Annotated in this window: 59 protein-coding genes and 2 pseudogenes (2 of these 61 only partly in view); 24 read left to right on the top strand and 37 right to left on the bottom strand. The window is 71.5% G+C overall.

What is annotated here, in order from left to right:
* Positions 1–218, top strand: the final stretch of a protein-coding gene (locus BLW84_RS26930; protein ID WP_177226709.1) for a CGNR zinc finger domain-containing protein. It extends 322 nt beyond the left edge of the window; 218 of the gene's 540 nt are visible here — the last part of the coding sequence; the start codon falls outside the window, past its left edge; the stop codon is at positions 216–218.
* A gap of 49 nt (positions 219–267) precedes the next feature.
* On the opposite strand, the gene BLW84_RS26935 is transcribed toward BLW84_RS26930, so the two are convergent.
* From BLW84_RS26935 to BLW84_RS26960, 6 genes are read right to left on the bottom strand one after another with little or no spacing between them, the layout of a single operon-like run.
* Positions 268–462, bottom strand: coding sequence for a ferredoxin (locus BLW84_RS26935; protein ID WP_093270579.1), 195 nt, complete (start codon positions 460–462; stop codon positions 268–270).
* A gap of 23 nt (positions 463–485) precedes the next feature.
* Positions 486–1,703: a cytochrome P450 gene (locus BLW84_RS26940; RefSeq protein ID WP_093270581.1), complete on the bottom strand. Its 1,218-nt coding sequence runs from the start codon at positions 1,701–1,703 to the stop codon at positions 486–488.
* 22 nt (positions 1,704–1,725) lie between these two features.
* Positions 1,726–2,907 (bottom strand): NAD(P)/FAD-dependent oxidoreductase, encoded by a 1,182-nt coding sequence (locus BLW84_RS26945; protein WP_093270582.1) that lies wholly within the window; start codon positions 2,905–2,907, stop codon positions 1,726–1,728.
* Positions 2,904–3,104: a ferredoxin gene (locus BLW84_RS26950; protein WP_093270734.1), complete on the bottom strand. Its 201-nt coding sequence runs from the start codon at positions 3,102–3,104 to the stop codon at positions 2,904–2,906. Before BLW84_RS26950 ends, BLW84_RS26945 begins: the two co-directional genes overlap by 4 nt.
* A 42-nt stretch (positions 3,105–3,146) precedes the next feature.
* Positions 3,147–3,791 carry a TetR/AcrR family transcriptional regulator gene (locus BLW84_RS26955; protein ID WP_093270585.1) on the bottom strand — a complete coding sequence of 215 codons (645 nt, stop codon included), beginning with the start codon at positions 3,789–3,791 and terminating at the stop codon, positions 3,147–3,149.
* Positions 3,792–3,793: 2 nt separating this feature from the next.
* The gene (locus BLW84_RS26960) at positions 3,794–5,011 is read right to left on the bottom strand and encodes a cytochrome P450 (protein WP_093270588.1); all 1,218 of its coding nucleotides are present in this window, start codon (positions 5,009–5,011) and stop codon (positions 3,794–3,796) included.
* A 114-nt stretch (positions 5,012–5,125) separates the two neighbouring features.
* Here BLW84_RS26960 and BLW84_RS26965 point away from each other — a divergent pair, with 114 nt between their 5' ends.
* Positions 5,126–6,556 carry an MFS transporter gene (locus tag BLW84_RS26965; protein ID WP_093270591.1) on the top strand — a complete coding sequence of 477 codons (1,431 nt, stop codon included), beginning with the start codon at positions 5,126–5,128 and terminating at the stop codon, positions 6,554–6,556.
* Here the strand turns inward: BLW84_RS26965 and BLW84_RS26970 are convergent.
* Positions 6,541–7,701, bottom strand: a complete 1,161-nt coding sequence (locus tag BLW84_RS26970; RefSeq protein ID WP_093270594.1) for a L,D-transpeptidase — start codon at positions 7,699–7,701, stop codon at positions 6,541–6,543. The two genes, BLW84_RS26965 and BLW84_RS26970, sit on opposite strands and share 16 nt — an antisense overlap.
* Positions 7,702–7,800: 99 nt before the next feature.
* Entirely contained in the window at positions 7,801–7,944 is a 144-nt protein-coding gene (locus tag BLW84_RS47705) for a hypothetical protein (RefSeq protein WP_177226710.1), read from the bottom strand.
* A 246-nt stretch (positions 7,945–8,190) separates the two neighbouring features.
* Between BLW84_RS47705 and BLW84_RS47710 the strand changes: the two genes are divergently transcribed.
* The gene (locus BLW84_RS47710) at positions 8,191–8,340 is read left to right on the top strand and encodes a hypothetical protein (RefSeq protein ID WP_177226711.1); all 150 of its coding nucleotides are present in this window, start codon (positions 8,191–8,193) and stop codon (positions 8,338–8,340) included.
* 49 nt (positions 8,341–8,389) lie between these two features.
* On the opposite strand, the gene BLW84_RS26980 is transcribed toward BLW84_RS47710, so the two are convergent.
* The 5 genes from BLW84_RS26980 to BLW84_RS46515 form a co-directional block, all read right to left on the bottom strand.
* On the bottom strand, positions 8,390–9,271 hold the full coding sequence (locus BLW84_RS26980) for a S1 family peptidase (RefSeq protein ID WP_093270601.1): 882 nt from the start codon (positions 9,269–9,271) through the stop codon (positions 8,390–8,392).
* 127 nt (positions 9,272–9,398) lie between these two features.
* Entirely contained in the window at positions 9,399–9,794 is a 396-nt protein-coding gene (locus BLW84_RS26985; RefSeq protein ID WP_093270604.1) for a DinB family protein, read from the bottom strand.
* Positions 9,791–9,982: a maleylpyruvate isomerase N-terminal domain-containing protein gene (locus tag BLW84_RS50380; RefSeq protein WP_177226712.1), complete on the bottom strand. Its 192-nt coding sequence runs from the start codon at positions 9,980–9,982 to the stop codon at positions 9,791–9,793. The genes BLW84_RS26985 and BLW84_RS50380 overlap by 4 nt, the downstream gene beginning before the upstream one ends.
* Before the next feature lie 236 nt (positions 9,983–10,218).
* A complete protein-coding gene (locus BLW84_RS47720) occupies positions 10,219–10,371 on the bottom strand; it encodes a hypothetical protein (protein WP_177226713.1) in 153 nt (50 codons plus the stop codon).
* Between the two features lie 284 nt (positions 10,372–10,655).
* Positions 10,656–10,847 carry a hypothetical protein gene (locus BLW84_RS46515; RefSeq protein ID WP_143061115.1) on the bottom strand — a complete coding sequence of 64 codons (192 nt, stop codon included), beginning with the start codon at positions 10,845–10,847 and terminating at the stop codon, positions 10,656–10,658.
* 288 nt (positions 10,848–11,135) lie between these two features.
* Here BLW84_RS46515 and BLW84_RS26995 point away from each other — a divergent pair, with 288 nt between their 5' ends.
* The 4 genes from BLW84_RS26995 (at position 11,136) to BLW84_RS27010 (ending at position 14,234) form a co-directional block, all read left to right on the top strand.
* Positions 11,136–11,408, top strand: a complete 273-nt coding sequence (locus tag BLW84_RS26995; protein WP_093270609.1) for an FmdB family zinc ribbon protein — start codon at positions 11,136–11,138, stop codon at positions 11,406–11,408.
* 27 nt (positions 11,409–11,435) lie between these two features.
* Positions 11,436–12,077, top strand: a complete 642-nt coding sequence (locus tag BLW84_RS27000) for an AmiS/UreI family transporter (protein ID WP_093270612.1) — start codon at positions 11,436–11,438, stop codon at positions 12,075–12,077.
* A 14-nt stretch (positions 12,078–12,091) separates the two neighbouring features.
* Positions 12,092–13,339 (top strand): formamidase, encoded by a 1,248-nt coding sequence (gene fmdA, locus BLW84_RS27005; protein ID WP_093270615.1) that lies wholly within the window; start codon positions 12,092–12,094, stop codon positions 13,337–13,339.
* A 172-nt stretch (positions 13,340–13,511) separates the two neighbouring features.
* Positions 13,512–14,234: an FHA domain-containing protein gene (locus BLW84_RS27010; RefSeq protein WP_218157480.1), complete on the top strand. Its 723-nt coding sequence runs from the start codon at positions 13,512–13,514 to the stop codon at positions 14,232–14,234.
* Positions 14,235–14,408: 174 nt separating this feature from the next.
* Here BLW84_RS27010 and BLW84_RS50385 read toward each other — a convergent pair.
* A pseudogene (locus BLW84_RS50385) lies at positions 14,409–14,960 on the bottom strand (serine/threonine-protein kinase); the annotation flags it as partial.
* 96 nt (positions 14,961–15,056) lie between these two features.
* Positions 15,057–16,049 carry an alanine racemase gene (locus BLW84_RS27020; RefSeq protein ID WP_218157481.1) on the bottom strand — a complete coding sequence of 331 codons (993 nt, stop codon included), beginning with the start codon at positions 16,047–16,049 and terminating at the stop codon, positions 15,057–15,059.
* A 208-nt stretch (positions 16,050–16,257) separates the two neighbouring features.
* On the opposite strand from BLW84_RS27020, the pseudogene BLW84_RS50390 reads away from it, so the two are divergent.
* Positions 16,258–16,347, top strand: a pseudogene (locus BLW84_RS50390) (hypothetical protein); the annotation flags it as partial.
* Positions 16,348–16,495: 148 nt separating this feature from the next.
* Here the strand turns inward: BLW84_RS50390 and BLW84_RS27030 are convergent.
* A complete protein-coding gene (locus BLW84_RS27030) occupies positions 16,496–16,765 on the bottom strand; it encodes a DUF1876 domain-containing protein (protein ID WP_177226714.1) in 270 nt (89 codons plus the stop codon).
* A gap of 210 nt (positions 16,766–16,975) precedes the next feature.
* Between BLW84_RS27030 and BLW84_RS27035 the strand changes: the two genes are divergently transcribed.
* Positions 16,976–17,671, top strand: coding sequence for a hypothetical protein (locus BLW84_RS27035; protein ID WP_093270625.1), 696 nt, complete (start codon positions 16,976–16,978; stop codon positions 17,669–17,671).
* Between the two features lie 12 nt (positions 17,672–17,683).
* Here BLW84_RS27035 and BLW84_RS27040 read toward each other — a convergent pair whose 3' ends face one another.
* Complete coding sequence (locus tag BLW84_RS27040) at positions 17,684–18,967, bottom strand: sensor domain-containing diguanylate cyclase (RefSeq protein WP_093270628.1); 1,284 nt, start codon at positions 18,965–18,967, stop codon at positions 17,684–17,686.
* Positions 18,968–19,515: 548 nt separating this feature from the next.
* Here BLW84_RS27040 and BLW84_RS27045 point away from each other — a divergent pair.
* Entirely contained in the window at positions 19,516–19,899 is a 384-nt protein-coding gene (locus BLW84_RS27045; RefSeq protein ID WP_245761407.1) for a cupredoxin domain-containing protein, read from the top strand.
* A 43-nt stretch (positions 19,900–19,942) separates the two neighbouring features.
* Here BLW84_RS27045 and BLW84_RS27050 read toward each other — a convergent pair whose 3' ends face one another.
* On the bottom strand, positions 19,943–22,702 hold the full coding sequence (locus BLW84_RS27050) for a helix-turn-helix transcriptional regulator (protein WP_093270631.1): 2,760 nt from the start codon (positions 22,700–22,702) through the stop codon (positions 19,943–19,945).
* Between the two features lie 212 nt (positions 22,703–22,914).
* Between BLW84_RS27050 and BLW84_RS27055 the strand changes: the two genes are divergently transcribed.
* A complete protein-coding gene (locus BLW84_RS27055; protein ID WP_143061116.1) occupies positions 22,915–23,241 on the top strand; it encodes a hypothetical protein in 327 nt (108 codons plus the stop codon).
* A gap of 116 nt (positions 23,242–23,357) precedes the next feature.
* Here the strand turns inward: BLW84_RS27055 and BLW84_RS27060 are convergent, their stop codons facing one another.
* Positions 23,358–24,167: an SDR family NAD(P)-dependent oxidoreductase gene (locus tag BLW84_RS27060; RefSeq protein WP_093270637.1), complete on the bottom strand. Its 810-nt coding sequence runs from the start codon at positions 24,165–24,167 to the stop codon at positions 23,358–23,360.
* Positions 24,168–24,189: 22 nt separating this feature from the next.
* Positions 24,190–25,605 (bottom strand): DHA2 family efflux MFS transporter permease subunit, encoded by a 1,416-nt coding sequence (locus tag BLW84_RS27065; RefSeq protein ID WP_093270640.1) that lies wholly within the window; start codon positions 25,603–25,605, stop codon positions 24,190–24,192.
* A gap of 170 nt (positions 25,606–25,775) precedes the next feature.
* Here BLW84_RS27065 and BLW84_RS27070 point away from each other — a divergent pair, with 170 nt between their 5' ends.
* A complete protein-coding gene (locus tag BLW84_RS27070; protein WP_093270643.1) occupies positions 25,776–26,033 on the top strand; it encodes a cell division protein SepF in 258 nt (85 codons plus the stop codon).
* A gap of 19 nt (positions 26,034–26,052) precedes the next feature.
* On the opposite strand, the gene BLW84_RS27075 is transcribed toward BLW84_RS27070, so the two are convergent.
* The 3 genes from BLW84_RS27075 to BLW84_RS27085 form a co-directional block, all read right to left on the bottom strand.
* Positions 26,053–27,453 carry a sugar porter family MFS transporter gene (locus BLW84_RS27075; RefSeq protein WP_093270646.1) on the bottom strand — a complete coding sequence of 467 codons (1,401 nt, stop codon included), beginning with the start codon at positions 27,451–27,453 and terminating at the stop codon, positions 26,053–26,055.
* 98 nt (positions 27,454–27,551) lie between these two features.
* A complete protein-coding gene (locus BLW84_RS27080) occupies positions 27,552–28,433 on the bottom strand; it encodes an SIS domain-containing protein (protein WP_093270649.1) in 882 nt (293 codons plus the stop codon).
* 97 nt (positions 28,434–28,530) lie between these two features.
* Positions 28,531–29,313, bottom strand: a complete 783-nt coding sequence (locus tag BLW84_RS27085; RefSeq protein WP_093270652.1) for a DeoR/GlpR family DNA-binding transcription regulator — start codon at positions 29,311–29,313, stop codon at positions 28,531–28,533.
* A 181-nt stretch (positions 29,314–29,494) separates the two neighbouring features.
* On the opposite strand from BLW84_RS27085, the gene BLW84_RS27090 reads away from it, so the two are divergent.
* From BLW84_RS27090 to BLW84_RS47725, 5 genes are all read left to right on the top strand, one after another.
* Positions 29,495–30,859 (top strand): Gfo/Idh/MocA family protein, encoded by a 1,365-nt coding sequence (locus tag BLW84_RS27090; protein WP_093270654.1) that lies wholly within the window; start codon positions 29,495–29,497, stop codon positions 30,857–30,859.
* Between the two features lie 28 nt (positions 30,860–30,887).
* Positions 30,888–31,514 carry a nucleotidyltransferase domain-containing protein gene (locus BLW84_RS27095; protein ID WP_093270657.1) on the top strand — a complete coding sequence of 209 codons (627 nt, stop codon included), beginning with the start codon at positions 30,888–30,890 and terminating at the stop codon, positions 31,512–31,514.
* A gap of 279 nt (positions 31,515–31,793) precedes the next feature.
* Positions 31,794–32,951: a GAF domain-containing sensor histidine kinase gene (locus BLW84_RS27100; RefSeq protein WP_093270660.1), complete on the top strand. Its 1,158-nt coding sequence runs from the start codon at positions 31,794–31,796 to the stop codon at positions 32,949–32,951.
* The gene (locus BLW84_RS27105; RefSeq protein WP_093270662.1) at positions 32,948–33,577 is read left to right on the top strand and encodes a response regulator; all 630 of its coding nucleotides are present in this window, start codon (positions 32,948–32,950) and stop codon (positions 33,575–33,577) included. The genes BLW84_RS27100 and BLW84_RS27105 overlap by 4 nt, the downstream gene beginning before the upstream one ends.
* Before the next feature lie 265 nt (positions 33,578–33,842).
* The gene (locus BLW84_RS47725) at positions 33,843–33,980 is read left to right on the top strand and encodes a hypothetical protein (protein ID WP_177226715.1); all 138 of its coding nucleotides are present in this window, start codon (positions 33,843–33,845) and stop codon (positions 33,978–33,980) included.
* A 54-nt stretch (positions 33,981–34,034) separates the two neighbouring features.
* On the opposite strand, the gene BLW84_RS27110 is transcribed toward BLW84_RS47725, so the two are convergent.
* From BLW84_RS27110 to BLW84_RS27140, 7 genes are all read right to left on the bottom strand, one after another.
* Positions 34,035–35,225: a hypothetical protein gene (locus tag BLW84_RS27110; RefSeq protein WP_093270665.1), complete on the bottom strand. Its 1,191-nt coding sequence runs from the start codon at positions 35,223–35,225 to the stop codon at positions 34,035–34,037.
* Complete coding sequence (locus tag BLW84_RS27115) at positions 35,222–35,536, bottom strand: type VII secretion target (protein ID WP_093270668.1); 315 nt, start codon at positions 35,534–35,536, stop codon at positions 35,222–35,224. The genes BLW84_RS27110 and BLW84_RS27115 overlap by 4 nt, the downstream gene beginning before the upstream one ends.
* The gene (locus BLW84_RS27120; RefSeq protein ID WP_093270741.1) at positions 35,533–35,955 is read right to left on the bottom strand and encodes a YbaB/EbfC family nucleoid-associated protein; all 423 of its coding nucleotides are present in this window, start codon (positions 35,953–35,955) and stop codon (positions 35,533–35,535) included. Before BLW84_RS27120 ends, BLW84_RS27115 begins: the two co-directional genes overlap by 4 nt.
* A gap of 38 nt (positions 35,956–35,993) precedes the next feature.
* Positions 35,994–36,827: an ESX secretion-associated protein EspG gene (locus BLW84_RS27125; protein WP_093270670.1), complete on the bottom strand. Its 834-nt coding sequence runs from the start codon at positions 36,825–36,827 to the stop codon at positions 35,994–35,996.
* Entirely contained in the window at positions 36,824–37,171 is a 348-nt protein-coding gene (locus BLW84_RS27130; RefSeq protein WP_093270744.1) for a hypothetical protein, read from the bottom strand. The genes BLW84_RS27125 and BLW84_RS27130 overlap by 4 nt, the downstream gene beginning before the upstream one ends.
* 20 nt (positions 37,172–37,191) lie before the next feature.
* On the bottom strand, positions 37,192–38,310 hold the full coding sequence (locus BLW84_RS27135; RefSeq protein ID WP_093270673.1) for a hypothetical protein: 1,119 nt from the start codon (positions 38,308–38,310) through the stop codon (positions 37,192–37,194).
* Between the two features lie 304 nt (positions 38,311–38,614).
* On the bottom strand, positions 38,615–41,140 hold the full coding sequence (locus BLW84_RS27140) for a helix-turn-helix transcriptional regulator (protein WP_093270675.1): 2,526 nt from the start codon (positions 41,138–41,140) through the stop codon (positions 38,615–38,617).
* Positions 41,141–41,249: 109 nt separating this feature from the next.
* Between BLW84_RS27140 and BLW84_RS27145 the strand changes: the two genes are divergently transcribed.
* Complete coding sequence (locus tag BLW84_RS27145) at positions 41,250–41,591, top strand: MmcQ/YjbR family DNA-binding protein (RefSeq protein ID WP_093270679.1); 342 nt, start codon at positions 41,250–41,252, stop codon at positions 41,589–41,591.
* Between the two features lie 401 nt (positions 41,592–41,992).
* Here BLW84_RS27145 and BLW84_RS27150 read toward each other — a convergent pair whose 3' ends face one another.
* Positions 41,993–42,997: a LacI family DNA-binding transcriptional regulator gene (locus tag BLW84_RS27150; RefSeq protein ID WP_093270682.1), complete on the bottom strand. Its 1,005-nt coding sequence runs from the start codon at positions 42,995–42,997 to the stop codon at positions 41,993–41,995.
* Between the two features lie 107 nt (positions 42,998–43,104).
* Here BLW84_RS27150 and BLW84_RS27155 point away from each other — a divergent pair, with 107 nt between their 5' ends.
* Genes BLW84_RS27155 through BLW84_RS27165 form a run of 3 tightly spaced genes read left to right on the top strand, consistent with a single transcriptional unit; the run spans position 43,105 to position 46,067 of the window.
* Entirely contained in the window at positions 43,105–44,001 is an 897-nt protein-coding gene (locus BLW84_RS27155; protein ID WP_245761408.1) for an amidohydrolase family protein, read from the top strand.
* Entirely contained in the window at positions 43,998–44,570 is a 573-nt protein-coding gene (locus BLW84_RS27160; protein WP_093270686.1) for a cysteine dioxygenase, read from the top strand. The genes BLW84_RS27155 and BLW84_RS27160 overlap by 4 nt, the downstream gene beginning before the upstream one ends.
* A 33-nt stretch (positions 44,571–44,603) precedes the next feature.
* Positions 44,604–46,067, top strand: coding sequence for an aromatic amino acid ammonia-lyase (locus BLW84_RS27165; protein WP_093270689.1), 1,464 nt, complete (start codon positions 44,604–44,606; stop codon positions 46,065–46,067).
* On the opposite strand, the gene acs is transcribed toward BLW84_RS27165, so the two are convergent.
* The 3 genes from acs to BLW84_RS27180 all read right to left on the bottom strand — a co-directional run bounded on the left by acs (position 46,042) and on the right by BLW84_RS27180 (position 49,425).
* Entirely contained in the window at positions 46,042–48,156 is a 2,115-nt protein-coding gene (acs, locus tag BLW84_RS27170; RefSeq protein WP_093270692.1) for an acetate--CoA ligase, read from the bottom strand. The two genes, BLW84_RS27165 and acs, sit on opposite strands and share 26 nt — an antisense overlap.
* Entirely contained in the window at positions 48,153–48,446 is a 294-nt protein-coding gene (locus tag BLW84_RS27175; RefSeq protein WP_143061117.1) for a hypothetical protein, read from the bottom strand. Before BLW84_RS27175 ends, acs begins: the two co-directional genes overlap by 4 nt.
* A 91-nt stretch (positions 48,447–48,537) precedes the next feature.
* A complete protein-coding gene (locus BLW84_RS27180) occupies positions 48,538–49,425 on the bottom strand; it encodes an MIP/aquaporin family protein (protein ID WP_093270696.1) in 888 nt (295 codons plus the stop codon).
* Positions 49,426–49,763: 338 nt separating this feature from the next.
* Here BLW84_RS27180 and BLW84_RS27185 point away from each other — a divergent pair, with 338 nt between their 5' ends.
* Positions 49,764–50,963 (top strand): Nramp family divalent metal transporter, encoded by a 1,200-nt coding sequence (locus BLW84_RS27185; RefSeq protein ID WP_143061118.1) that lies wholly within the window; start codon positions 49,764–49,766, stop codon positions 50,961–50,963.
* 4 nt (positions 50,964–50,967) lie between these two features.
* Positions 50,968–51,339, top strand: coding sequence for an inorganic pyrophosphatase (locus BLW84_RS27190; protein ID WP_245761409.1), 372 nt, complete (start codon positions 50,968–50,970; stop codon positions 51,337–51,339).
* Positions 51,340–51,345: 6 nt separating this feature from the next.
* On the opposite strand, the gene BLW84_RS27195 is transcribed toward BLW84_RS27190, so the two are convergent.
* The 3 genes from BLW84_RS27195 to BLW84_RS27205 all read right to left on the bottom strand — a co-directional run bounded on the left by BLW84_RS27195 (position 51,346) and on the right by BLW84_RS27205 (position 54,399).
* Positions 51,346–52,131, bottom strand: a complete 786-nt coding sequence (locus tag BLW84_RS27195) for an ion transporter (protein WP_093270702.1) — start codon at positions 52,129–52,131, stop codon at positions 51,346–51,348.
* Between the two features lie 123 nt (positions 52,132–52,254).
* Positions 52,255–53,229 (bottom strand): sporulation protein, encoded by a 975-nt coding sequence (locus BLW84_RS27200; RefSeq protein ID WP_093270705.1) that lies wholly within the window; start codon positions 53,227–53,229, stop codon positions 52,255–52,257.
* Between the two features lie 630 nt (positions 53,230–53,859).
* A complete protein-coding gene (locus tag BLW84_RS27205; protein WP_093270709.1) occupies positions 53,860–54,399 on the bottom strand; it encodes a helix-turn-helix domain-containing protein in 540 nt (179 codons plus the stop codon).
* A 157-nt stretch (positions 54,400–54,556) separates the two neighbouring features.
* Between BLW84_RS27205 and BLW84_RS27210 the strand changes: the two genes are divergently transcribed.
* Positions 54,557–55,390 carry the 5' portion of an alpha/beta fold hydrolase gene (locus tag BLW84_RS27210; protein WP_093270753.1) on the top strand. It continues 6 nt past the right edge of the window, so 834 of the gene's 840 nt are visible here — the first part of the coding sequence; its start codon is at positions 54,557–54,559; its stop codon lies off the right edge, out of view.

Here is a 55,390-nt window from a genome sequence, read left to right on the forward strand (position 1 = left end):
CGGGAGATCTCCGCGCCGTGCTGGCACAAATAGCCAGGAGTGGTATCGCCGTGCTCGGCGATCCCCACGCCTGCCTCAAGGAATGCGGTCGCAACGACTGCACCCGCATCTACCTCGACCGCTCGCGCGGCGCCCGGCGCACCTGGTGCGGGATGGACGAGTGCGGCAACCGCGTCAAGGCCGCGGCCTACCGAGCGCGCCGACGGGCCAAGGCCTGAGCAGAACGAACGATCGCGCCGCAGGCGAGCCGCGGCGCGATCACCGGCGTCAGTCCTCCACGACGATGGCCAGCGCCGGGCACAACACCGCGGCCTGCCGGACGTCCTCCGCGAGTCCGGCGGGCGGATTCGCGTTGAGCAGCACCACGACGCCGTCCTCGTCGCGCTGGTCGAAGACCTCTTCCGCGGCCAGCACGCACTGACCCGACGAGACGCACTTGTCCTGGTCGATGGTCACCTTCATCGGAACTCCTCGGGTTCGGGCGGTCACCAGGTGACCGGTAGGCGGTAGACGCCGTAGACGGCACCGTCGTGCTTGAACGGGATCTGCGCGAGGTCCTCGGCCAGCCGCAGGGTGGGGACGCGCCGGTAGAGCGTGCTGTAGACCACCTGCAGCTCCATCCGCGCGAGCGGCTGCCCGAGGCACTGGTGCACGCCGAACCCGAAGGCCACGTGGTGGCGGGCGTCGCGGGTGAGGTCCAGCCGGTCGGGATCGGGGAAGGCCTCGGGATCGCGGTTGCCGATGTCGTTGGCCATGATCAGGCCCTCGCCGGCGCGGATGACCTGGCCGCCGATCTCGATGTCCTCCAGCGCCACCCGGCGTCGCCCGTTGTGCGTGATGTGCAGGTAGCGCAGCAGTTCCTCGACCGCGCCGGCGACCAGCTTCGGATCGTCTGTCTCGCGCAGCAGCGCCAGCTGTGCTGGGTGCTCCAGCAGGGCGAGCGTGCCGAGGGCGATCATGTTCGCGGTGGTCTCGTGCCCGGCGATCAGCAGCAGCACGCCGATCCGCGCCGCTTCGGCCCGGGCCAGTTCCCCGGCAGCGACCCGCTCGGTCAGCCGGGACAGCAGGTCGTCGCCGGGGTTCGCGAGTTTCGCACCGACGAGTTCGTCCAGGTAACCGGCCAGCCGGCCCATCGCGGCGGTGCGGTCTTCGGGACTCGCGTCCCGCTTGATGATGGTCTTGCTGTTCTCCTGGAAGAAGTCGTGATCGGAGTACGGGACGCCGAGCAGTTCGCAGATCACCAGCGAGGGCACCGGCAGCGCGAACGCCTCGACCAGGTCCACCGGGTTCGGGCCGGCGAGCATCTCGTCGATCAGGTCGTCCACGATCTTCTGCACCGCCGGCCGCATCGCGGCCACCCGCTTGACGGTGAACGGCGCGGTCACCATCCGCCGCAGCCTGGCGTGCTCGGGATCGTCCATCAGGATGAAGCTGACGCCGGAACCGTCCGGCCTGATCGGTGCCGAGCTGGGGTAGCCGGGCCGCATGATGTCGGCGCTGACCCGCGGATCGGCCAGCAGCGTCCGCTGCTCCGCGTAGCGGGTCACCAGCCACGGGGTGCTGCCGTCCCACAGCCGGACCTTCGCGAGCGGCCCCGCTTCCTGCCGGGACCGCAGGCCGGGCGGCGGGTCGAACGGGCAGCCCGCCGCCCGGGCCATCGGGAACTCCGGGACATCCGCCGATTCCTCGCGAACTGGGATCATCGCTTGCCTTCCTGCGTCGTCGTCACGTGGCCGGTGCGGAAAGCGCCTCGACGACCTCGCCGCGGCGCAGCCGGGTCTGCTTGGGCATGTTCCAGCCGAGCACGCCGACGGCCGCGCCACCGCGGCGGTACATCGCGACGAATCGCCCGTCCGCCGGGTCTCCGTCCACGATGGTCGCTTCGGCGGCGGCCGTGGGCAGGCCGTGGACCTGGATCTTGGTGTCGTACTGGTCGGTCCAGAAATGCGGCACGGGGGAGTAGGCCTGGTCTTCGCCGAGGATGTTGGCCGCGACGGCGTTGGCCTGCATGGTGGCGTTGGTCCGGTTCTCCAGCCGCAGCGAGACGCCGAGCGCGTCGTGCTGCCAGCGGGCCACGTCCCCGGCGCTGTAGATCCCTTCCGCCGCACGGCAGCGGGAGTCGCAGACGAGCCCGTTGTCCAGCCGCAGCCCGCTTTCCGCGAGCCATTCCGTCGCCGGCGCGGCGCCGAGCGCCACCACGACGACGTCGGCGGGCAGTTCGTCGCCGGTGTCCAGGCGCACGCCGGTGACCCTGCCGTCCCGCCCGGTCAGCCCTTCGACGGCCGTGCCCAGCCGCAGCCGGACGCCGCGCTCGGCGTGCAGTTCGCCGAGCAGCCCGCCGACCAGGGTGCCGAACTGGCTCGCCATCGGCACCGGCTGCGGGCCGACCAGCGTCACATCCGCACCCATTCCCCTTGCCGTGGCGGCGATTTCGGTGCCGAGGACGCCGTCCCCGACCACGACGACCTGCGTCGCGCTCAGCAGGGCGGACCGCAGCGCCAGGGAGTCGTCGACGGTGCGCAGCACGTGGACGCCGGTCAGGCCGTCCTGCCCCGGCAGCGTGCGGGGCCGCAGGCCCGTCGCCACGACGATGGTTCCGGCGGTCAAGACGCGGCCGGAGGCGGTGCGGACGGTGCGGGTCGCCGGGTCCAGGCCGACCGCCGGGTCGCCGAGGATGATGTCGGCGTCCAGTTCGGCCAGCTTCTCCGGCGACCGGAGCCGCACCCGCTCGGCCTCCCAGGTGCCGGAGAGGACCTGCTTGGACAGCGGCGGCCGGTCGTAGGGCAGGTGGCTCTCGGCGCCCAGGAGGGTCAGGGAATCGCGATATCCCTTGCGGCGCAACGCGTCTGCGGTGGCGATACCGGCGGCGGACGCGCCGACCACCAGCACGCCTGCGGGGGCGCTCACGCGCTCTCGCCCAGCTCGATCGCCGCCGCCGGGCACACGCCGGCGGCCTCGCGGACCGCGGCGTGCAGCGGCTCGGCCGGTGCCGCGTCGAGCAGGATCACGACACCGTCGTCCTCCCGCTGGTCGAACACCTCGGGGACGAGCAGCGCGCATTGCCCTGCGCCGCAACACCTGTCCTCGTCGACGGTCACCTTCACGAGCATCCTCCTCGGGCGGATTTCGGCTGGTCCAAACGGAAATCACCGCGTGACCGGTGCCAGCCACATCCCGACGATAGCGTCGATCAAGCCGTTCGCGGCGTCCCGCCAGTTGTTCCGCGGTGTCGCGGTGCCTTCGGCGAGGGCGCGCTCGCGCTCGGCGCACATGTGCACCATGAGCTGGCGGGCCATGTCGCCGCGCTCCAGCCGGACGTCGACCGGCAGGTCGGGCAGGCACCTGTTGAGGCCGTCGAGGACCGTTAGCAGCGACGGTGCCGTGAGGGACTCGTCGATCATGATCTCGCGCAGCGCGGGATCGGTCATGACCTGCGCCCCGAACCGGGCGAACCAGGTGGGGCTGCCGAGGGCGGCCAGGTGCTCGGTGACCGGGCAGACCAGGCAGGCCACCCAGTCCCGCACATCGGTGGAGCCGTCGGCCCCGGCGACCATGGTCAGGCGCAGCCGCTCGATCTGCGCGGAGTGCCGGCGCGCGATCGCCCGCACCAGATCGGCCTTGGTGCCGAAGTGGTAGCCGACCGCGGTGTTGTTGCCCTGCCCCGCGGCCTCGCTGACCTGGCGGTTGGACACGGCGAACACCCCGTGCTCGGCGAACAGCCGTTCCGCCGCCGCCAGGATCTGCTCCCGCGTCGCGTTGACCCGCTCCGCCCGGACGGTCTTCCCGCTCATCGTCACCACCGCACCGGAAGTTCGCGGAGGCCGCCGACGGCGAGGCCCTCGACCCGGTTGAGGTCGTCCGGCGCCACGGCGAGCTCCAGCGTGGGCAGTCGGCGGAGCAGCACGTCGAGCACGGCCTGCAGTTCGGTGCGGGCCAACGCCTGACCCAGGCAGGAGTGCGCCCCGGCGCCGAAGGCCAGGTGCGGGTTCGGGCTGCGCCCGAGGTCCATCTCGTCGGCGCCGTCGAACGCCGTGGCGTCGCGGTTGGCCGCGGCCATGCTGCACACCACGGTCGTGCCCGCGGAAAGCTGGATGTCGGCGACCTCGGCGTCTTCGCCGATGTAGCGCGGCATGCCGAAGCCGGGGTTGGCGTCGAACCGCAGCGCCTCTTCCACCGCGGTGCGGACCAGCGACCGGTCCGCGAGCAGCCGTTCCCACCGCGTGCGGTCGGCCAGCAGCATCGCCACCATCTTGCCGATCATGTTCGCGGTGGTCTCGTGCCCGGCGACCAGCAGGCCCATGCCGGTGCCCACCAGTTCCGCGTCGCTGAGCCGGCGGCCCTCGGCGTCGGTGCCCGCGATCAGCTCGCTGAGCAGGTCGTCGCCCGGCGCCGCGCGCTTGGCGGCGATGTGGGCAGCCATGTACTCGACGAACTCGGCCTGCGCCGCGTCGATCTCCGCCTGCTCGTAGCGGGTGAGGTTGAGCAGCGTGTCGGACCAGTGCGCGAACCGGTCCCGGTCGCTGTCCGGCACGCCGAGCATCGTGCAGATGACCCACACCGGCAGCGGGAACCCGAGGCTCGCCTTCAGGTCCGCCTGGTCGCCACGCGCCACCATGTCGTCGATGAGCCGATCGGCCATCGCCTCGATCTCGGGCCGCAGCGCGGTCATCCGCCGAGCGGTGAACCACTTGCCGACCATCCGCCGCCACCGCTGGTGCGCGTCGCCGGCTTGGGGGAGCGCGGTCGCCAGCGAGCTGTTGAACACGCCGCCGGACTCGTTGGCCGAGATCCGGGCCGCGCCCTCGGCGCTGAGCTGCCGGGTGAACCGCGGGTCGGACAACACCCGCTTGACGTCGTCGTAGCGGGTGAGCAGCGACGCCTCGTCGCCGCTGGGCAGCGACACCCGCGCCACCGGGCACCCCTGCCGCAGCCGCGCCCACTCCGCGGGCGGTTCCAGCGCCGCCGCGCTGGGAATCGGGTAGTCCAGCACCTGTTCGCCCTCGCCGGTCATGCGCGCTCCTCCCGGTCGGTCTGCGACCAGTTAACCGATCCCGCTACTTTAAGTCAATCAACTGATTTAAAGTTGCGGACCGGCAATGCCGATCACCCCGACGGAGGCCCCGCCATGCCCCACGCCCCAGCCCGAGCCGCCGACACCGTGGTCTCGGGCCCGCCGCGCGCGAACACCGTCGTGGCGGTGCTGGCCTTCGGCGGGATCGTGGTCTCGCTGATGCAGACCCTGGTCATCCCGCTGATCCCGGTGCTCCCCGCGCTGCTGGGCGCGTCCGCGTCCGACGCCGCCTGGGCGATCACCGCGACGCTGCTCGCCGGGGCCGTCGCGACCCCGGTCGTGGGCCGGCTGGGGGACATGTACGGCAAGCGGCGCATGCTGCTGATCAGCCTGGTGCTGCTGGTGGCCGGTTCGGCGGTCTGCGGCCTCAGCGACTCGTTGACGCCCATGGTCGTCGGGCGGGCCCTGCAGGGGCTGGCGGCGGGCGTCATCCCGCTGGGGATCAGCATCATGCGCGACGAGCTCCCGGCCGACCGGCTCGGCTCGGCCACCGCGACGATGAGCGCCTCGCTGGGCGTCGGCGGCGCGCTCGGCCTGCCCGCGGCCGCCTTCCTGGCCGAACGCACCGACTGGCACGTGCTCTTCTGGGCGTCCGCGGGCCTGGGCGCCGTCGCGACCGCGCTGGTGCTGGCATTCGTGCCCGAATCCGGCGTGCGCAGCGGCGGGCGCTTCGACCTCGTGGGCGCGATCGGGCTGTCGGCCGCGCTGATCTGCCTGCTGCTGGCGATCTCCAAGGGCGCGGAGTGGGGCTGGGCCGCCACCCGCGCCGGCGGACTGCTCGGCGCGTCGGCGGTGCTGTTCCTGCTGTGGGGCTGGTGGGAGCTGCGCGTCGCCCGGCCGCTGGTGGACCTGCGCACCACCGCGCGCCGCCAGGTGCTGCTCACCAACATCGCGTCCGCGGTGTTCGGGTTCGCCATGTTCGCGATGTCCCTGGTGTTGCCGCAGCTCCTGCAGCTGCCCGCGGCCACCGGCTACGGCCTGGCGCAGACGATGTTCGTCGTGGGGCTGGCGATGGGCCCGTCGGGTCTGGTGATGATGGCCATGGCGCCGCTGTCCGCGCGCGTTTCGAAGGCCCGGGGCCCGAAGACGACGCTGATGCTGGGCGCCGTCGTGGTGGCCGCCGGCTACTGCCTGGGCATCGTGCTGATGTCCGCGGTCTGGCAGCTCGTGCTCGTCTCCTGCGTGATCGGCGCCGGCATCGGGCTCTCCTACGGGGCGATGCCCGCGCTCATCATGGCGGCGGTGCCCGTCGCGGAGACCGCGGCCGCCAACAGCCTCAACACCCTGATGCGCGCCATCGGCACCTCGGTCTCCAGCGCGGTGGCAGGCGCCGTGCTCGCGCAGCTGACCGCGACGTTCGGCGCGCTGACCGTGCCGTCCGAGGCCGGTTTCCGGGTGATCATGGCGATGGCCGCCGCCGCGGCCCTCCTCGCGCTCGCGATCGCCGCCTTCCTGCCCCGGCACGCCGCTCAGCGCGGCTGGTAGAGGGCGCTGCCCTTGACGTACTCGTCGTAGGGGATCGTCCAGTCGGGGATGTCGCCGTCGGCCGTGGTCAGCGGCCGGTCGGAGCCGACGATCTCCACCGGGTCGCCGATCTGCACGAAGTCGAAGTACCACTTGCCGTTGGCCGGCGACAGGTTGATGCACCCGTGCGAGACGTTGGCGACTCCCTGCTGCCCGACCGTCGCGGCGTTGACGTGCACGAACTCGCCGTTGTTGGAGATGCGCACGGCGTTCGGGAGGACCTCGTCGTAGTAGCCGGGCTGGCCCTTCTGCGGCCCGCCCCAGGTGTCCGAGCGCATCCGCGTCGAGGTGTGCTTCTCGAAGGCCACGTGGACGCCGGACTGGGTCGGGTAGACGCTCCTGCCGTAGGACGCCGGGAGCTCCCGGATCGGCTGGCCGTCCTGGAAGACGGTGAACGTGTGGGTGTTCACGTCGCCGATCGCGCGCTGGTCGCGCCCGACGAGGAAGCTGGTCTCGCTGTCGTCGGTGCCCATCACGCCGCCGCCGGTGTCCACGCCGTACAGCTGCGCGCGCACCCGGACGATGGTGCCGGACTTCCAGAACTCCTTGGGGCGCCAGTTGACCTGGTCGTCGCCCATCCAGTGGAACGAGCCCTCGGTCGGCACCGACGGCTCGACCGACAGGCGGCGCTCGACGGCGGCCCGGTCGGTCACCGGCCGGCTGAAGTAGATCGACACCGGCATGGCGACGCCGACCGTGTCGCCGTCGGTGGGCCTGGTCCGCTCGACGGTGACGGTGTCCACGGGCTTGATCGTGCTGAAGGTCGAGTTCAGCGGCGCCGACAGCTTGCGCTCGGCGTCCTCGGCCTGAGCGTGCACCCGGTAGGTGGTGCCGAACTCCAGCGGCGTCGTCGTGCTCCACCAGCGGCCGCCGTCGCGCAGCGAACCGGGGATCGTCCTTCCCCCGTCCGTGGTAACGGTGACCGAGGTGAGCGTGCCCGCGTGCGCGGTGACGACCAGCGGCTCGCTGGGCGCGATCTGCGCGGCGCGGTCCGGCACCGAGGCCGTCACCGACGCGGCCGAAGGCTTCGGCGGAGCCGTGCACGAGGCCATTGCGCAGGCGAGCACGCCTCCGACGACGACCTGCCACGCTGTTGCTACCCGCATCCCCGGCCCCCGTCCCGTAACCGATGTGCCCGACATCGAAACCACTGTCCGGGGCGGGGGCGAACATCTCAACACGATCATGCGGCCGCGCCGCACGGGCTACCTGCCGGGAAGCCGCCAGCCGATCGGGTTCTCGTCGTAGTCGCCGCCGTCGTACTTCGCCGCGACGACCTGGTTGATCAACTCTGGCGGGCCGATCAACGACGGGCTGACCGACCAGTGCACCGACGACGGCAAGCCCACCTGCACCTACAACCAGGGCGTGATCCTCGGCGCGCTGGCGGAGCTGCACCGCGCCACCGGCGACGAGGGCCTGCTGACCGCCGCGCGCGAGCCGGCCGATGCCTCCACCACGTCGGCCGAGCCATCCTGCGCGATCCGCACGAGGGCGGGGGTTGCGATAGCGACGGCGCTTCCTTCAAGGGCGCGCACGTCCGGGGGCTGGGCGCGCTCGACGAGCAACCGGCCGACCATCCGTATAAATCCTATTTGGACAGACAGGCGGATTCGGCCTGCGGGAAGGATCGCAACGCGCTCGACATGTACGGCCCGCACTGGAACGGCTGGACCGATTTCGGCGGCGGGCACGGCTGCCAGCACAGCGCGCTCGACCTGCTCAACGCCGCCTCGCCGCGATGATCACCGGCCCCGGGGCCCTGGCGCGCGACGCCAGGGCTCCGGGTGGTCATCAGGCGATGACCCTGTCGATCCAGCCGCGGAAGTGGCCGACGCTGGTGTAAACGTCGGGCGACTCGCCGCAGACGTGACCGACGCCGCGGCTGTCCACGCCGACGACCCGCCAGCGGTTGCCCTCCCTGACCAGCAGCGGCGAACCGGAGTCGCCGCCGCAGGGACCGCGAACGCCTTCGGGGTTGTCCGCGCAGACGTCGCCGTCGTGGATGCCCCAGGAGGTGTCGCCGTCCGGGCCCGCTACGCACTTCGGCGTGTCGGACGGGATGATCGACGTGTCGAGCTGCTGGAGCTGCGTCGGCAGCTTGGTCGGGTCACCGGCGTCGGCGTTGGAGACGTAGCCCCAGCCGATCTCGCGGACCGCGGTGCCCGGCTCGGTGAGCTCGTCGGCCATCTTCGCCGGCGCGTCGGCGATCGGCCCGTCGAGGTGCAGGAGCGCGATGTCCTTGCCCAGCTCGCGGTCCTCGTACGAGTGGTACTCGGGGTGCACCACGATGTCCTGGAGCTTGGCGATGGTTCCGCCGGTGGTCCGGTCGTTGGAACCGACGCGCACGTGCAGCAGCGCCGGGTCCATCACCACGTAGGCGCCGCCGTTCGGGTCGGGCGAGGTGACGCAGTGCGCCGCCGTCACGACCCACTCCGGGCTGATCAGGGCGCCGCCGCAGCGGTGCGAGTCCGGGTTCCCGTTGCGTTCGTACTCTAATGACGTCATGAACGAGTAGGTCTGGTCCGCGGGTGTGCCGCCGATGATCGAGGGCGTCACATCGCCGGTCGGCTCGTCGGCCTGCGCAGTCCCGAAGCTCGTGAACGCGCCCGCGGCGGTGACCGCGGCGGCCAGCGCCGCGGTGCGCTTCAGCGACCCCGGCAGGTTCTTGGTCATCTGCTGTTGTCCTCCGATTTCCCCGCACGAAGATCACGTGCGATGTTGATCAAGGTAGCCCAGCCCAGACGCGCGGGGGAGCAGATTCTGCAAGATCGAATTCTGGATCGAATTCCGGTGGCGGCGCTCAGGGTCGGCGGCCTATCAGGCGCAGCATCCGCTGCTGGCAGGTCTCGTCGGCGGGAGCCGCCGCGGCCGCCGCGAAGTAGCGGTGCGTGCTGCCCGCGTCGAGCGGCCCCTCGGCGACGCCGGTGTAGAGCCACTCGAAGTTGTCGTCGACCCAGCCGACCAGTGACGGGTCCAGATCCTCCGGGCCGCCGGTGGCGCGGGCGAGGTCCCAGCTGTGCACGACGGTGTCGGCGATCAGCAGGCCGAGCAGTTTGCGGCCGTCGGCCGGGCCGAACGGGTAGTCCACGAGCCGGTCCAGCGCGCCGCGCTCGCCGAAGGCGGCGAGGCAGTTCACCGCGGCGGCGTCGAATGATCCGGCGGGATCGTCGCCCAGTGCCTCCTGCTCGCGGATCACCAGGAACTGGGCGCTGTCGCCACCCGTGCAGGAGCAGCCGGTAGATCGCGTTCGCCTGCAGGGTGGCTCACCAGCGCGCGCACGTCCCATTCGGCGCAGGGGGTCGGATCGGCCCACCGACCGGGCTCGATCGACCGCACCCGGCGGGCGAAGTCCGCGTTGGTGCGGCGGAGGTGGGCGAACAGCACGTGGTCGGAAGCACGCGTGAGTCGGTCATGGTGTCGCCGCCGGTTCGCGTCCGGCGGGAATCGGTCGCGGTACTTCCGCGCGGTGACCGAGTCCTGTGTGGACGAAACGGGGTCTCTCGACGCAGTGAGTAGCTCCCGCCTCAGTGCAGACGGGAGCTACCGGAAATGCTGGACTGGTCTATCGGGTTGGATGTGGTTGCTGGTTGGGAAGAGGTTCTCAGGACGTCAATGCCGGCTCAGCGCCAGCCGCCCCAACGACCCCAGCCGCCCCAACCGCCCCAGCCACCCCAGCGGCCCCAGCCGCCGCCCCAGCCCCAACCCCATCCCCAGCCCCAGCCGTGGCCCCAGCCCCAGCCGTGACGGTTACTGAAGATTGTGCTGATCTGCATGGTGACCCTCGTTAATCCCGTGACGGGTGAAGTGCCGCACCGGACCTTTCCGGGGAGCGCGAAAAGCCCACCGGGACTCCCGGTGCTTTCCTGTCGACCCCGGCGACGTGAACACGTCGTCGGATTCACCGGCTTTTGCCGGTACTTGTCACGATATTGCCGGAAAATCGCCGGTAAAGGGGTCTTTCGCCCCGAGTTCGATCTGTAGCCGATCAGTCACGCTACGCATTCGATCGGTGCCGAAAGCGGTCGCCGGTCAACCGGAGCGCACAGTGGACGGGTCGTCAGGAGTTGGCCGGGGAGCCGGCGGCAGGTTCGGCGGCGGGCACCGAGGGGCGCGCGGTGACCACGACCGGGCCGCCGCAGTTCCAGCACTCCGGCTCGTTCTCGGGCGCGGAACGTCCGGCGACGTCGCAGCCCGGGCACAGCCAGGCGGTCAGGATGATGTGACTGCGGGGATCGTGTCGGGGACGCATGGGCAGCCACCACTCTGATCGTGTCGGGTGCCGCCTGCATTTTGTGACCGCTCCGACGGGTGCTCACTCTGTTGGGTGGAAATTATTGGGTAGGTGGGCACGCGCAGTCAACAGTGCCGCGCGCCACGCCGAAGGCACCCACTGGCCGCATCGCCGCAGATCATGCCGCCCTTGACAGGGCGCAGCACCGGGAGTCTCCTCGGTTCTGGGTCGCCGGTTCGCGAATTTCCGGCCGGCGACCGCAGACGGGATCGCATCGGTCTCAGGTCTTCGGGGGAAGGGCCGGCCATGGCGACTTACGAGTACGACTGCCCTCGGTGCGGTCGCTTCGAGACGCACCAGCCGATGGGGACGGCCCCGGCTTCGCACGAGTGCCGCCACTGCGGGCGACCGGCCCGCAGGATCTTCTCCGCACCGCATCTCACCGCCGTGCCCGCGCGGCTCGCCGCCGCGCTCGACCGGGCGGAGCGCAGCGGCGCGGAACCGGAGGTGGTCACCGAGGTGCCCCGCCGGAAGCCGCCCGAGCCGCATCCGTCGCTGTCCCGGCTCCCGCGCCCCTGACCGGGCCAGCCAGCGGAGGTGTCATCGGTGGCATACGTGGGATTGCTGTACGTCGGCGCCGTGCTGTTCCTCAACGGTGTCATGCTGCTGGGCAAGGCCGACCCGAAGGCGATCGGCGTGTTCAACCTCTTCGTCGGGGCGCTCCAGGTGATCACCCCGACGATCCTGATCGCGGTGAACCCCGCGGACCCGGTCACGGTTCTCAGCGCGTCGGGCATCTACCTGTTCGGCTTCACCTACCTGTACGTGGGGATCGGGCTGCTCGGCGACTTCGACACCAGCGGCGTCGGCTGGTTCTCGCTGTTCGTCGCCATCATGGCGCTGGGCTACTCGTTCGCGAACTTCCGGCTGCTCGGGGACAGCCCGTTCGGCGTGATCTGGCTGTACTGGTCGTTCCTGTGGCTGCTGTTCTTCCTGTTGCTGGGCCTCAAGATGGAGCGGCTCACCCGCTACACCGGCTGGGTCGCCGCGATCGAGGGCTGGGTCACCGCCGCGATCCCGTCGTTCCTGATCATGACCGGTTACTGGCGGAACCCGAACGCCATCGCGACGGCGCTGGTGGTCTTCGGCGTCGTCGTCTTCGTCGCGCTGTGGTTGTTCACCACCGGCGTGTGGTCGGTCCGGGGCTTCCGGGCGCTGTCCGCGCCCCACCGGCCGGCGCATCAGTGAGGAGAGGATTTCCCATGCCAGAAGTGGTTTTCAGCGTCGACCAGTCGAAGTCGATGCGGGAGCAGGCGGTGCCGGGGCACAACCGCTGGCACCCGGACGTCCCGCTGGCCGCGATGGTCCGGCCCGGTCAGGAGTTCCGCGTCGAATGCCGGGAGTGGACCGACGCGCAGCTCGGCAACAACGACTCCGCCAACGACGTGCGGGACGTCGACCTGAACCTCACGCACATGCTCAGCGGCCCCATCGGCGTCGAGGGCGCCGAACCCGGCGACCTGCTGATCGTCGACCTCCTGGACCTCGGGCCGGTGCCGCAGGAGACCGGCGAGGTCCCGGGGCAGGGCTGGGGCTACACGGGCGTGTTCGCCAAGGCCAACGGCGGCGGCTTCCTGACCGACTACTTCCCGGACGCCTACAAGGCGATCTGGGACTTCCACGGGCAGCAGTGCACCTCGCGGCACCTGCCGGGGATCCGCTACACCGGCATCACCCACCCCGGCCTGATGGGCACCGCGCCGTCGGCCGATCTGCTGGCCAAGTGGAACCGGCGGGAGCAGGCGCTCATCGACACCGACCCGAACCGCGTGCCGCCGCTGGGTCTGCCGCCGACCGAGTCCGGGGCGCTGGCCGGTCAGGCGGACGGCAGCGAGGCGCAGCGGATCGCCCGGGAAGGCGCCCGGACGGTTCCCGCCCGGGAGAACGGGGGCAACCAGGACATCAAGAACTTCACCCGGGGATCGCGGGTGTTCTTCCCGGTCTTCGTGAAGGACGCCAAGCTCTCCATGGGCGATCTGCACTTCAGCCAGGGTGACGGCGAGATCACCTTCTGCGGCGCGATCGAGATGGGCGGCTTCATCGACCTGCACGTCGACCTGATCAAGGGCGGCATGGACAAGTTCGGCATCACCACCAACCCGGTGTTCATGCCGGGCAACGTCGAGCCGCGGTACTCGGAGTTCCTGTCGTTCTCGGGGATCTCGGTGGACCACGACACGGACACCAACCACTACATGGACGCCACCGTCGCCTACCGCCGCGCCTGCCTCAACGGCGTCGAGTACCTCAAGAAGTGGGGCTACACCGGCGAGCAGGCGTACCTGCTGCTCGGCTCGGCGCCCATCGAGGGGCGGATCAGCGGCATCGTCGACATCCCCAACGCCTGCTGCACGCTCTACGTCCCGGCGGCGATCTTCGACTTCGACGTGCGGCCCACCGCGGCCGGGCCCGCGCGCGAGGATCGCGGCCAGTGCGCCGTCACCTCCTGATCACCGGCAGCGGCCCCGCGGGGCCGCTGCCGCGCACCGACTTCGGGAGGGCTCCCGGCCGGCCGTGGAATGCTGCGGGTGCGTTCGAGGAAGCGGAGGCGGGCATGCGCGAGAACCTGCAGGTGGCCGGGGGCGTCCGCTCGCGGTCGGGCACGGCAGCCTGGCGTTCGGGGTGCCCGGGTCGGCACCGGGCACGATCTTCGCGTTGTCGGTCACCGGGGACATCACGGTCCGGCCGCGGGAGGGGCGGACGATCGTGTTCGGCCGCAACCGGCCGGAGGTGCACGTCTGCGTCGGGGAGAACGACCGGCGGATCAGCCACCACCACGGGTTGCTGACCCACCACCAGGACCACTGGTGGGTGCACAACACGGGGCGCCTCCCGGCCCGGTTCCCCGGCTCCCGGCTGCTGTTCGCCGACGACGAGCCGGTGCCGCTCACCGCCGGGTACACGCCGTTGTTCCTGCGCGGTTCGAGCGGTCGCGAGCACCTGCTGGAGCTGTACGTGGCGGGGACGGACGGGCAGCCGCCCGCGTCGCAGCACAGCGACCCGACGCAGCCGCCGAGGACGTGGAAGCTCTCGCCGACCGAGAAGCTCCTCCTGGTCGTCTTGGGCCAGCGCTACCTGATGCACGAGGCCTACCCGCAGCCGCCGTCCTGGCGGCAGGCCGCCGAGCACCTCGCCGAGCTGCAACCGGATGCCGGGTGGACGGCGAAGCGCGTGGAGCACGACGTCGTCGACGTCCGCACCAGGCTGTCGAAGGGCGGCGTGCCCGGGCTGACCCGCGACGAGGTCGGCGAACCGGTCGGGAACACCTTGAACCACAACCTCATCCGCGAACTGATGGAGAGCACCACGCTGGTGCCGCCGGACCTCTGGATCCTCGGCGACTGACCCGGGGCCGCGCAGCGGCGGCTCAGGTGGGGAGAGCGGCGGCCGCCGGTTCGGCGAGGGCGGTGGCCAGCCGGCAGAGCTCGTCGCCGGGTTGCGGGCCCATCGCGACGACGAGCAGCCGCTCGACCATCTCGCCGTCCTCGCCGCGGTACTCGCGGTGGACGATGCCGACCCGCCGTTGGCCACCTCGGGGGCGACGAAACCCGGTGTGCCGGAGAGCAGGCCGGTCTCGGTGAGGGTCACGTCGGCGTGCACGGCGCGCGAGATGCCGAAGTCGCCGAGCTTGGCGATGTCGTCGGCGGTGACGAGCACGTTCCCGGGCTTGATGTCGCGGTGCAGGACGCCCGTGGCGTGCACCGCGGCCAGGCCGGCGGCCAGCTGCGCCCCGATCCTGGCCACCCGCGCGGGCGGCAGCACGCGGTGGTGGGCCAGGTCCGGCGCGGGGAGGTATTCCATGACCAGCAGCCATTCGCCGCCTTCGGCCACCACGTCGTACAACGTGACGACGTTCGGGTGGTTCACCTTCGCCAGGATCTTGCCCTCGGCGCGCAGCCGCCTGATCCGCTCGGCGCCGTGCTCGCTGTCCCGCGAGACGGCGTGCTTGATCGCGACGTCCCGGCCCAGCTCCTCGTCGACGGCGCGCCAGACCGTCCCGCCGCCACCGGAACCGATCTGCTCCGCCAACCGGTACCGGCCGCTGATCAACTGACCGATCCGCACCGCCACTCCGATCCACGAGTCGCGCCAGCCTCGGACGAGGTGGCGCAACCCTATGGCACGGCGAACCGCCGCCGGGACCGGTCCGGGAAAGTCGCGAACGCGTCACCAGCCGCGCAGGTCGACCGGCCAGGTCTCGACGACCTCGTCGCCGTCGACGACGTGGATGCGCTCGTGCAGCGCGATGGTCGGATCGACGTGCGCGGGCAGCACCCGGACCCGGTCGCCCACCCGGGCCGGGGTTTCCGGGGTGAAGGTCAGGTGCTCGTCGGAGCAGAAGTGCACGTGTGCGCCCGAAATCGCGGGATTGCCGTGGTCCATGCCGAGGGCCTTGAGCCCGACGTCGGCGACGACCCACTTCGCGGAGGCCGAGATGACGGTGCCGAGGACGGTCAGGGCTTGCCGGAACGGCAGGCCGAGCTCGGCGTAGGCGGTGTCCATCAGGGCGTAGGAACCGGCCTGGATCTCGGTGGCCCAGGTGTTCACCGCGTACGTCCCGGTGCCGCCCGCGCTGACGAGATCGCCGCCGACGTCCTCGTGCGCGGCCAGCAGCAGCGCCATGCTCTCGGCCGTGCGCTCGGCGCGCTCCGCCGGGTCCTTGCGCAGCATGAGATGGCCTTCGTACCCCATCACGCCGCGAACGGAAAGTCCTTTGCTGCGAGCGAGATCGGCGAGCTCGCCCGCGGCCGCGGGATCGATGCCGCAGCGTGGCAGGCCGACGTTGACGTCGACGACGACCTCGCGGACGCCGCCGGATGCGGCGGCTTCGACGGTTTCCGGCGAATCCACGGCCAGCGTCACCCGGGCACCGCCGCGCACGACCGCTCCGAGGCGCCGGGTGTCGAGAACTTCGTTGGCCAGCAACAGGTCTTCGCCGAGACCGGCGGCGGCCATGCCCTCGACCTCGCGGACGGTGGCGCAGGTGAACCCGCGATGCCCGGCGTCCGCCTGGCGCTTGGCAAGCGCGGTCGTCTTGTGCGCCTTGACGTGCGGGCGCAGCCGGGCGCCGGGCAGCGCGTCGGCCATCGTCCGCAGGTTGGCGTCGAGCAGCGCGGCGTCGACGACGAGCGCAGGGGTCTGCAGATCCAAGAGGTGCAACGTCGTCTCCCTCGCCGGTACCGGTCTTCCCGCCGGGATCATACGGTTCCGCAGCCGGTGTTCCCGGTAATCAGGACGAGGTGCGCAGTGGTTCTCCGTCGAGGTCGATCGTGGCCGACAGCTCGAAGAACTTGGCCACCGGCGGGAGTTTCGCGCGGTCGGGCCGGCCCCGGGCCTGGCGCCGGGCCGGATAGCGGCGGCGGTCGGGATGTCGGGGCGGCACCTGGGAAGGCTGTTCGCCGCGGAAGGCGATTCCCCGGCGCGCTACCTGCAGCGCCGGCGGCTCGAAAGGGCGCGCCGCGAACTGGCGGACCAGGCGGCCCGCCACCGGACGATCGCGGACATCGCGCACCGCTGGGTTTCGCCGGCCACGCGCACTTCACCAGGGTGTTCCAGACCGAATTCGGCCGCGCGCCAAGCGAAATCCGCCCCACCTGACGCCGGGCTCAGGTGTGGAGGCGGGCCGGGTGGCCCGTCATCCGCTCGACTTCGTCTTCCGCCGTTCTCAACAGACGGCGGGCCAGGTCGAACAGCGCTCGCGCCGCCGCTAGTTCGTCGCCGATCTCCGGCACGCTGCGGTCTTGCGGGTTTCGCCGTGCCGCGCCCTTGCCGTGGAGTTCCCCGGCCACCGGGGCTCGCAGGCGCGCATCGGCGTGCGTGTGGTCGATGTCCTCGTCGAAGTAGACGTCGACCGTCCAGTGCTTCGTCGCGGCCATTGCTGTTCGCCTCCAACACGACAGCATCGCGGAGCCTTCGCACGGGACGCCAGAGCCCATTGGCATCGCTTCGCGGGCCGTGCATCGCCGCCGTCGTCGCGGAACGCCGCGCCGGTTTTTCCCGGCCCGGTGGGCGGGTGCGGCGTGTTGGGTTCATGCCGTTGCCGGGGTAACCCGGTGGCTTGTGGAATCCGAGCGGAGGAGGCTGCGATGAACGAGCGGGCATGGGAGCGCGCGGGAGCGGCGAGCGGATTGGCGGCGGCGGTGTTGCTGCTGGCCAGCTTGTTCCTCAACCCGGCCGCACCGATCGGTGACGATCCGGTGCTGACCTTCTTCTACGTCGCCGGGAACCGGGGCATGGTGCTGCTGGCCGCGCTGCTGGCGACGCTGGCGGCGGTGGTGTTCTTGTGGTTCGTCGGGCACCTGAGGCACCTGTTGCAGCGTGCCGAAGGCGGTGCGGAGGCGTTCTCGCCGGTGGTGTTCGCCGCCGGGGTGGTGCTGTCGGCGATGACGATGCTGAGCATGCTCCCGGTGACCGCGCTGGCGTCGATGACCCGGGACATCTCGACCGCGAGCGGGTCGGCGGTGTTCGTGCTCTCCGAGCTGCACCGGCTCGCGCTCGGGCCGCTCGGGCTGCTGGTCGCGCTGTTCGCCGGGACCACCGGCGCCGCGATGGTGCGCCGCGAGGTGCTCGGGCCGTGGGTCGGCTGGTTCGGGTTCGCGGTGGCCGTGATCGGGCTGATCGCCGGGGTCACCGCCTTCTTCGTGTCCGGCCTGTTCGTCACGATCGCGGCCATGGTCACCGGCATCGTGTTCGCGGTGTGGATCGGGGACGCCGCGGTGCTGATGCTGTACCGGCCGGAGGTCGACCGCGCCGAGGTGCCGGGCACGGCGTTCGCGCACTGACCGCCGAACCGGTCAACCGCCCGCCGGAGACCGGGGCGGCGGCTCGGTCCTGGCCTGGCATTGCGGGCAGTTCGTGGTCGTCTCCGCGACCGCGCGCATGTCGTGCTTGCGCCGGTACATGTCCCGGTCGGCTTCGTGCAGCAGCGCCTTCGGCCGGGTCGCCGGGTCGGTCGTGGTGGCCAGCCCGACGCTGGCCCGGATCCGCAGGCGGCCGTGGGGCGTGTCGCATTCGGCCCGCAGGCGCCGGGCGACGTGGTCCCGGAACTCGGCGGCGGCCCGGACATCGGGAACCCGGCTGACGACGGCGAATTCGTCGCCGCCGATCCGGCACACGATGTCGGCCGGGCCCGCCGCGTTGAGCAGTTCGTCGGCGGCGGTCATCAGGAGCCGGTCGCCCGCGGAGTGCCCGTAGGTGTCGTTGACGGGCTTCAGCTCGTCGAGGTCGGCGACGAGCACCGCGACCACGCCACCGTCCGGGTCGAGGTCCGCGAGGACGTGCGCCAGCCGATCGTCGAGCAGGGCGCGGTTGGCCAGCCCGGTGAGCGGGTCGTGCAGCGCCAGGTGGGCGAGGTGGATGTCGGAGGAGCCGCGCTCGCCGAGCTCCTCGCACTGGCTGATCAGGTACGCCGGGCGGCCGTCGGCGCCGGGGACCACGCTCGTCCGGATCAGCACCCAGATCGGATGGCCGTTCTTGTGCCGGTAGCGCTTCTTCAGGCTGACCGTGTTCAGCCGGCCCGTCGCCAGGTCCGCCAGCGCAGCTGCGGAGGTCTCGTGGTCCTGCGGGTAGGTGACGTCGAAGCAGTGCATTTCGAGCATCTCGCGCCTGCTGTACCCGAGCAGTTCGCACCACGCCTCGTTGACGTCGGTCCAGCGGCCGTCGTGATCCAGCAGCGCCATGCCGGTGGGGACGTTGGCGAACACGCGGCTCCACAGGGTGCCGGTCTCCGGGCGGTCCTCGACCTCGTGGAACTGCGAGAGGAACAGCCCCGGCTCGCCGTCGCTGCCGTGGAGCGACGACGTGCATTGGAGCAGCCGCACGGTGCCGCCGTCGGAACGCCTGAATCGCCGTTCGGCCGTTCCTGATCCGGTGGCGCTTCGCGGATCGGCCTCATCCGCGGTGAGGGCGTCGAGCGGGTGGCCGACGAGGCAGGCCCGGTCGTATCCGAGCGCGCGGCAGAACGCGTCGTTGGCGTGCACGCAGAGGCCGCTCGCGTCGAGCAGCGCCATCGGGGTCATGGCGCTGTCGAGCAGCGGCAGCCATTGCTCGGTCGGTTCGTGATCGGGGGTGGTTCGCATCAGGCTTCCGGGGAGGGGTTCTGCCGGTGTGCGGCTTCTGGACGGCAGCTGCGCGCATACCCGGCGAACTCGCGGCCACCGCCGCTCCCCGGGCCGCCGAGGGGGCGTCCGATGCCTGGCGGCCTGGGGAACGGGGTGATTCGGTTGGCCTGTCGGGGACGAGCGGAACGGGGCATACCGGCCTCGAACGTCGGGGGGACGGGGACGATGCCGTCCACCTTGCGCGAGAACCGCGTACCCGGCGCCGTTGGAATTACCGATTTCCATACCTAAATTCATGCCCGAGCCGATGCGCGCGCGCAGTCGCGGATTTTTCAGCTGCAAGACAGGCACCATCGGCCCCGCGGGGAACTTCCGCCACCCAAGCGGACTGCCTGCGGATTTACGCTTGATGGGCTCGCACCGTCGAAACAGCCGGGCCGGTAATGGTTTTCCGAAAATGCTAGTGCATCTTCCGGCCCGGTGCCCAATTTCTCGTGGGGGCGGCAATGCTGATCGAAGTGGGCGGAAAAAGGGTCATCGGCAGGAAATCCGGACGAACGAGGCGGGTGCTGCTGAGCGTGCTGCTCGGCGTGCTCGCACTGGTGGCGACCGTCTGCACCGGTGCGTCGGCCGCCGCAGCGCCGCAGGCACCGGCCGGACCGGTGGGCGGCGGATCGGCACTGGTGATCGTCAAGATGGTCGACTACCAGCTGTTGCAGCCGGCCTTCCTGCCGCCGGGGCGCTACACGTTCCGGGCCATCAACGATGGGCGCGCGCCGCACGCCCTGCAGATCAACGGACCCGGCGTCGCGAACGCGCGCACGCCGGTGGTGCAGTCGGGCCAGGCCACCGACCTCACCGTGGATCTGCGCCGCGGGCTCTACGACTTCTGGTGCCCGGTCGGCAACCACCGGCAGATGGGGATGCAGCTGAACGTCTTCGTCGGATGAACCGGCACGGCCCGGGTCCCGCAGCGGACCCGGGCCGGCGCCGCTAGGTGCGTGAATCCGCCGGCGCGGTGCTGGAGAGGACCCGGCGGAGATCTCGGCGCGACCCGATGTCGAGCTTGGTGAACACCTTCCGCAGGTGCCACTCCACGGTGCGCGGGCTGAGGAACAGCTGGGCGCCGATCTCCGGGTTGGTGTGACCGTCGCGGGCCAGCCGCGCGATCTGCGCCTCCTGGGCGGTGAGCACGAACAACGTCTGCGGCGTCGCTCGGTGCACGGTTTCGCCGGTGGCGAGGAGTTCCCGGCGGGCGCGTTCGGCGAACGCCTCGGTGCCGATGCGGCCGAACATCTCGTGCGCGGTGCGCAGCTGTTCGCGCGCCTCCAAGCGCCGGTTCTCCCGGCGCAGCCATTCGCCGTGCAGCAGATGGGTCCTGGCGAGGTGTACGGCGGCACGGCTGCGGGACAGCAGCTCGACGGCCTCCCGGTAGAGCTTCTCCGCCTTCTCGCCCGTGCTCAGCAGCGCCAGCGAACGCGCCTCGATCCCGGAAGCCCAGTTCGTGCCGCAAGCCCTCGTCCGCTCGTAGAGCCGCCGGAAGGCGTCCTCGGCGACCTCGTGGCGGCCGCTTCGCACGCCGGCCTCGACCAGTTCGCCCAGCGCCCACCAGTAGACGCTCAGCTGGTCGTTCCGGCAGGCCCGCTCGGCGGTGGTGACCGCCGTCTCGTACTCGCCGAGGCCGTTGCACAGCACTGCGGTCGCGTAGTCCGCCATCGTGATCGTCCGCCCCTCGCCCCGGGCGTCCGCGTCCCGTGTGCTGGTCTCGATCAGCTCCAGCGCCTGGGCTTCGCGGCCGCGGGTCGCGGCGAGCGTCATCGCGGCGTACCGGTGCGGCGCGTTACCGGACGTCTGGGCGATCGCATCGGCCTCGTCGAGCATCTGCGACGCCACGTCGAGCTCGCCGGCGTGCACGTGCTCCCCGGCGCGATAGCTGAGCGCGGTGGCGAGCGTGGTGAGCGCGCCGGTGTCGCGCGCTCGGTGGAGGCCGCGGGCGGCGAGCTCGCGCCACGCCTCGTCGTCGCCCAGGTCGGTCGCGACGCGGCAGGCCAGCCCGATCCAGCGCGCGTCGTCGGGCTCGGTCGTGCCACTGCGGCGAAACGCCTGCACGGCGCGCTGGAGCGTCGGGACGCCGGAGGCGAAGCCGTCGGTGAACCGCGCAGCCAGCCCGTCCAGCAGGAGGTCTATCGGCAGCTGAGGCGCGCGCCGGGCGGCTTCGGTCGCCCGCAGGGCCTCGTTGCAGTTGCCGACGCGACCCGTGAAGATCGCCGCTTCGAGCGCTTCGAGGTACGTCTCGCGAGACAGCGCGACATCGAGGGGTTCGAGGCGTTCGGCGGCTCGCAGCAGCAGCGGCGGGGCGTCGCGGCCCCGGTTCACGGCGAGCGCGATCTCGGCGCGCAACAGGTCGGCCCTGGCGTGCTGGAGCTCGTCGAGCGGTGCTGCTTCCGCGATGGCCAGCAGTCCCAGCGAAGCATCGGGCGCCCCGGCATCCAGCTTCTGCTGGGCCGCCGCCAGGGCGCGCGAACCCCGGCGCGCCGGATCGGGCGTCAGCTCGGTCGCCTTCGCCAGGAAGGCGGCAGCCGCCGCGATCCCGCCTCGGCACTGCGCCCGGTCGGCCGACCGTTCCAGCTCGCCGGCCACCAACTCGTCCGGTCCGCGGGCCGCGCGGGCGCGGTGCCACGCGCGCCGGTCGGGATCCACCTCCGGGTCGGTGGCCTCGCCCAATGCGCGGTGCACCCGCTGGCGCTCGTCCGGCGAAGCCGTCTGGTAGACCACGGAGCGCACCAGCGGATGCCGGAACCGCACCCGGCCGCCGATCTCGATCAACCCGGCGGCCTCGGCCGGGCCGGCCGCATCGGCCGACAGCCCGAGCCCGGCGACGGCCCGCCACAGCAGGCCCGCGTCGCCCGACGGGTCCGCCGCGGCGGTCAGCAGCAACCGCTGGGTGTCGTCGGGCACCGCCCGGATCCGGCGGGTGAAGCACTGTACGAGGCAGCCGGAAACGGGCCCGGGGTTCGGTAGCCCGAACCCGCCGGCGAGCTCGGCCGGGGTGAACACGCGCGGCAACTCCAGCAGCGCAAGTGGGTTTCCGCGGGTTTCCGCGATGATCCGGTCCCGCACCTGCTCGTCGAGCCGCCCGTGCATGACCGATGCCAGCAGCTCGGCGGCGTCGGCGGAGCCGAGGCCGTCGACGGAGAGCTCCGGGAGGTCGGCCAGGTCGTGGTCGTCGTTGGGCACGCGCACGGCGAACACCACCGCGACCGGCTCGGCCAGCAGGCGGCGCGCCGCGAACGACATGGCCTGCACCGAGGCCCGGTCGAGCCACTGCGCGTCGTCGACGAGGCAGACTAGCGGCCGCTCCGCGGCGGCTTCCGAGAGCAGCGTCAGGACGGCCAGGCCCACCATGAAGCGATCCGGGGCGCCGCCCTCGTGCAAGCCGAACGCGACGCGCAGCGCGTCCCGCTGCGGCTCCGGGAGCCGCTCCAGGCGGTCGAGCATCGGCGCGCACAACTGGTGCAGACCGGCGAAGGCGAGCTCCATTTCGGACTCCACGCCCACGACGTGGGCGAGGCGACAACCCGACGCACGGTCTCGGACGTAGTCCAGCAACGCCGTCTTGCCGGCACCGGGCTCGCCGCGGAGAACCAGTGCGGAACTCTGTCCCGTCCGGACTCTCGCCAACAGGCGATCCAACAACTCGCACTCGCGGTTTCGGCCACGAAGCCCGGCCCCAGCACGGCCGGAAATAGCCATATTCCGATGGTAGGGGCGGCGCCCCCTCGATTGGCAACTCCGCCGGGCGGTCGCGGAAAGAGGGCGCGGCCAGGGAACGGGCCCGGGTGTTCCACTGGCGCATTCGGCGCGCGGGCGGAGAAAACTCGTTGGTGTCCGGGGGTTTCGAAGCCGCGACCACGGCTGAGAAGTACGGACAAGGGACTAAAGTAACGGAACCAGGGGAAATCTCCATGCGCACAGCGGTTGGGGCGTTGGCCGGTCTCGCTTTGGTCGCGCCTTTGGCACTGGGAGTTGCCGATGTCGGAACGGCTGCCGCGAGCGGGGCGTCGAGCGTCGTGGCCGCGGAGCGACCGGCGTCGACAGCGGGGCACTTCCACGCCGAGAAGGACAACAGCAAGGACAAGAAGAGCAAGGGCGACAACAGCAACGGCGAGACCGAGAGCAGCGAAGGGAGCACCAGCAGCCAGAGCAGCACGAGCAGCCGGGGCAACAGCGGGAGCAGCAGCAGCTCGGGCGTCGCCGGGCAGAACGCATTGCCGGTGACGACCATCAGGTGAGCAATGCGCCTGTCGCTCGTCGATCGCCGTGACCGCGTTTCGGCGCACCAGCAGCGCTGAACGCCGGGCCGCCCGGCCGAGCCGCGACTTCGGCCGGGCGTGCCGCGGGCGCGACGTCACCCGGATCCGAGCAGCTGTTCCGTGATGGCCGCGAGGCGAGCCGCCGCGGCGGGGTCGTCCCGGATGGCGATCCTGGCGTGCGTGCCGAACGCGCTGACCGGTTCGGCGGGCGGCGCGTCGAGGAGCCCGAGGATCGGTGGCACCACTTCGGTGGCCGGTTTCGCCGTGGCCTTCTGGTGCTCGACGAACCGCGCCGTCGGCGCGTCGTACTCGCCGGCGAAGCTCGTCGCCGTCGGTCCCGGCTGGAACAGCACGTACCGCACGGGCCCGTCACCGTGGCGCCGCGCGAAGTCGACGCCGAGCAGGTCGTTGTAGCGCCCCGTCGCGAACATCGCCCGCACGCCGTCGTAGTTCTCGTTCTGCAGGTCGGCCCAGTCGATCGGGGTGTCCTGGCCGGGCCCGGCGACGTTGACGACGACCGGGCGGTCGCCCTTCGCCAGCGCGCCGATCATGCCGTGGCTCAACAGGAACCGGCTCAGGTAGAAGAGCGCGAAGTTGTGCTCGAACCCTTCCGGCGTCACCGTCCGGCGCGTCTGGAAGTAGCGCGCGCACAACACGAGCCCGTCGATTTCCGGGTGCTTTTCGGTCAGTTCTCGGATGATCCGCCGATTCTCGGCCACCGAGCCGAGATCCGCCTGCCTGAACGAGGCGGTTCCGGGCGAATCGGCCGCCTCGCGGAGCAGCCGGGCGCCTTTGCGCGGATCAGTGCCGATCACTACGGCGCGGTCGCCGCGGGAGAACAGCGCGCGGGCCACGGCGGCGCCGATTCCGTCCGTGCCGCCGGTGATCACGAATGTCCTGGTCAAGGTCGTCTCCAGTGGATGCCGGTCACGCGTGTTCGGCGACGGCTGCGGTTTCGGTGGTCGGGGCGGCAGGCGCGGGGCGTCCGGGCAGGATCCTGGCCGCGGTGGACATGGCCACGCCGGCGCCCACCAGCCACCAGAAGGTCGTGCGGAACGCCGCCTCCGGTGGCGCGGAGGCGGTCGCGCTCTGCAGCACCAGGGTCAGCAGCGTGATCCCGAGAGCGCCGCCGATCTGGTGCACGATGAACAGCGCTCCCGTCGCGCGGGAGGCCGAGGCGGGCGGCACGGTCCGGTAGACCGAACCCATGGTGGTGGACGCGACGACGCCGAGCCCGAACCCGACGACGACCAGCCCGAACGTGGCGACGACGCCGTTGAATCCGAGCGCGTAGGGCAGGAATCCGGGGATGAGGAGCAGGCCGCCGACCGTCGCAGGCAGGCGGGCACCGGTCCGGTCGGAGAGCCTCCCGGCCGTCGGTTGCGCGACGACGGCGCCGAGCCCGAACGGGGCGAGCAGCAGGCCCGCCGCCATCACGCCGTGCCCGCCGATCTGCTGGAAGTGCAGCGGGAGCAGGAAGGTCGTCCCGAACATGATCGCGCCGATGAGGAACAGCACGGACACGCTGGCGGCGAAGCCGCTGCTGCGGAACAGCCGCAGGTCGATCAGCGGTTCGTGCCGGGTGGTCAGCGCGTGGGCGGCGTAGCCCGCGAAGAGCAGGGCCCCGAGGGCACCGGCGATCAGCACCGGGGCCGTGACGCCCTCGACGGCGTTCGCCAGCGCGTACATCAGCGCGGCGAAACCGGGCGGCAGCAGCATCACGCCGAGGACGTCCAGGCGTTTGGCCGCTTCGCCGGTGGTCGCGTCGTCGGCCGGCATCAGTCGAACGGCGAGCACGATCGCCAACGCTCCGACCGGGACCTTGACCAGGAAGATCCACTGCCAGGGCAGCGATTGCAGGAGCAGGCCGCCGAGGACCGGGCCGATCACCGGTCCCATCGTCATCGGGGCCGCGGCGAGGCCAAGCACCCGGCCGACGCGTTGCTGGCCGGCCGCGCGGGCGAGCGTGGCGAGCATGACCGGTTCGAGCAAGCCGCCGCCGAGGCCGGTCAGCAGCCGCGTCGCGATCAGGCTCGGCGCGTCCCAGGCCAGGCAGGAGGCGACCGATCCGAGCACGAAGACCGACAGCCCGGCGAGCCACGTGCGGCGGGCACCGAACCGGTCGATCGCCCAGCCGGACAGCGGCGCGGTGACCGAGACGGCGAGCAGGTACGCGGTGGTCACCCACTGGATCGCGGCCAGCGTCGAGCCGAATTCGCGGACCAGCGTGTCGATTCCGACGCCGGTCATGGTCGTGTCCAGCAGGGCCAGGAACGCGCCGAGGGTCATGGTGACCAGCAACTTGCGGAGTGCGGAATCCAGTGGTTCTGAGCGAGCAGCCATGTTCGTTCCCGGGTGGTATCTAACATTGAACTAATGAGTTCAATTTAGCGATCACATGAGTACATGCGCAACGGGGGTGGCTGCGATCCGGGCGCGGCGGTGCAGGGAAGCGGCGGGCGGCTCAGCTCGCTTCCAGTTGACTTTGCCGCCCGGCCGACGAGACTGGTGACGTGGTCAAGACGCTGCACCCGCAGAACTACGGCGACGCCTACGACGTCGGTGATTACTTCCGCAAGGGCGTGCCGGTGGTGATGGACCTGACGAGCCTGCCCAAGGCGGAAGCGGTGCGGCTCGTCGACTTCGCCGCGGGCATGGTCGTCGGGCGCGGCGGCTCCATGGACCGGGTCGCGCCGCGGGTCTTCCTGCTGACGCCGCCGGGGGTGTCGGCCGAGGACACCCGGCCGGAACCGGCGAAAGCCCCGTCCTGACCGGGAATCGGCCCGCGCCTCATTCGCCGCGGCGCGGCGCCGGTTCGGCGGGCCAGCGGGCGCCGTTCTCCCAGTAGGCGCGGATGCTCTCCAGCGATCGGCCCTTGGTCTCGGGCGCGAAGCGGAACACGAACGCCCAGGCGATCGCCGCGAGCAGCACGAAGATGGCGAACGTGGTGGCGCCGCCGAGGCCGTCCATCAGCGGCAGGAAGAACTGGGCGACGATCAGGTTCGCCACCAGGTCCGCGGTCAGCATCAGCGACGCGCCGAGGGCGCGCAGCCGCGCGGGGAAGCTCTCCGAGGCGAACACCCAGACCAGCGAACCGAAGCCGAAGTTGAACCCGGCGGTGAACACCAGGATCGCCGCGAAACCCCACCAGGATCCGCCGCCGCCCAGCGATCCGGTGGCGAACACCAGGATCATCGCGACCCCGGCGGCCATCATCGCCGCGATGCCGCCGAGCAGGATCGGGCGCCGCCCGGCGCGGTCCACGACGAACAGCGAGCCGATGGTCGCCAGCAGCGCCGCCGCTTGCACGATCGCGGGCAGCCCGAGGACGGTCGCGTTGCCCTGGAAACCCATCTGCTTGAAGATCATCGGGCTGTAGTAGGTGACCGCGTTGATCCCGGTGATCTGCACGAGGAAACCCAGGACCAGCACGAACATCGTCGCGCCGGAGTAGGGGCGGCGGAACATCTCGCCGAACCGGCCACCGTGCTGAGCCGAGATGTCGGAGCGGATCTCGGCGAGCTCCCGCTCGACGTCGGCGCCCGGGTCGACCATCCGCAGGGTCCGGCGGGCCTCGTCGTGCCGGCCCTTGAGCACGTACCAGCGCGCGGTGTCGGGCAGCCGCACGAGCAGGAAGATCACCAGTACGGACGGCACCGCGGACAGCGCGAGCATCAGTCGCCAGTTCCCCGACTCGGCCAGGCTCCAGTCGACCAGGTAGGCGGCGAGGATCCCGGCCACGGTGGCGACCTGGTAGCCGACGACCAGCGCGCCGCGGATCGCCGCCGGTGCGGACTCGGCGAGGAAGATCGGCGCCACCACCAGCGACAACCCGATGCTGACGCCGAGGAAGAACCGCGCGACGTCGAGCCAGAGGATGTCGGAGACCAACCCGGACCAGGCCGCGAACACGGCGTAGCCGAGTACCACGACGATCATCGTCGGCTTCCGGCCGATCGCGGTGGCCAGCTTCCCGGCGAGCAGTGCGCCGACGATGTTGCCCGCCACCAGCACCGTGGTCACGCTGCCCTGCAGCGCGGGGGACAGGCGCATCTCCTCGGTGATGAACAGCAGCGCCCCGGAGACGTTGCCGATGTCGTAGCCGTAGATGACGCCGATGGTCGCGGCGGCGATCGCGATCCGCCGGGCCGTTGCCGAGGTGGCGCCCAGCGAGGGGGAGGCTCCGGACATGGCACTCTCCTTGGTGCGGTCAGGTTTCTAGGACGTCCAGCAGGTGTTCGATCTCCGGGCCGGCCCGAAGTGCACTCGGGGTGGCCGTACCTCCGCCGTCAGCGGTCGAGCACGACGGAGCGGCTGAGGTGCCGCGGCGCGTCCGGGTCGAGGCCGCGAAGCCGCGCGAGCCGGACGGCGAGCAGCTGGGCGCGGACCAGGTCCGCCATCGGGTCGATGGCGTGCCGGACGAACGTCGCGCCGGTGCGCCGCACGTCGGCTTCCAGGTCCGTCAGCGCCGCGCCGAGCAGCCACGTCACGCGCCCCGGCTCGGCGATGCTGATCGGGCCGTGCCGGTACTCCAGCGCCGGGTAGGACTCGGCCCAGATCCTCGTCGCCTCGCGGAACTTCAGCGCCGCCTCGTGCGCGAGGCCGACGGTCCAGCCCGTGCCGAGGAACGTGAACTGGTCGGCCTCCAACAGGTTCGGCAGCGGCTCGCGGAGCACGGCCTCGGCTTGGTCGGCGGCACTGGCCAGGGATTGCCCGAGATGCGACCGCAGCAGTGCGAGAGCGCTGGTGGCGAACCGGGTTTGCACCACCGAGCGCTCGTCGCAGAACGACAGGTCCACGACCTCGTCGGCGACGTCGCGCACCGCGCCGGGCGTCGCTGTGAGCACCGTGGTGGGCACTTTTCCGCGCAGCGAAGCCAAGAGCTGCCGGACCTCCGTCGTCGTGCCGGAGCGCGTGATGGCCAGCACCCGGTCGTAGCGGCGGCCGGCCGGCATCTCCGACGCGGGGAACGCATCGGTCACGCCCAGTCCGGACGCCTCCCGGAGCGCTGCGAAGGACTGCGCGACGAACCACGAAGTCCCGCAGCCGATCGCCGCGACCAGCTCTCCCGCCCGCGGCAACGCGTCCTGCACCGAGTTGGCCAGGGCGGCCGCTCGGCGCCAGCACTCGGGCTGGCTGGTGATCTCGGCCTGCACGAACGACTGCGCCATTGCGCGCTCCTCCGAAGGGCGTCGGCGAATGAAACAGCCATCAGGCTAAGTGCGTGAAAATGATTGATCAATGCTCTATTCGAGCATTATTGATCAGTCAGGCGACCAGGACCCTGGTCCCGGCCGCGTCGAACGCCTGCCGGACCTCGTCGTCGACGCCGGAGTTGGTGATCAGCGTGTCGATCGCGTCGCCCGTGCAGATCTGTGCGAACGCGCGGCGCCCCAGCTTCGAGCTGTCGGCGACCACGACGACGCGCGCCGCGCGCGAAGCCATCAGCCGGTTGATGCTCGCCTCGCCCTCGTGGTGCGCGTAGGCGCCGAGCTCGCTGTCGATCGCGTCGACGCCCAGGAACAGCAGGTCGAGGGTGATCTCCTGCAGGATGTGCGTGGCCAGCGGCCCGGTGAGCTCGAAGGACTGCTGTCGGGCCACGCCGCCGGTCACCACGATCTTGATGTGCGGCCGGACCACCAGCTCGTTGGCGATGTTCAGCGCGTTGGTGACCACGGTCAGTCCCGGATCGCCGCGCTCGCTGAGATCCGGCCGGGTGGCCAGGCTGCGCGCGACCTCGGTCGTGGTGGTGCCGCCGTTGAGCCCGATCACCATGCCGGGCTGGACCAGCCGCGCCGCCGCCGCGCTGATCCGCTGCTTCTCCGGCGCGTGCCGGGCGGCCTTGTGCCGCAGCGGTAGGTCGTAGGCGACGTTGGTGGCCACCGCGCCGCCGCGGGTGCGGGCGAGCAGCTGCTGATCCGCGAGGTGGTCGAGGTCTCGGCGGATGGTCGCGGCGGAAACGTCCAGCTCGGCGGCCAGTTCCTCGACGTCGGCGCGTTCGCGCCGGCCGACGATGTCCAGGAGTTTGCTCAGCCGTTCGTGCCGGTTCACAGCCATTCCTTTCGCGCGGCCCCGACGAAAAGTACTACACCGCGCGTCGCGCGTCGGGCGCTTCGGGGCAGCCGAACGGATCATCGCCGAATCGCCCATGCGTCGGTACTGCTTCGAGGTCGAATGTGTAATTCTGCTCGAAACTTCGTTCTATCGCGCATATTCACGCAGGAGGAGACCGATGGCCGATCACACTCCCCTTTCCCGGCGGACCCTGCTGCGAACCGGTGCGGTGGCCGGAGCCGGGCTCGGGCTCGCCGGCCTGGCGGCCGGATCCGCCGCAGCGCAGGCCTGGCCCGCGGCCAAGGGAGATCCCATGATGGGCGTGCCCTTCGAGCCGCTCGACACCGTCCGCGTCGGGATCATCGGCCTGGGCAACCGCGGCGCGAGCATGCTGCCGCTGTTCCTGGCGCTCGAAGGCGTCGAGATCACCGCGCTCTGCGACGCGAACTCCGATGCCGTGAACCGCGCGGCCAAGGCAGTGGTCGATGCGGGACGCCAGGAACCGGCCAAGCACGGCGGCGGGGACCACGACTTCGAGGCCCTGTGCGCCCGCGACGACGTCGACTTCGTCTACATCGCCACCCCGTGGGAATGGCACACGCCGATGGCGGTCACGGCGATGCGCGGCGGCAAGCACGTCGGCGTGGAATGCCCCGCCGGCGTGACCACCGCCGAGCTGTGGGAACTCGTGGACACCTCCGAGAAGACCCGGCGGCACTGCATCCAGCTGGAGAACTGCTGCTACGGGCAGAACGAGCTGCGCGTGCTGCGGATGGCGCACGACGGCATGTTCGGCGACCTGCTCTACGGCGCCGGCGCCTACCTGCACGACCTGCGGGAGCTGATGTTCTCCAAGACCTACTACGCGAAGCAGTGGCGCCGCGAGTGGCACACCAAGCTCAACGGCGACCTGTACCCGACGCACGGGCTCGGCCCGGTCGCGGCGTACCTCGACATCAACCGCGGCGACCGGCTGACGCGGATCACCTCCATGAGCACGCCGGCGCTCGGGCTGGCCGCCTACCGGCAGGAGCACCTGCCCGCGGACGACCCGGCGTGGCAGGAGCGCTACGTCAAGGGCGACGCGACCATGAGCCTGATCCAGACCGAGGCGGGCCGCGTCATCCACCTCGTGCACGACGTCTCCAACGGGCGGCCCTACAGCCGGCTCAACCAGCTGCAGGGCACCAAGGGCGTGTTCGAGGACTACCCGGAGCGGATCTACCTGGAGCCGACCGGGAATCCGCACGAGTGGGGCAACTGGGACGACTACGCGGGCCACGACCACTGGCTGTGGAAGGACGTCGGCCCGGGCCCGGGCGGGCACGGTGGCATGGACTACCTGATGCTCTACCGGCTCGCGCAGACCATGCGCCTCGGGCTGCCGCCGGACATCGACGTCTACGACTCGGCGACCTGGAGCGCGCCGTTCGCGCTCAGCGCGAAGTCGATCGCGAACGGCAGCGCCGCGGTCGACTTCCCGGACTTCACCCGCGGCCGGTGGGACACCCCGCACCCCGGGACCGATTCCGCCAAACCCTGACGTTCGGGGCATCTGCGAGGATCGGTGCGTGGCACCGGAACTCGCGCCGTGGGACCCGGCCGGACCGACCGAGGTGCAACGCCTCTTCGCGCGGCAGCCCGCGCCCTGGTGGGTGGCGGGCGGGTACGCGGTGGAACTTGCGGCGGGGCGCAGGCTGCGCGAGCACGGGGACATCGACGTGCTGCTGCTGCGCCGAGACCAGCTCGCCGTCCAGCAGGCCCTGGCGGGCTGGGAGTGGTGGGCGGCCGATCCGCCCGGAACGCTGCGGCCCTGGAGACGTGGCGAGCGGCTGCCCACCGGCGTGCACGACATCTGGTGCCGGCGGAACGCGGATTCGCCCTGGCGGATCCAGGTGATGCTGGACGAATCGGCGGGCGACGACTGGGTGTCGAGACGAGCGCGGCACCTCCGCCGGCCCATCGCCGAGATCGGCGGCCGGACCGCGGACGGTATCCCGTTCCTGATGGCGGAGATCCAGCTGTTCTACAAGGCGGCGAACCCGCGCCCGAAGGACGAGTTCGACTTCGCCGCGGTGCTCCCGAGCCTCGACGCGGCGCAGCGCCGCTGGCTCGCCGAGGCGATCTCGACCACCTGCGGAGCCCATCCGTGGCTGTCCGCGCTCGTTCCCGCAGACGCTCCGCGCGATCCCGCCTGACGCCCGGATCCGCGACGCGATCTTCAAGGGCGACGAGGCGGTGGGGGAGCTGGCGCACCGGCCCTGTACTCCGCCAACGACGCCGTCCCCGGCGAGCTGAGCCTCGACCTGCGGTGATCGACGCGCGGCGGCTCGGCGCTGCCGGGCCCGGAACGCCGCCGGGTAGCATCGGGCTCCGGCCGCCCCGGGGTGGCCGGAGCGCGAAATCTCCAGTCGGCCAGCGGAATCCCGGCCGGCGTTCGCGCTGCGAGCACAGTGGACGGAAGTTCGGGGGCGCGGGTGGCGCAAGGGCAGCGCGCGCAGGTGGAGCGGGCGGCGGAACAGGGCGTTCGGTTCGAGCACCTGCTGGACGAGCACGCGCAGGTGCTGCACCTGCTCGACGACACGGCCGCGCTGCGCGGGCTCGCGCAGCGGGTGCGCGAGGAGTGCGGCGCGCACATCGGCCTGGCCGGGCCGGTCGAGGCCGACCGCCTGCTGGTGCTGCGGCAGTGGAACGGCACCTGCGCCACCGGCCTGCACGACCTGCGCGTTCCGATGGGCCTCGGCCTCGGCGGGCTGGCCTTCGCCGAGCTGCAACCGGTGTGGGTCGACGACTACTGCGCGTCGGAGCTGATCACCCACGACTTCGACGGGCCGATCTCCGCCGACGGCATCAAGACCATGCTTGCGGTGCCGATGGTCCGGGCGGGCAAGGTGCACGGCGTGGTCTACGCGGCGATGCGCGAGGTCACCGACTTCGGCGGCAGGCAGCTCGACGCCGCGGTGCACGTCGCCAACAGCGGGGGACTGGCGCTGCAGACGGCGTCGGCGGCGCGGCGCCAGCGCGAGACGGCGGCCGCGGCCGAACGCCGCCGGATCGCCTCGGAGCTGCACGATTCGGTGGGAGCGCGGCTGTTCCGGATGGGCGCGGAGCTGCGCGATCTGCGGACGCACGCCGAAGGTGGCAGCAGCGAACTGCTGGACCGGTTGGTGTCGCTGGAGAACCAGCTTGCGGAGACCGCGTCCGCCTTCCGCGACTCGGTGCACGCCCTGGACCACGGCGAACCGGGCGGCGGCCTCGCGGAGGCCTTGTCCCGGGACTGTGCGGCGTTCCAGCGCCGCACCGGCACGACGGCGCAGTCGGTCGAGGTCGGCGCGGTGCCGGACTGCGGGCCGCACCGCACCCGGGTGCTGCTCGCGGCCGCGCGCGAAGCGCTGCTCAACGTGGAGAAGCACGCCAACGCCCGCTCGGTGCTCATCAGCACGATCGCGCTGGACGACGAGATCACCGTCTCGGTCACCGACGACGGCAGCGGCTGGCCCGGCCGGGGTCAGGAGGGCAACGGCATCGGGCTGCGGGCCACCGCCGACCGGGTCGGCGAGGTCGGCGGCACGCTTTCGGTGGTGGCCAACGAGGACGGCGGGCTGACCGTGCGCATCCGGGTTCCGCTGACGTGAGCGACGACATCCGTCTCGTCGTCGTCGACGACCATCCCGTGGTGCTCGACGGCGTTCGCCTGCTGTTGCGCGACGATCCGGCGATCCGCGTGGTCGGCGGCGCACCGGACGCCGCCTCGGCGGTGCGGCTGGTCGCGCGGGCCCGGCCGCACGTCGTCCTGCTGGACCTGCGGTTGCCGGACGCGGTGGCGAGCGAACTCGTCGCACCGCTGCGCCAGGCCGCGCCCGACGCGCGGATCGTGGTGTTCACGGCCTACCGCGATCACGCCGCGCTCCAGGCGACGCTCGACGCCGGCGTCGACGGCTGCCTGCTCAAGGACGCCGGCGCGACGGACCTGGTGGCGGCGGTGCGCCAAGCCGTGAGCGGGGTCGCGATCTTCGATCCGCGCGTCGACGCCCGGGCGGCGCCCCGGATGCGCGCCCGGCTGCACGACACCGGGCTCACGCAACGCGAGTACGACGTGGTCCGGCACGCCGCCGCGGGACGGACCAACCCGGAGATCGCCGAGCAGCTCGGCCTCACCCGGCACACCGTCACCGGCTACCTGCGGAACGCGATGCGCAAGCTCAACGCCCGGAACCGGATCGAGCTGATCACCAAAGCCGCCCAGTCGGGCCTGCTGTAGTCCCTGTTCGAGCACTAGCCCGACACGCCGGTGCATGTCGCGTCCCGGCGCAATGGCGGCGTTTTCGCGCGAAAACGTCACCCGCACGCCTGGCGAACGCCGTTTTCGCGCGAAAACGTCACCTCAACCCGATCGGGCGTCGCCGGTAGCCCCCGATTCCGGGCCGAAACCCCACAGGTGTGGGGGTCGGCTGTGCGGTCTGCGTCTCACCCGCCGGTTCGATCGCGCGCCGGAAACGGCGTAGCCGCAGGTCAGGGGATCGCCGGTGTGGGCGGTCGGCGTCGGTCATCCGGCGCCGGCCTGGAAGGTGATCGCCATGGACAAGAAGTCGAACCTGCTGATCATCGTCGTCGCCGGGGTCATCGCCATCGGCCTGCTGTTCGTGGCCGTGTCGGTGGGCTGAAAAACGCCTGCACCCCCGGGCACAGCCGGGAGTGCAGGCGTTCATCGGTGCGGCTCAGGCGTTGGGCGGCGGCGCGCCGTACTGGGCCGTGCCGTACTGGGGCGCTTCGGCCGAATCCGGGTCCGGCCACGTCGCTTCGTACGGGTTCTTGCGGGTCGTCTCTGCCTCGGACGAGTTCGCCGGGCGCGCCATCGGGCTGCCCGCCGCCAGGTAGGGCGAGCCGCTCTGGGACGCCGCCCCGGCCGCGGCCGAGTAGGCCGAGCCGGGCGAACCCGGGTTGGACCCCACCGGGTTGGCGGTGGCGTAACCGGCCGCGGCCAGGCGCGGCGCCGAGGTCGCGCCGGCCGAGGTCGTGCCGTGGGCCGACCCCGAGTACGACGACGCCGGGATCGACGACTGGTCCGACGGCAGGCCGGGAACGCCGCCTCCCGACTGCGCGCTCTGGGCCGTCGTGCCCCTCGGCGAGCCGGTGCTTTGCTGGGCCAGCTCGCTGATCTGCACGATCTTGCCGGTCAGCGAGGCCACGGCCTTGGCCGTCGAATCGACGTGCTTCATCAGGTTCTGCGCGCTGGAGAGCAGGGTCTGCAGGTGCCCCATGATCCGGCCGCCGTACTCCACGGCCACCTGCACGGCCTGCGGGATCGCCGCCGCGATGCTCGCGCCGAAGGTCGCCTGGGCCGCGGCGATCGCCTGGTTCATGATCATGATGATCTTGCCGACGGCCTCGTTGACGAGGGTCGTGACCTCCTGGAGGGTCTTCGCGACCGCTTCGCCCGCGCCGGCCGCGGCTTCCGCCAGCGCGACCCCCGCCTGGCCGAGCCCGTTGATCCCGTCCACCAGCTCCGCGCCGGTCTTCAGGTAGCCGGCCGCGGCCTCGCCCGACCAGCCGCTGGTCTGCGGCCCGGTCGACTGCCCGTACTCCGAGGCGATCGTCGAGACCGCCCGTCCGGCGTTCTGGAAGCCCTCCGCGCCCGAGGAGATCGAGCTCGGGTCGCCGGCCAGCTGCTGCAGCGGTTCCGACAGGAACGACACCGATTCGGCCAGGAAGCCGAAACCGGCGCCCGCCAGGGCCGACAGCGGGTCGGACACCGAGCCGAGCGCCTGCAACCCGGCGCCAGCCCCGCCGAAGTCGCCGGTCTGCCAATCCTTGTTCTGCACGGACTGGATGGTCGACTTCAGGTCGTCGACGACCTGCGAGGTGCTCGACGGGTCCGGGCTCGCCGAGAAGTTGATCTCCACGGTCATCGCGCGTCCCTCCCGAACAGCACGCCGGCGTTGCGGTCGTCGGAGCGCTCGTAGCCCTCGGCGGTCTGCACCAGCGCCGAGCTCATCCCGTCCATGGCGGACGCGGCGCTCCCGATGGCCTCCCCGGCCTGGATCATGGCGCCGCTGAGCCCGGCCGTGATGAACTGCACGAACGAGCCGAGCGCGTTCTCGGCCAGCGCGCCGGGCAGGCCCCCGGCGGCGGAGGACAGCCCGTCGGCGATGCCGGCGACCGTCTTGGCGTGCTCCCGGATCTGCTCGGGATCGACCTGGAATTCGCCTGGCGCGCTCATCGGACGATCACCTGCGGATTCGCGAAGAAGTAGTCGTCGTCGTCCGGCGGGGGCGGGCCCGACGAGGCGTCGACACCGGCGGCCGGCGGCATGTTCTGCTTCACGAAGTCCAGCGCGGGACCGTCGCCGACGTAGTCCGTCATGATCTCGACGACCTGGGCGCCGACCGAGCGCTGCGCCTGCTGCGCGGTGGTCAGGATGAGCCGTGCGAGCTGCTCGGCCTCCAGCGCGCGAGCCGCCGGCGTCAGCCGGATGTCCTCCATCGCGCCGCTGGGCCCGACCTGCACGGTGACCTCGCCGCGCGGCGAGGACGCCGTGCCGCTCATCCGGCTCAGGCTTTCGCTGGCCGCGCGGGCGTTCGCCGCCGCCCGCGCGAGCTTCTTGTCGTAGTCAGCCAGCCACTGCGCTGGTGAATCCACGGTGTTTCCTCCGACTTCGTCCTGGAAGTTGCCTGCGCTCACCGCGGCCGGCGGGCGATTCCGGCCAGTTCGTCAAGCGCGAAGCGCAGGTCCTCGCTGCGCAACGGGTTGATGCTCACCCAGCCGTTGCGGGCCGGGTTGACCCGCAGCCGACCGCGCGGACCGTCCAACCAGGACAGTTCGGCGCCGGCCCGGACGTTCTCGGCGCCGTCGCGCCGCGTCGCGCCGAGCTGGCCCCGGCCGGTGAGGGTCGGCAGCAGCCCGGTGAGCTGGTCGAGCACGTCGGGGTCGCCACCGCAGTCGCGGACGAGCTCCCGCAGGAGTCGCTCCTTCGCCTCGTCGTCCGCCACGTCGCGGATCAGCTCCGCCGCGCTGCCGATCGCGCGCTCGGGCAGCGAGATCGGCAGCGCCCGGGCCGGGCCCAGGTCGGGCACCATCGCCCGCAGCGCGTCGCCCAGCGCGTTCGCAAGGACTCGCCGGATCCGCACCGGGCTCGCCGGGTCGCCGTCCAGCGGCTGCTCGCAGATCAGCGCCCACGACCGGTAGACCATCGCCACGACGGCGGTCGCGCCGTCGCCGTCGAACAGCACGAGATCGACCGTGCCCCGGTATTCGCGCAGCGCAGTGACCAGCTCGGCCGCGGCCCCGGCGGGCCCGTCCTCGTCGGCGAGCCCGCGCGCCTGGAGGGTCTGGCCCGCGGTGGCCAGCAGCACCTCCCGCTCGCCGTCGATCCGCCCGAACGACGGCACGCGCAGCGGGAAGGGGAAGCGCACGCCGACGTGCGAGGCGAGCAGATCGAGCTCGATCTGTCCGAAGTGGATGGTTCCGTCGGTGGCCCCGCGCCGGGCGGTGCGCGTGGTCGCGGTCGTCATTCCGCGGCACCGCCCGTCCTGCGCAGCACCTGCGCGGTGTTGTCGTCGGAACTCACGTAGCGGGTGACAGTCTGGTGCAGCGCGTTGTGGAAGCCGTTCAGCTCGGTGTCGGCCGCGCTGATCTCGCCGGTGAGCCCGGACTGGCCGGCCGCCTCGCGCAGCCGCATCGCCAGGTGCATCGCCGGCGGCGCGGTGCCGAGCATCGGCATCCGCTCCGCGAGCTGGCGCGCGGACGTCACCAGGCCGTTGGTCTGCTCACCGAGGTTGGTGAGCGTTCTGACCTGGGCCGCGAGGTCCTGCGGCGAGACCTGGTAGCCGGGCCCGGAGTTCGCTTCGGAGGTCAAGGGATCCACTCCTGTTCGTGTCAGCCGATGACCGGGGCGCTGGCCGGCCGGTCGTCGGCGAAGAGCTTCTGGTCGACGGTGGGCATGCGGTTCTGGTGGAGCTGTTCTTCCTCTTCCTCGCCGCGTCGCGCACCACCAGGAGCCATGCCGCCACCGGAGCCGCCGCGCCCGGCGAGACCGGCCATCGAGCCGGATCCGGCGAGCAGCGCGCCTCCCGCGGCTCCGCCGCGCAGCCCCGCCTCCAGCGGTCCGGCGCCGACCAGCTTCCCCCAGGGCGTGCCGCCGCCGGCCCCGCCGGCCGCGCCGCCGAATCCGGCCGCGGAGGTCGACGCCGGCGCCCCGAAGGCGAGGGCCTCCGTCGAACCGGCCGGGGCGATCGTCTTGCTGCTGTTGAGCAGGTTCGCCTCGTACTGCTGCATCACGTGCACCGCCTGGGCCTTCTTCTCGGCGGCCGCGACGCTGGCGAGGAACAGGCTGCCGCCACCGGCCGCCACGGCGCCGATCGCGGCACCCATCAAGGCTCCCGGGCCCGCGCCGACGCCGCCCGCGCCTGCGCCGATCAGGCCGCCGATGACCGCGCCTGCCCCGGCACCGGCCGCGGCACTGGCCACGGCGCTTCCGGTCGGGTCGCCGGGCGGCGGCGGCATCGTGTTGCGCGCGACGGAAAGCGCGTCGCCGGCGTCCTGGGTGGCCTGCTGGGTCGTGGCCGCGCGGGTGCTGATGTCGTCGGTCCGCTCGCCGATCGAGCCGAGCCGCTCCGTCGCCAGGTCGGCCGACGAACTGGTCCAGTTCGTCTGCATGGCGGTCCGCTGCTGGCGCATCGATTCCGCGTGATCGGTCAGCTCGCTGCTGTGCCGCCCCCACTCCGCGGCGACCGCGCTGACGTCACCGACGTCGGCGTTGTCCCACAGCATCTGGTAGAGCTGCTCGTGGGAGTAGGAGTTCCAGTTCGTGCCTTCGGGCGGGATCGGCGAACCGAAGTACCCCTCCCACACGTTGCGCAGGGCGCTCACCACGGGTTGCGCCAGCGCGCCGGCCGGGCCGGCGTCGTCCAGCACGGAAGTGGCGGCGTTCGCCAGGTCTTGCACGCCGGCGGACGCCATCTCAACGACGTTCGCCGTCTCCGAGTCGTTGATCATGTCCGGTGTTCTGCCTTCCAATCGGTCCGCCGACCCGCCGGCGGACCACCGATCACGGTGATATTGCTGAGGTCACAAGTGCTGGAGACGGCTGCCGCCGTCGTCGCGCAGCGGTGGTGCGCTCACGGCGGGCGTGGCGGGGCCGCCGATCGGCGCCGGTCTGCGCACGAGATCCATGCGGGATGTCCACCTTCGTGCCGGGCCCGCTTCCCCTCTGCGGGCACCGAACAAAGATCACCAGAACGGCGCGGCGGAATCATCCGCAACATTGCTGATGTTCCGGGAGACGAGTAGGTAACGGGCGTCATTCGCGCTCCCCGAATCCGAGCGCGATCTCGATCCGCGACGAGTAGCCGAGTTTCGACAGCACCCGCGACACGTGCGAATCGACCGTTCGCACCGACACGATCAGCCGTTCGGCGGTCTCGCGGTTGGTCAGGCCCTGCGCCACGAGTTCCGCGACTCGGTACTCGGCGGCGGTGAGGCTCTCCCAGCCGTGCTTCGGCCTGCGCCGGGAGCCGGTCGCGCCGCGCCGCAGGCCGAACGCGCGCAGCGCGGCGTCCGCCCGGTTGATGTCGCCGGTGGCGGTCAGCGCGGTGTACTGGTCGATCGCGGTCTGGTACGCGGCCCGGGCGTCCGCGGATCTCCCGGAAGCGGCGAGGACCTTCGCCGCGTCCTCCGCCGCACGCGCGGCGAGGATCGGCGATCCGGTGTCGGTGAACTCCTGGGCCGCGGCCAGCAGGACGTCGACGTCGCTGTCCACCAGCCCCTGGCAGTACATCAACGCGCCGCGCTCGCCTGCCGATTCGCCGGTGCTCAGGTCCCGCATCTGCGCGACGAGCCGGTTGGCCAGGTCGCGGTCGCCGCCGGTGACCGCGATGCGCACGAGCCGGGCGCCGACCGTGGCGACCGTGTGCGCGTGGTGCACGCCGACGTCGCCGGCGGCGAGGGTGTGCACGATCTCCAGCGCCCGTTGCGAGTTGCCCTCGGCGTCGGCGACGTGCGCGCTGGCCAGGACGGCGATCTGCTCGTAGAACACGGCGACGCCGCGGCCGGGGGACCGCTCGGCGAGCTCGGCGTGGACGCGGGCGGCCGGCAGGTCGCCGCGGTGCAGCATGATCATGGAAGCCACCCCGTGCAGCGGGCCGGCCAGCCCGTACTGGTCGGGCAGTGCCATGGCGGCGCCGATCTCGTCGAGCGCCCGGTCCCAGAGCCCGTTGTTGAACGAGGCCAACGCGGCGATGGTGTGCAGCCAGGTCAGCAGGCCCGCGCCGATCTCGCGGGCGATCGGGCGCGCCTGCTCGACGGTCTCCAGCGCGGCCTTGTCGTGCCGCAGGTCCTGGACCACCGCGCGCAGGAGGCGCGACATCAGCCACAGCCCGCGGTCGTCGACGGCGATCTCCAGCAGCGCGTCCGCGCGGTCCAGCCGCTGCAGCGCCCCGTCGAGGTCGCGGAAGACGAACAGGCCTGTCGCCTCGACGTTGAGCAGGAACACCTCGACGAGTGGGTCGTGCGCGGCGGCCGGGGTCGCGAGCTCGACGGCGCGCTCCGTGCCGGTCAGGTCGCCGGCGGCCAGGCACGCGGCGGCGTCGATCGCGGCGAGCCGGCCGGACAGCTTGCCGTCGACGCGTTCCGGGTCCAGCGCCGCGATGGCGGCGGCGGGATCCATCTCCCGGAAGCAGATCAGGGCGAGCACGGCCCGCAGCCGGTGCCGGATCGTCGTTTCCGGATGCGCGGCCAGGCTGGCGGTGGCGATGCGCTGCGACTCGTCGGTCCGACCCGACCACATCAGCGCCTCGGCCAGCGCGGCGCGCAACGGGTGCAGGCGCGGATCGCCGGGCGGCAGCCCGGAAACGGCCCGGTGGAACAGGTCAACCACCGCGGGCGTGGGCCGGGCGGCGAGCCGATCGGAGTGTTCGTCGAGCCAGTCGACGGTCCACGCGTCCACGGGCGTGTGCGCGAGCTGCTCGGCGACAGCGCGAGGCACGGCGTTGCGGGCAGCGAGCGCGCGGGCCGCGGATCCGCGCAAGCCCGCCGAGGTCGCCGCAAGATCCTGGCGCACCACCGGATGCCGGAACCGGACGAGGCCGCCTTCTTCCACCAGCAACCCGATCCCGGCCAGCCGGACGATCCGGGCAAGCGCGTCCACCGGTGTCATTCCGGCGACGGCGGCCAGCTCGTCCACCGGTGCGGGTTCGGCCAGGATCGCGGCGTAGCGCAGCAGGGCGGCATCGTCTCCCGCCAGCCCGGTCGCCCAAGTCGTCACCGCCGTGGCGCGGTCGTCCGCGGTGAGGCGAGCCAGCAGCCACGGGTTGCCGCCTGCGCCGTCGGCCAGCCGCAGCAGTGATTCCGGCGGTTCACCACCGGAGAACTCGGTGAGGACGGCGCGGACCGCGCAGTCGTCGAGCGGTTCGAGGTCGTGCGCGGTCGCGAGCCGGTCGAGTGCCGCGAACCGGGCGGGCTCGACGCCGCGATGCCGTCCGGCGACGACCAGCAGCGGCCGGTCGCGCAGCCCATCGGCGAGCTCGTGCAGCGCGAGCAGCGTCGCGTCGTCCGCTCGGTGCAGGTCGTCGATGGCGATCGTGGTGGGCTCGGTCAAATCCGGTGCACCGGCCGACAACGTGGTGGTTCCGCTTTGCGGCAGCACCGGAATCCGATGTGTGCGCATGCCGAGTTCCCGCGCCGCCGAGAGGTGCGCGTCCAGCAAGGTGGTCACGCCGAGACCGGGATCGGCACGCAGCACGACGAGCCCGCCGCGCCCGGCGCGTGCTGCAGCTGTGGCGTCAGCGAGCAGGCGCTGCGCCTCGTTTCGTCCGAATAAATTCACCATCGCAATCAGCGGGAATCCTACAAGCGGGTGATCACGAGCAGAGGGCGTTTCCGCCCAGAAAACCCCAGGTGGCCGGTTCCTGTCAGAGGCTTGCGGGAGAATGCTCCACATGGGTGTCCCGAGCGGTCAGTTCCTGCGGATGGTCGACGAGCTCGCCGAGGTCGAGCAGACCGACTCGCGCAACTACACGTCGTTCAGCGTGCGCGGCAAGGGGTTCGGCTACTACTGGCCGCGCACGGAGACGGCCGGGCTGAAGCAGACGCTGTCCGAGCAGGTCGCGCTGGTGTCCGAGCGGCCGGATGTGTTCGAGGTGCAGTTCACGGCGGGCGGCTACGGCTGGGTCGTAGTGCACCTGGCCAAGATCGACGCCGACGAGCTCGCCGAGCTGGTGTACGAGGCGTGGCGGCTCTCCGCCCCGGAGACCCTCGTCGAGGAGAACCCGCTCCCGTAGCCAGGACGCGATGCCTTGCCCTGAGCGACCGTGGCACGCGCGGGCGGCGGGGGAATCAGTCTCCAGCCGCCCGCCTGCCGTCCAGTGTGGACTACCTCGCCCCGGCTACGCCCATCGTCCGCATTTCGCCGAACTAGCCGCCCAACCCCTCCTGGAGGGCGTTTGCGGCAGCCGGATCCGGCTCTGCCCGCCGAAGCCACCCGACTGGGACTGGCCGAACTGCTGCTGGCCGTAGGGCTGCTGCTGACCGAGCAGGTGGGCCAACTGAACCCGATCAATTCGCGAATGAGTCTCGTCCGAGCCCAGTCACGACAAGCAGCCCGGGCCATGCCGCGACGTGCACGGCCGCGTGCGCCTGCGCGCAGTTCGACAACCGGGCCGCCGCACGGCGCCGCCTGCGGTCAGCCGCGCGGTTCGGCCACCGAGTCGCGGTGCTTCGGCTCCGGGGCGATGAGCTTGCGCCGGCTCCGCCGGTTCTTGTCGACCGCCTTGAGCACGCGCTCGACGACCGCATCGACGACGGTTCGCACGTCCCAGCGGTAGGTGGACAGCGCGGGCGTCAGCAGGCGCGACACCGGGTGGTCGTCGTAGCCGAGGACCGAGAGGTCAGCGGGAATGGCCAGGCCGAGGTCGCGCGCGGCTTCGTAGACGCCGTAGGCCATCGAGTCGGTGAGGCAGAACGCGGCCGTGGGCCGGGGCTCCTCGGCGAGCGCGGCCCGCGCGACCTCGGCGGCGCCGGTCAGGTCGTTCGGGCAGGCCACGACGCGCAGGCTCATCCGCAGCTCCTGCGCGACCTCGCGGACGACCTTCTCCGCGGGCCGCTGGCGCAGCAGTCGCGGCCCCGGCGTCAGCACCAGGATCTCGTCGTGCCCGGCGGCGCTGAGCGTTTTCAGCGCGTCGGTGACGCCCAGCCCGTTGTCGAACACCACCTCGGCGGCGGTCGCCGCGCCGGGTAGCGGGTCGCCGATCGCGACGAGCATGGTCCGCTCGGCGGCCTCCGGCCAGTGCCGCGAGTTCGGATCGACGGGGATCGTGACGAGCGCGTCGACCCGCTGGTCGAGGAGGTTCTTGGCGAGCAGGGCCTCGCGCGCGGGATCGGCGGCGGAGTCCATGAACAGCGTGTTGCGGTCGGCGGCGAGGAAGCGCCTGCCGAGCGTGGTGGCGAAGTTCTGCTGCCACAGGTCGTCCAGCGAACTGCACAGCACGCCCACCATGCCGGTGCGGCCGCTGGCCAGCGCGCGGGCGACCGGGTCGGCCTCGTAGCCGAGGCGGTCGGCGACTTCCCGCACGCGCTGCTGGGTTTCCGGTGGAACTTGCAGGCCGCGGAGCGCGTAGGACACCGCGGCCGGGGAGAGTCCCGTCTCCACCGCGATGTCCTTGATCGTGGGGCGCTTGCGGCGTTGCACCTGGAAAGCCTAGCGCGCGGCGGATGCGCACGTTCGGCCCTTGACCGCGAGAGCACTGAGGCGGTTCACTGAAACCGTTCACTGAAGCGCTTCACAAAGGTGTCTCCGTGTCCTATCCGGTGATCGACATCCATCAGCACCTGTGGCCCGCGGAGTTCATCGACGCGTTGCGCGCACGCGCCGATCCACCGCTGCTGCGCGGCTGGACGCTGCACCTGGCGGGCGAGCCGCCGTTCGAGGTGGATCCGGCCGATCACGAGCCGTCCGAGCGCGCCGCTCGCGAAGCGGGCACGGCGGTCGCGCTCGTGTCGCTGTCCAGCCCGCTCGGCATCGAGTGGCTGCCGCCGGACGAGTCCGAACCGCTGCTGGACGCTTGGCATCGCGGCGCCGCGGCGCTGCCCGATCCGTTCCGGGCGTGGGCGGCGGCCAACGTGCTGGAACCCGACGAGCAACAGGTGCGCGAGGCGCTCGGCAGCGGATGCGCCGGCCTGCAGATCCCGGCCGACGCCATGCGACGACCGGCCGATGTAGAACGCATCGCCACGCTGCTCGCGGTGTGCGAGCAGGCGGACCGGCCGGTGTTCGTGCACCCGGGCCCGGCGACCAGCCCGGCCGCCGACGTGCCCGGCTGGTGGCCGCCGGTCGTCGACTACGTGGCGCAGCTGCAGGCGGCGTGGTGGTCCTGGCACGTCGCGGGCCGCGCACTGCTCCCGCGGCTGCGGATCTGCTTCGCCGCCGGGGCAGGGCTGGCGCCGGTGCACCACGAGCGGCTGGCGGCCAGGGGAGGGCAGTTCGACCGCGTCGATCCGGGCGTCTTTGTCGAGACCTCGTCGTACGGGCCGCGCGGGGTGGACGCGCTGGTCCGGGTGCTCGGGATCGACCCGGTCGTGCTCGGCAGCGACCGCCCCTACGCCGAACCGGTCGATCCGGGGCTGGGAGAGGCCGCCGCCCGGGCCATCCGCTGCTCGAACCCGCGTCGTCTGCTCGAAGGAGGAACACCGTGATCGGCGAACCCACCGCGCCCGGTCTGCCCGCCAGGAGAGCGCGCCGGATCGGCGACGTGCCGGGCGGATTCACCATCGAGGCGCTGCCCGGGCGCTACCTCGACCAAGGCGAACTGCTCGGTCTGGTCGCGGGTCTCGCGCGCCGGCCGGAGACGTGGCGGCACCACGTCGCGTTCAGCGACGAGAAGCGGCATTACGCATCGCTGCACCGGGACGCGCACGTCGACGTCTGGGTGCTGTGCTGGACGCCGGAGAACGACACGGGCTGGCACGACCACGACATCTCCGCGTTCGCGGTCGCGGTGGCCCGCGGCGCGCTCGTCGAGCACAACCTGGCCGTCGCCGGGCCGAGCGCGGCCACCGAGGTCGCCGCCGGCTTCGCGTACGGCGGCGGGCCGGACCACATCCACCGGCTCACCGGACAGGAGCCGCGCAGCGTCTCGATCCACGCCTACTCGCCGCCGCTGTGGCGGATGGGCCAGTACTCCGTGACCGACGGCGTGATCCGGCGCGTTTCCGTGTCCTACGCGGAGGAACTGCGTCCCATCGACGACACCGCGCCGGTCTGACCCGGCACGGGTTCCGCGGGGAGGGAAAGGACCATGACTGCGGTGCGCGCCGGAGCACCGGTGCTCCTCGACGGCGCTGATATGTCCATTGTGGATGTCGTGCGGATCGCCGACGACCGGGTGGCGGTCTGCGTCGCGCCCGCTGCGCTGGCCCGGCTCGGCGCGGCAGCGGTGCTCACCGGGCCGGTTTACGGGCGCACCACGGGCGTGGGCGCCAACCGCTCCGAGGCGGTGCCCGGCGGTGCCGCGCACGGGATGCGGCTGCTGCGCAGCCATGCCAGCGGGATCGGGAACCTGCTGCCGGAGCGGGACGTGCGGGCGATGATGGCCGTCCGCCTGAACCAGGTGCTGCGCGGCGGCACCGGCGTGCGGCCCGGGCTCGCCGAGGCGATGGCCACGGCGCTCAACGCCGGGGCGTACCCGGAGGTGCACGAGCACGGTTCGGTCGGGACCGGCGATCTCGGGCCGCTGGCGGAACTCGGGCTCGCCCTCGCGGGCGAGGCGCGCTGGATCGGTCGCGGACCGGCCCCGGTCGTCCTGGCCGAGGGCGAGGCGCTCGCGTTGATCAGCAGCAACGCCCTGACCATCGGCCAGGCGGCGCTGGCGGTGGCTGCGGTGCGCGGCCTGGTGTCGGCGACCGCCGCGATCGCGGCGCTGACCGCGCTCGCCGTGGGCGGCTCGACCGAGCCGTTCGCGCCCGAGGTGCACGCGTGCCGTCCGCACGCTGGCGCCTCCCGGGTCGCGGCCGAGGTGCTGGCGCTGCTCGGGGGCGAGGTCGTCCCGGGCAGCCGGATCCAGGATCCGTTCGGGCTGCGGTGCTTCCCGCAGGTGCACGGCCCCGTGGTGGAGGCCGCGGCCGACGCCGACGCGGTCGTGGTGGTGGAGCTCAACGCGGCCGCGGAGAACCCGTTGCTCACGACCGGCGAACCGGCGGCCGCCCGCCACCACGGCGGATTCCACGCCGCCCAGCTGACTCTCGCGCTGGACCGGTTGCGGCTGGCGATGCTCTCCACTGCCCAGTTGTCGGCCGCGCGGCTGGCGATGCTCACCGAACCCGGGATGACCGGGCTGCGCCCGTTCCTGGCGGCGGGACCGCCGGGCAGCTCGGGGATCATGGGGCTCGAATACGGCGCGGGCTCCGCGCTCGCCGAACTGCGCGCCGCGGCGTTCCCGGCGACGCTCGGCCACATCGCGCTGTCCAGGGGCGCCGAAGAACACGCGAGCTTCGCCCCGCAGGCAGTCCGGCAGACGTGTCGCGCCGCGGATGCGTACCGGCTCGTCCTGGCCTGCGAACTCGTGGCCGCGGTCCGCGCCAACCGGCTGCGCGGCGTCAGCCCGGGACGACCGATCCGCGCGGTCTACCAGCGGGCGTGCGATGCGCTGGATCCGGATACCCGGGAGCGCCCGCTGTCCGGCGACGTCGCTGCTGCCGCCACCGTCGTCGACGAGATCCCGCGGCTCGTGCGGTCGGCTATTCGTTGCGGCCGAACGCCCTGATCTCGTCGGCTTCCTCGCGGGTCAGCTGGCGCGGAACCTCGCCGTGGGCGAGCTTCTCGCGCTGGATGCGGTGCCGGATCTCCTCGACCACCTCGGGATTGGCCAATGTGGACACGTCGCCGACGTCGGCGAAGTTGGAGATGCCGGCGATGACCCGGCGCATGATCTTCCCGGAGCGCGTCTTGGGCATGTCGCCGACGATCCAGACGTTCTTCGGCCGGGCGATTTTGCCGATCTCCCGCTCGATCGCGCGGGCCACCGAGTCCTCGATCTCTTCGCCGGCGTCCCGTCCTGGCTTGAGCGCGACGTACATTTCGACGGCCCGGCCGCGCAGCTCGTCGACGACCGGCACGGCGGCGGCCTCGGCGACCTCCTCGACGGTCAGCGCCGCCGACTCCAGCTCCTTGGTGCCCAGTCGGTGCCCGGCCACGTTGATCACGTCGTCGACCCGGCCGAGGATGCGGAAGTAGCCGTCGGCCGCCTGCACGGCGCCGTCGCCGGCGAAATACGGCCAGTCCCGCCAGTCGGTGCTCGCCGGATCCCGGCAGTACTTCTGGTAGTAGATCTGCAGGAAGCGCTCGGGCTGGCCCCAGATGGTCTGGAAGATCCCGGGCCACGGGTTGCGGATGCAGATGTTGCCCGCCTTGCCGCTGCCGGCCTCGACGGTGTTCCCGTCCTCGTCGTAGATCACCGGGAACACTCCGAGCACCCCGGGGCCGCAGCTGCCCGGCTTCATCGGTTGCAGCGCGGGCAGAGTGCTGCCGAGGAACCCGCCGTTCTCGGTCTGCCACCAGGTGTCGACGACGACCGCCTCGCCCTTGCCCGCCACGTCGTGGTACCAGCGCCACACCTCCGGTTCTATGGGTTCGCCGACGGTCGTCATGTGCCTGAAGTGGTAGTCGTACTTGCCGGGCTCGTCCGGGCCGAGCTTGCGCAGCATGCGGATCGTGGTCGGCGCGGTGTGGAAGATGCCGACGCCGAGCCGCTCGGCGATCCGCCAGACGCGGCCGGTATCCGGATAGGTGGGCGCGCCTTCGTAGATCACGCTGGTGGTGCCCAGCGCCAGCGGCCCGTAGACGATGTAGGAGTGGCCGGTGATCCACCCGATGTCGGCGCAGCACCAGTAGGTGTCTTCGGGATGGATGTCCTGGTAGTACTTCGACGTGCCGGCGACGTAGGTGAGGTATCCGCCGGTGGAGTGCTGGCAGCCCTTGGGACGCGCCGTGGTGCCGCTGGTGTACATGAGGAACAGCGGCGCCTCCGAGGGCATCGAGACCGGCTCGACCACCGCCCCGCGGTGCTCGGCGAGGACCTCGTCGACGAAGCAGTCCCGGTCGTCGACCATCGCGGTCTGCGAGGTGTAGCGACCCGGGTGTCGCCGCCACACCAGCACCCGGTCGACCTGCTGGCCGAGCTCGTTCGCGGCCCGCACCGCCTCGTCGGCCTTGGCCTTGTGGTCGACCAGCCGGCCGTTGCGGTAGTAGCCGTCCATCGTCACCAGGACGCGGCTGCCGGAGTCGGCGATCCGCTCGCCGCACGCGACGCCGCTGAACCCGCCGAAGACCTCGGAGTGGATCACGCCCAGCCGGGCGCAGGCCAGCATCGCCACGGGCAACTCGGGAACCATCGGCAGGTGGAAGGTGACCCGGTCACCGGTGCGCAGCCCGCAGAAGTCGCGCAGCACCGCGGCGAACTCGTTGACCTGCCGGTAGAGCTCTTGGTAGGTGATCGTGCGGGTGTCCTCGGCTTCCGGCTCCGGCACCCAGATCAGCGCTGCCTTGTTGCGGTCGGCGGCCAGGTGCCGGTCGACGCAGTTGTAGCAGGCGTTGAGCCAGCCGCCGACGAACCACTTCCAGAACGGCGCGTTGCCGGTGTCCAACGTGGTGTGCCAGTAGGCGTCCCAGCTCAGTAGTTCCGCGTATTCCTTGAAGCAGTCCGGGAAGTGGGCTTCGTCGAAGCGGCGGAAGATGTCCGGGTCGGCGGCGTTGGCCTGGGCGATGAACCTCGCCGGCGGCTGGTAGTAGTCCTCCTCCCGCCAGTGCACGGAGATCTGTGCCTCGGAATCCGGTGACCCTGATGCTGCGGTCATCTCCTGACCTCCCGATCGAGCAGGCCGGCGCAGGCTGCGAACTCGTGCAACTCCGCCGCCCACGCGGCGTGGCCGTCGAACGCGCTGACGTCTCCCCGGTGCACCGAGTCCCAGCAGAGCTCGTCGGCCAGCCGGATCGCCCTGGCGACAGCTGGGCCCAGCGCGCTCGGCGGCGTCGCCTCCACCTCCCGGCGCAGGCGCGCGACCCGGCCCACGGCCGTCGGATCGGCCGCCGCCTCCAGTTGCGCCAACCGCAACGATAGTTCGCCGACCAGGTACTGCTGCGTCATCGCCACCGCCACCCATCCCGATGTTCGAAACGGGTGTACCCGGGGAGAATTCCATCGTAATCCCGGGAAACCGCGCCGCTACCGAGTCGGATTACCCGTCCCCGCTCACCCGCCCGGTTTCCGCCGGTGCCGTGCGGGCCGCGACGACCTGGCCGATGAACAGGTCATAGACGACGGCGCCGATGACGCCGCCGACGAGCGGCCCGACGATGGGGATCCAGAAGTAGGCGCTGAACCACTGGTAGGTTCCGGGCAGGGCGATGTCGCCCCAGCCGGCGATGAACGTCCACAGGCGGGGGCCGAAGTCGCGCGCCGGGTTGATCGCGTAGCCGGCGTTGGGCCCGAAGGTCAGGCCGATCGCGGTGACGGCCAGGCCGATCAGGAACGGCCCGAGGTTGGCCGACGGCGCGGTGTTGCGGGTGTCGGTGAGCGCGAAGATGAGCAGCACCAGGATCGCGGTGCCGACGATCTGGTCCAGAAGCGGTCCCCACCACGACCCGTCGAAGTACTTGGCCGGGAAGGTGGCGAAGATCGCGAAGGTGTCCAGGGACTGGGGGCGGGCGAGACCGGCCTTGGCGTTGAACGCGTCGATCGCCCAGCCGTACGTCGCGTACACCAGCGCCGCGGCGAGGAACGCGCCCACGACCTGGGCGACGATGTAGGGCACGACCTTCACCCACGGGAAGGCCCGCCGCACCGCGAAGGCCAGCGTCACCGCCGGGTTGATGTGCGCGCCGCTGACGCCGCCCGCGACGTAGACGCCGAACACCACGCCGAGGCCCCAGCCCCACGCGATGATCAGCCAGTTCGCGGGCCCGAAGGCGTCGGACTGCCGCCCCGAGCCGGGCAGTCCGGCGACGGCCACCGCGACCGACGCGCACCCCAGCAGGATCAGGACGAAGGTCCCCAGGAATTCGGCCAGCAGCTCGCCGCCGAGTCCTGCTCGGTAGCCGCGGCGACGTTCGTTCTCCTCGGCCATCGGTGGCTCCACACGCGAGTCGATCTGCCCCCATCACGCGATTCGGCCGGTCCGGCGCGGCGGAATCGGTAATCGGAGTGTAGGACTGCCGCTCCGGACGCGCCGGGCGCGAGCGGCCGGGTGGGGGCTTGCGAAGAGAATTTTTCGTCATACCGTAACCTCGTGGACGGGAAGACGAATCGTGGTTCGCGCGGGCCCGCCGGGGCGCCACGCGCATACCGGCAGGAGGCCGTCATCGGCGAGCAGGCAGCGGCACGAGTGGACCGATGGGCGTGACCGAGACCGAGGCGGGACGCGATGCCCGGGAGGACCTGGGGCAGGTGCTCGGCCGGGGGCGGATGCGCGGCGCGCTCGCGATGCTGGGGCCCGCCTTCATCGCGGCCATCGCCTACGTCGACCCGGGCAACTTCTCGACCAACATCGGCGCCGGCGCGGAGTTCGGCTACGCGCTGGTGTGGGTCGTGGTGCTGGCGAACCTGATGGCGATGCCGGTGCAGTTCCTGTCCGCGAAGATCGGCGTGGTCACCGGCAAGACGCTGCCCGAGGTGTGCCGGGAGCGGCACTCCCGGCCGGTGCGGTGGGGCCTGTGGCTGCAGGCGGAGATCGTCGCCATGTCGACCGACCTCGCCGAGTTCGTCGGCGCCGCCCTCGGCCTGTACCTGCTGTTCGGCATCCCGATGGTGCCGGCGGCGCTGATCACTGCGGTCGTCGCGTTCGCGCTGCTGGGCCTGCAGGCGCGCGGCTTCCGGCCCTTCGAGCGGGCGATCGCCGGGTTGCTGCTGCTGATCATCGCCGGCTTCGCCTACCAGCTGCTGCGCATCGGCGTGGAGCCCGCCCAGGCCATCGCCGGGCTGGTGCCGTCGCTGCCGGCCGGCAGCGCCTACCTCGCGGTGGGGATCGTCGGCGCCACCGTGATGCCGCACGTGGTCTACCTCCACTCGGCGCTCACCAGCCGCCGGGTGGCCGTCTCGACCGACGACGACCGCCGGAAGGTGCTGCGCTTCGAGCGCTGGGACGTGGTCATCGCGCTCGGCCTCGCCGGGTTGATCAACCTGTCGATGCTGGTCATGGCCGCGAAGCTGTTCCACAGCAGCGGCAACACCGGGATCAGCAGCATCGAGGACGCGCACGCGGGCCTCGCCACGTTCGCCGGCGGCACCGCCGCCCTGGTGTTCGCGGTCGCCCTGCTGGCGTCCGGGATCTCGTCCTCCAGCGTCGGCACCTTCGCCGGTCAGGTCGTGATGGCCGGGTTCATCAACTTCCGGATTCCGCTGCTGCTGCGCCGGTTGATCACGATGACGCCCGCGCTCGTGGTGATCGTGCTCGGCATGAACCCCACCGACGTCCTCAACTTCAGCCAGGTCGTGCTGAGCTTCGGCATCCCGTTCGCGCTGATCCCGCTGCTGCTGGTGACGAGGGACCGCTCGGTCATGGGCGACTTCGCGAACCCGCGCTGGCTGACGGCGGTGATGACGGCGATCACGACGCTGATCATCGGCCTGAACGCCTACCTCCTCTACGACCAGTTCCTGGGCTGAGGCGGTGGAAACCGAGGAGCATCCCGGCTCGGTGCGGTTCTTCGCCGCGCTGGCCGATCTCGTGCGGCACGGCGAGATCGTCGTCGACCGGCCGAGGGGACGGCCGCACCCGCGCATCCCGGACGTCGTCTACCCGCTGGACTACGGCTACCTCGCGGGCACCATCGGAGGCGACGGCGGAGGAATCGACGTCTTCGTCGGCTCGGCCGCGGGCGCTGGCGTGGTGGGCGTCCTGCTCACCGCGGACCTGGCCAAGCGGGACGCCGAGATCAAGGTGCTTGTCGACTGCTCACCCGAGGAGGTCGAGATCGCCAGGGAGTTCGTCACCGGAGTCCTCGGCATCGGCGGTCATCTCGTGCGGCCGGGCGAGCCCTAGCCCGCATCAGGATTCGGCCGGCGCGGCGCGGAGTTCCCGTACTTCGGCCCGGAGTTCGCGGATCTCGGTGAGCAGCTCGCGGGCCGTTTCGCCGTCGTCCTCGCGTTCGCGGCCCATCTGGGATTCCATCGCGGACACCGCGACGGCGATGAAGAGGTTGAGGACGGTGAACGTGGTGACCGCGATGTAGCCGATGAAGAAGATCCAGGCCAGCGGTTCCTCGTCCATCACCGCGCGGGCGACCTCGGACCAGGCTTCCCCGGTCATCACCTGGAACAGGGTGAACAGCGAGTCGCCGAGGTCGCCGAAGTAGTCCGGGGCGACCGCGCTGAACAGCTTGGTGGCGATCACCGCGCCCACGTAGAGGATCAGCACCAGCAGGGCGGCGATGGAGGCCATCCCCGGGACGGCGGTGAGCAGCGCGCTGACCACGCGGCGCATGCTGGGGATCACCGAGATCAGCCGCAGGGCGCGGAGGATGCGGAGCGCGCGCAGGACGCCGAAGGCCCCGGTGGTGGGTAGCAGCGCGATGCCGACGATGACGGTGTCGAAGCAGTTCCACGGGTCGCGGAAGAACCGCCAGCCGTGGCCGTACAGGCGGGCGGCCAGCTCGACCGCGAACACCGCCAGCGCGGCCCGGTCCACCGCGTGCAGCAGCCAGCCGTGGCTGGCGACCAGGTCGGGGGAGGTCTCGCAGCCGAGGGTCACGGCGTTGACGAGGATGACCGCGATGACCACCCGCTGGGTGAGTGGCGCGTCGACCAGCTCGCGGACGCGTTCGCGCGTGCTCACCAAGTACTCCCGATCACGGCGGAGACAACGATGTTGATCAATCTATCGGGTTGCCCCGCCGGGAGTTGAGCCGACCGGCGCGCGGTGGGCGCCGGGAACGGATTCCCGGCGCCCACCGGAGGATCAGAACTCCTCTTCGTCGCCCTCGAAGACCTCTTCCATCATCTCGCCCACGACCATGCCGCCGAGGATCCCGGCGCCGGCGCCGAGCGCGGCACCCGCGACCATGCCGCCCATCCCGGATCCGCGCCGGTGGTGCTCGTCGTGGTAGCCGTGGTGCTCGTAGCCGTGGTGGTCGTACCCGGCCATCGGGTGGCCCGCGCCGCGGCGGTCGGCGACCTGTTCCAGCCAGCCGTGGATCCGCCCGGCCCAGTCGGTGCTGAGAGCTTCCTCGTGGGAGGCGTGGAAGCGGCCGAAGGCGTCCTGGCTCGGGGTGAAGAACCCGCCGCGCTTGTCGGCCTCCAGCACCACGTCCAGCCCGTGCGGGCCGGCGACGAAGGTCAGCTCGACCTCGTTGATCCGCCCGGCGAACTGGTGGGGCGGGTAGAACTCGATCTCCTGGAAGAACGGCAGTTCCTGGTGGACGCCGTGCAACCGGCCGTGCTCCAGGTCGGCGCTCTTGAAGTGGAAACCGAGCTGGGAGAACGCCTCCAGCACCTTCTCCTGCGCGGGCAGCGGTTCCACCGACACCGGGTCGAGGTCGCCCTTGTCGGCGACCTTGGCGATGGCCAGCTCGGTGCGCACGCCGAGCGTCATGCCGTGCAGGTGCTGTCCGTAGACGCTGGTGATCGGCGTTTCCCACGGCACGGGGAGCTGGAACGGGATGGTCTTGTCCTCGCCCTCGCGCAGCTCGAACCGGCCGGCCACCACGGCGCGGTGGAACTCCACCCCGGCGTGCCCGTCGTGGCCGCCGCGTTCGGTCTCGATGCGCGTGACGAAGCCGAGCACGACGTTCTCGACGGTGACGTCCTGGTTCCCGCCGGTGATGCGGACTTCCCCGGCCAGGTTCTCGCCCGGGCGGACGTGCTGGTGGTGCAGCACGGTGTCCACCGACGGGCCGCCGACGCCGAGTGCGCCCAGGAGCTTCTTGAAGACCATTCTGCTGGTCCTTCCTCTTCTCTTCGCTGTCGATCAGTTGCGGTGTGTGTTGTCGAGCGGGTTGCGGGTGGTGCGGCTCCTCCAGCCGGATCGGTGATGTCAGCGCGGTCCGGTGCGGCCGCGAGCCGTCGCGCACGCTCCGCGGAATACCGCGGTGTCGTGCGGAGATGGGAGGAGAGCGCGGCTGGTTGGCCAGGGGAGGAGCGCCGGGGAATTCTCGGCTGCACGGCGCGGAAATGCGCCTGGTTCTGGTGCAGGGCGACCGGAACGGATGCCGGGCGGAGTCGTGGGCGGCGCCTGGCCGTGACGGGACTGCGCGCGGGAGGTGTGGCCCGCCGGCGCGCGGCAGGCGGTTCGGTTCGGGCCGCCGACGTGCGGCGTCAGCGGCCCGGCGAGGTCCGCGCCCCTCGGCTCGCGAGGGGCGCGGCAGGTACTTCCAGGATCATCGCCCATGTCCGTAGCAACGGAGCAACAGGTGATCCGGTTCCGGACAAACGCCCCAAAGATAGTGATCAACACAACATCGCCGACCGCGAAACCTGTGCTGTGCCTACGTCTCGGAGTGCGTGGTCGGGCGCTGGAGGGAGCACGTGCTGAGCGCGCTGCGCCTGATCCGCCGGCCGGTCGTCGTTACTCCTGGGGCGGTTGCTCGATCGGGAACAGGATCGGGCTGAGCAGGTACTGGCTGCGGTGCGGTGCGGGTTCGTTGGCCAGCTGCGGCGCGATGGCGCCGCGCATCCCGTCGATCATCTCGGCGAGTTCGTCGGGGCTGAGCCAGATCGCGTGCTGGCGGTAGCCGACGGAATCGGCGGCGGGGTCGGCCTGCTCGCGATCGAGGTAGGCGTTGAACTCGGCGATCAGCGTGGTCATGGCGGCGGCGAAGCCGCGGCGGTGCTCCTCCGGCTGCACTGCCATCGCCGTTTCCCGGTCGATCACCGCCCGTTCCCGGCGCAGGCGGTACCGGCGCTCCACGGCGCCGCGCACTCGTTCTTCGCCTTCGACTTCCAGGATGCCCGCGTCCGCGAGCAGGCCGACGTGCCGGTACACGGTCGCCTTCGAGACGTCGGGCACGCGGTCGCACAACTGCGAGGTCGTGAGGTGCCGGCCACCGGAGAGGGCGTGCACGATGCGCAGCCGCACCGGATGCACCAGCAGTTCCAACGTGTCCACGGCCGTATCTTCTCATGTCGTGATACCTTTCTCAAAGTTTGCGAATGATCGTCGACGTGGAGGAACTACAGTGCAGCACCGATCAGCTGAAAACCGCCCCGAGGTGATCGAGGCGCCGCCATTGGGACGTCATTACGAGGTGGGAGGCCGGCGGCTGATGCTCCAGCGCTCGGGAAGCGGAGACCCCGCCGTGGTGTTCCTCCCCGGAGCAGGCCTGGTCGGCCTGGACTTCTTGAACCTCCAGCAGCGGGCGGCTGAACTGGCCACGAGCGTGCTCTACGACCGAGCGGGCACGGGCTGGAGCGAGCGAACCGACCTGCCCCGCAGCGCCGTCGAGGTCGCAGGCGAGCTTCGGGACCTGCTGCGCGCGGCGGGAGTTCCGGCTCCCTACCTGCTGGTCGGGCATTCGCTGGGCGCGTTCTACGCGCGCCGGTTCGCGCAGCTCTTCCCCGACGAGGTGGCCGGTCTGCTCCTGCTGGATCCCGGTCACGAGGACATCCACGACCACATGCCGGCGGAAGCCGCCGGGTTGGACGAGCAGATGAAGCTCGATCCGGAGCAGCTGCCGGAGCTGACGGACGAGCAAGTCGAAGCCTCCCGCGGCGCGCTCGCGCAGATCTACGCCGAGTGGCCCGGCTCGGTCCGCGAGCCGCTCGTCGAACATCACCTCTCGGAGTGGCGGACGGGCATCCAGGAGACGGCCAACTTCGAGAGCGAGCTGTACGACGAACTCCGGCAGGGCGGAGAACTCCCCGACGTCCCGTTGATCGTGGTCACCGCGATGGGGCGCAACCCGTACTGGGCGAAGTTCGCATCAGCGGACCTCGCACGCCGAATGCACGACGGCTTGCGGGACCTGCACGCGGCGATCGCCGCATCGGTTCCCCGCGGCGAGCAGCGGGTGCTCGACGATGCCCAGCACCAGTACCTCCACATCGAGCATCCCGACGCCGTGCTGCACGCGATCCGCGACCTGCTCGACGAAGCCGGC

Source organism: Saccharopolyspora shandongensis, assembly GCF_900106995.1.
GTDB classification, from domain to species: domain Bacteria; phylum Actinomycetota; class Actinomycetes; order Mycobacteriales; family Pseudonocardiaceae; genus Saccharopolyspora; species Saccharopolyspora shandongensis.

Coding starts and splice junctions, on each gene's coding strand:
- BLW84_RS26935 (WP_093270579.1), bottom strand. CDS start 462: ATGAAGGTGACCATCGACCAGGACAAGTGCGTCTCGTCGGGTCAGTGC.
- BLW84_RS26940 (WP_093270581.1), bottom strand. CDS start 1,703: ATGATCCCAGTTCGCGAGGAATCGGCGGATGTCCCGGAGTTCCCGATG.
- BLW84_RS26955 (WP_093270585.1), bottom strand. CDS start 3,791: ATGAGCGGGAAGACCGTCCGGGCGGAGCGGGTCAACGCGACGCGGGAG.
- BLW84_RS26960 (WP_093270588.1), bottom strand. CDS start 5,011: ATGACCGGCGAGGGCGAACAGGTGCTGGACTACCCGATTCCCAGCGCG.
- BLW84_RS26965 (WP_093270591.1), top strand. CDS start 5,126: ATGCCCCACGCCCCAGCCCGAGCCGCCGACACCGTGGTCTCGGGCCCG.
- BLW84_RS26970 (WP_093270594.1), bottom strand. CDS start 7,701: ATGCGGGTAGCAACAGCGTGGCAGGTCGTCGTCGGAGGCGTGCTCGCC.
- BLW84_RS26980 (WP_093270601.1), bottom strand. CDS start 9,271: ATGACCAAGAACCTGCCGGGGTCGCTGAAGCGCACCGCGGCGCTGGCC.
- BLW84_RS47720 (WP_177226713.1), bottom strand. CDS start 10,371: ATGCAGATCAGCACAATCTTCAGTAACCGTCACGGCTGGGGCTGGGGC.
- BLW84_RS46515 (WP_143061115.1), bottom strand. CDS start 10,847: ATGCGTCCCCGACACGATCCCCGCAGTCACATCATCCTGACCGCCTGG.
- BLW84_RS26995 (WP_093270609.1), top strand. CDS start 11,136: ATGGCGACTTACGAGTACGACTGCCCTCGGTGCGGTCGCTTCGAGACG.
- fmdA (WP_093270615.1), top strand. CDS start 12,092: ATGCCAGAAGTGGTTTTCAGCGTCGACCAGTCGAAGTCGATGCGGGAG.
- BLW84_RS27030 (WP_177226714.1), bottom strand. CDS start 16,765: ATGGCCGCGACGAAGCACTGGACGGTCGACGTCTACTTCGACGAGGAC.
- BLW84_RS27035 (WP_093270625.1), top strand. CDS start 16,976: ATGAACGAGCGGGCATGGGAGCGCGCGGGAGCGGCGAGCGGATTGGCG.
- BLW84_RS27040 (WP_093270628.1), bottom strand. CDS start 18,967: ATGCGAACCACCCCCGATCACGAACCGACCGAGCAATGGCTGCCGCTG.
- BLW84_RS27050 (WP_093270631.1), bottom strand. CDS start 22,702: ATGGCTATTTCCGGCCGTGCTGGGGCCGGGCTTCGTGGCCGAAACCGC.
- BLW84_RS27055 (WP_143061116.1), top strand. CDS start 22,915: ATGCGCACAGCGGTTGGGGCGTTGGCCGGTCTCGCTTTGGTCGCGCCT.
- BLW84_RS27065 (WP_093270640.1), bottom strand. CDS start 25,605: ATGGCTGCTCGCTCAGAACCACTGGATTCCGCACTCCGCAAGTTGCTG.
- BLW84_RS27075 (WP_093270646.1), bottom strand. CDS start 27,453: ATGTCCGGAGCCTCCCCCTCGCTGGGCGCCACCTCGGCAACGGCCCGG.
- BLW84_RS27080 (WP_093270649.1), bottom strand. CDS start 28,433: ATGGCGCAGTCGTTCGTGCAGGCCGAGATCACCAGCCAGCCCGAGTGC.
- BLW84_RS27090 (WP_093270654.1), top strand. CDS start 29,495: ATGGCCGATCACACTCCCCTTTCCCGGCGGACCCTGCTGCGAACCGGT.
- BLW84_RS27110 (WP_093270665.1), bottom strand. CDS start 35,225: ATGACCGTGGAGATCAACTTCTCGGCGAGCCCGGACCCGTCGAGCACC.
- BLW84_RS27115 (WP_093270668.1), bottom strand. CDS start 35,536: ATGAGCGCGCCAGGCGAATTCCAGGTCGATCCCGAGCAGATCCGGGAG.
- BLW84_RS27125 (WP_093270670.1), bottom strand. CDS start 36,827: ATGACGACCGCGACCACGCGCACCGCCCGGCGCGGGGCCACCGACGGA.
- BLW84_RS27135 (WP_093270673.1), bottom strand. CDS start 38,310: ATGATCAACGACTCGGAGACGGCGAACGTCGTTGAGATGGCGTCCGCC.
- BLW84_RS27140 (WP_093270675.1), bottom strand. CDS start 41,140: ATGGTGAATTTATTCGGACGAAACGAGGCGCAGCGCCTGCTCGCTGAC.
- BLW84_RS27145 (WP_093270679.1), top strand. CDS start 41,250: ATGGGTGTCCCGAGCGGTCAGTTCCTGCGGATGGTCGACGAGCTCGCC.
- BLW84_RS27165 (WP_093270689.1), top strand. CDS start 44,604: ATGACTGCGGTGCGCGCCGGAGCACCGGTGCTCCTCGACGGCGCTGAT.
- acs (WP_093270692.1), bottom strand. CDS start 48,156: ATGACCGCAGCATCAGGGTCACCGGATTCCGAGGCACAGATCTCCGTG.
- BLW84_RS27175 (WP_143061117.1), bottom strand. CDS start 48,446: ATGACGCAGCAGTACCTGGTCGGCGAACTATCGTTGCGGTTGGCGCAA.
- BLW84_RS27180 (WP_093270696.1), bottom strand. CDS start 49,425: ATGGCCGAGGAGAACGAACGTCGCCGCGGCTACCGAGCAGGACTCGGC.
- BLW84_RS27185 (WP_143061118.1), top strand. CDS start 49,764: ATGCGCGGCGCGCTCGCGATGCTGGGGCCCGCCTTCATCGCGGCCATC.
- BLW84_RS27200 (WP_093270705.1), bottom strand. CDS start 53,229: ATGGTCTTCAAGAAGCTCCTGGGCGCACTCGGCGTCGGCGGCCCGTCG.